Here is a 57,671-nt window from a genome sequence, read left to right as displayed (position 1 = left end):
TGACCCGGCGAGGGGTCTGGGTCACTACATGGAAGGTGAGGATGTCGCGGATCGTGGACTTGCCCGCGCCGACCATGCCCACCATGTGGAGCAGTCGATCGATCTTGATCCGGCCCTGCTCGGTGAACCTGCCCAGCTTCTCATCGCGTAGGAGCAGCTTTACGCGTCGCAGCCGTCGGGCCCAGTCGCCCTTGGGCCCTTCTGGCGAGTCGGCCTCGAGGGAGTCCATCCCCTCGGCGGACTTCTCCAGTTCCTCCCAGGTGACTTCCACCGGCTCGCCCAACCCGGCGGGCAGGGCCTCCAGGGCGTGGGAGCGCGGCAGGGTGGCCGTCAGCAGGTCCTCGGTGAACTCCACCGAGTAGGTGCGGTCCTGGACCCGGAAGGTGTACTCGCCTTCCTCGGCCAGCGGAATGGACTGTGTGGCGAATGCGGGCGAGCTGGTGAGCAGTTCCTCGAAGACGGTGAAGCGCTGGGCCGCGCGGGCGGGTTCGCGGCGGCGCGGTCGGCTGTCCGGCCCGTCGAGGTCGTAGCCACGTAGTTGCTGCGGTACGGAAAGATAATCGGTGAGCGACTCGATCCAGGCCCGGCGGCGCCTGAGGTCCCACAGGTGGTGACGCGCACGCAGGATACGCAGCCGTTGCTCATCGGTGTGGACATCACCGAACGCCTCGCTGTAGGGGTAGCCGCCGAGCAGGGGCCAGACGTCGACCGCGGCCCGGGTCGGCATGGCACTCTCCAGGAGGTACAGTCCCAGTTCGACGTCCAGGAGATCACCGGGCCGGAAGCTCCCGAGCCTCGTCGGCCACACCTCGCCGAGCTGTCGTGGGGAGCAACGCCGGTGCCAGCCACTTCGGTCACGCATGACGGCCTCCTTCGGCCTGAGTACCGGGCTGGTCGGCCACTGCCTCGCCGACCAGCCGCAGGAAGGCGCGGTCGTCGAGCAGTGTGATGCGGCCGCTCATCTCGTCCGGCAGGTTGCGCCGGAACTGGCGTGCGTACGCCTCGTTCTCCCGGAAGCGGTAGCGGGGTACGACGAGGAAGGCGCGGTCGTACGGCGGTTCGGTACGGAACGGTGTGAGGGTGCGTGCGAGAAGGACCGGGTTGACGCGGTCCTTGACGTCGACGGCCCAGTGCCTCCCCCCGGGCAGCGGAACCCGCAGATCGTAGGCGTCGTATTGGGGCCACATCTCCGCCTGGATCCCGTACTTCTCCTTCAGCCCGGCTTCGAGGTCGGTCTCGGCGAGCCCCGGGCTGGTGACGAACATGCGCAGGGGGCGACTGAGCTGGAACACTCCTCCCTTCTGCGGAGAGAGTTCCACGCCGGTACCGTCCGTCCCATCGCGTCGGCAGCGGTCGAGTTCACACAGGTGCCCGCTCCGGTGCAGCGGCACCATCAGGCAGCGGCAGCGCTCGCACTGCCGGTAGACACCACCACGCAAATAGGACGCCGGAACCGGTTCGTAGCAGCGCTTGATGACGTTGTGCAGCAGCATGCCGCACTCCGGGTCGCCGCCGAGCAGTGCCAATTCGGCTCCGGTCAGGACGGGCCTGGAGGTGAGCAGAGCACGGAACGAGGTGTACGCCCGAGGAGCCTTCGCGGCGCGGCACACGGCGAGCGCTTCCAGAATCCGGTCGTTCTCGAAGAGCTCGGCGGCAGGATCGGCCGCGTTCACCTCCCACTCGAGGCATAGCTGATGAGGCAGACGCGTCTGCGGGTCGACGAGCACTGCTCCTCCGGCGCACAGCTCATCGGGGATGTCCAACGGCCATGCCTCCAGGGGGCGTTCCGCCGCCCAGCGGACCATCTCGGGCACGCTGCCTGGTGATTCGTCACCTCGGCGCAGACAGTGCAGGACGAGGCGGTTGTACGCGTTCTGCACCTTGGCGGGATAGACGGGATTGGGCACGGTGCGCTGCCGGGACAGTGTTGCCAGAGCGCTGGCGATCAGCCGCAGCAGCGTCTCATCAGGACCGGGCGGTGGTGCGGCGCCGGGCAGCGCGTCCGTCGTCATCGTGGACATCACGCGTCCCCTTCCGTCGCGCCCTCGGCGGACGCGGCACTCGGACACCACCGGGATACCGGGCACCACTGACAATGTGGTCCGGGCCGGGCCTCATGGACCTCGTCCTCGCGCCAGGGCCCGGCGTACCGCCGCAGTACGGCGAACGCCTTTGCCAGCCGCTCCGGATCCGCCGGGTCGATGACGAATGGTTCCGAGGTCTCCGGCTTGAGCACCTCGACTTCTACGCGTGACCCCGATGCGTCACCGCCCAGCGCGCCCTGGGCCAGCAGCGTGACGGCGAGCGCGAGCTGAGGGAACTCCTCCAGCAGGTCGTCGTGGTACCACCGGCGCTTCCGGGTGGTCTTGAGCTCCCGCCATACCCATGCACCGTCCTCGAGGTAGAGCAGGTCAGGCTTGGCGATGAGGACCGCCTGCGCGGCGGTGTCGTGGACCACCCGCAGCGCCTCGGGCTCGACCCGCTCGATAAGCGCGGAGTCCTGGAACGGGCAGGCGTCCACGTGGTGGAGGAGCATCGTCCGCCCGGTCGCCGCCTCCTCGTCGGATACCCGCCACCGCCCGCTGGTCCAGTTCTCGCCTTCCTCCGGCATGTCGGCAACCGTGCAGGCCGGCCAGCCCGCCCGCCGATGCAGGTCCTCGATCCATCCGTGCACCGCCTGACCGAGCTTCGCCGAGCTGCTGTACTCATCGGAGGTGGGGAGATGCAGCGTGCGCAGGAACGCCTGCGCGGGGCAGGTCCGGTGATAGCGCAGGTCGCTCACCGACACCTTCCGGAGCGGAGCCAGCTGTGAGGGCAGTCCGAGGACGCCAGGCGTACGCCGGAGGGCACTGCACCCGGTGAACTGCTTGCAGTCGACACACGAGGAGCCAGGGGTCGGATCCCCACCCGCCACCACACGCGTCACATGAGGGTGGCCGTGCTCGGCATAGTAGGCCTCAGCCTCCTCAGCGGTGCCGTCGAACTGTACGTCGGTCTTACCGTCGGTGAGCCCCACTTCGACGACACGCACCCGTTCGGGCCTGGTGGTGGGACCGTAGGGCTGGAACCTCTTGCCCCACTTGTGGGGCCAGGCCGCGGTGCGCCCGTGGAGCGCCACGAAGACCGCGATCGCGATCTCCCCGGGAGTGGAGCCCTTCGTCATGCCGTGCCGTAGGCGGCGGTATTCCCGCACACGTCCATCAAGGGACTCGTACCGCCGCCACCAGGCGTACATCTCCCAGAACTTGCCGTTCTCGCGCTGCACGACCCAGTAGGGCTGCACCGGTCCCAGCGTGTTCACGCCGTTTTCCGGGTTCTTGTCACCGTCGAGGTACGAGCGCACGGCGTGCTCCGCGTAGCTCAGATGCCCTGGGTGGAGAGCGGGAACCCGCGAGCTCAGATGGGCCAGCGCGTGCTCGGGCGTCTCTCCGCGGAACTCGATCCGGTCGAGGGTGTCCATGACCGGGCCCAGGGTGAACGTCTCCGCCTCCGGCTTGGGCAGCCGCAGGCGCTGAGCCGGCCACAGCGCCGGGCGGGCTTTGGCCGCCGCGTGGGAAGGGCACGTGTGCTCCTCGTCCCCACCCGTGCCCGGGCCGATCCGAAGAAGTCCCTCGTCCCCCGTCAGCCAGACGGGTTTGCGCCACCGACCACCCATTCGCCCTCCCCGTGCGCGTCGGATCGCCGCGTGGACACGGCGATGTGTCGGTCGCCTCATGAAGAGCCGACCACCCCAGAGAACCATGTCGTGTGGATAGGGTCAACCAGAATTGTTGTCCACACTCACAGGGGGCGTGGACTTGGTCGCTCGTATACTGCCGAGTAGAGTCCGGTGCACAGGAACGGGAGGCGTAAGGATGCCGACGGTGGACGCAGAGGACGGGAAGTAGCCGTGTCCGGGGACCGGGTCGAGGTCACATCGGCGGACATCGCTCGCATCGTCGGCGTGCGCCCCACCGCTGTCAGCAATTGGCGCCGCCGCCACGAGGGCTTCCCGCATCCGGTCGGCGGTACGGAGCGCAGCCCCCGGTTCGACCTCGCGGAGGTGGAAGCCTGGCTGCGGCAGGAACGCAAGGCCCCCGAGATCCCAGCGGGACAACGGCTGTGGCAGGCTCTCGACTCGGTACGGGGGGTCATGCCGATGGACGATGCCCTCGGCATGACTGGAACATTGCTGCTGCACCTTCTCGCGCACCCGGACGCCACCGTGCCCGCCACCGCCTCCGGCTGTGAGCGTCTGATGCGCACCGCTGAGCGGTCGCTGGCGGAGTCTCCCGGCGCCCGCGCGGGCGTCACCGCCCTGCTGGCCCACTGCCCACGGTACGAGTTCGGCCCCCGGCAGATCCAGTTGCTGACCGCGGCCGCCGCCGCGGCCGCCTCGGATGGTCCGGTGGCGACCTTCGAGGAGTTGTGCGCCCGTCACTTCGGAAGCGGTCCGCGCGCCGGCTTCGCCGCGACCCCGACCCCCCTCGCGGACCTCATGGTCACCCTCGCCGGTCCCGGAGATGGCACCCTGATCGATCCGGCGTGCGGCAGCGGCTCTCTTCTGCTCGCTGCCGCCGACCACGGGTACCAGCGCGTCCAGGGCCAGGAGCTGAACGCTTCGCTCGCCCGTATCGCGGCCCTGCGCCTTGCTTTCCGTGCCGCCGTCTCGGGCGGACCTACGGTCGTATACGACGTGCACGCCGCTGATTTCCTGCGGACGCCGGTTTACCCGCGCAAGGCGGCCGCCGTCATTGGCCATCCCCCTTTCGCCGACCGCACCTGGGGTTACGACGAACTCGCCCACTCTCCCGCATGGGAGTACGGCGTACCTCCGCGTGCCGAATCCGAACTGGCGTGGGTGCAACAGGCGCTGGCGCATGCCGCGCCCGGCGCTCCCGTCATACTGTTGATGCCTCCTGCCGCCGCCACACGGCCCTCCGGTCGTCGCATCCGTGCCGCATTGCTCCAGCGTGGGGCGCTGCGGGCCGTGATCTCCCTTCCGCCGGGCTACGCCGCGCACTACGCCTTGCCGCTGCAGATCTGGGTGATGCGCCGGCCGGACGCCGCAGATGCCCCGTCGCCCGATCACCTTCTGGTTGTGGATGCCAGCGAGGCGCAGGACCCCGCTCCGCTGATCGAGGAGATCTGGTTCGCCTACGTCAACGCACCGGAGGCCTTCGCCGCCAGGCCAGGGGTGGCCCGTACGGTCGCGCTGGTCGATCTGCTCGGTGAGACAGATGTCACCCCGCACCGCCATCTGCCGAAGCCGACTCAACCAGGCGTCTCACGTGACGCTCTCGCCGCGGCCCGGACTGCGTTCGAAAGCGCCGCCAGGGCATTGCGCTCACATCTGCCCTCCGAACTTCCGCTCGCCGGGCAGGGCGAGAGCGGACCTGGTACAACCCGCATGGTCTCTCTGGGTGACCTGGTCAAGAGCGGCGCGGTTGTTCTGCACCGTCAGACCACGATGCGCCGCATCACCAGCACTGAAGAGCCGTCAGGGCCGGGGGAGGCGCGGTTCCTCACGGTGGGCGACATCACCTCCGGCCGCCCGCCGTCCGCCTCTGGGCCGATCCCCGAGGATCCCTTGCGGCATCCACGGGTCAGGGAGGGCGACATCCTGGTACCGGTGATGGCGGACACGATCGTCGCGCGGGTGGCCACCGCCGAGGACGCGGGCGCCTACCCCGATTCCGGTGTGCACCATCTGCGGGTCACGGATCCGGAGCTTGTCGACCCGTGGTATCTCGCCGGTTATCTGTCCAGCGCCGAGGGCAGCCGTCAGGCGGCTTCGGCTACCAGCGCGCTCGGCCTCCACGCCCGCATCGACCCGCGCCGCGTGCGTATTCCCCTCGTCCCGCTCGAGCGGCAGCGCTTGTTCGGGGAAGCGTTCCGGTCGGTCGCACGCTTCACCCGGGCGTTGCGCACAGTGCACGATCTGGGTGAGGAGCTGGCCCGCAATTCGATCGACGCCCTCGCGGCGGAGTTCCGTGTTGTGGACACAGATACGCGGGCAACTCTGTAAAAACTTATCCGTTTGCGAAGTAAACGCATGACCCTTGGTAATGTGATCACTCTGCGTGTACGGTGAGCCCCATGACGGACGACGCTCGCCCCGCTGCCGAAGCGTTGGTCACGGGCGCCGATATCGCACGGCTGGCCGGGGTCACCCGGGCCGCCGTCTCCAACTGGAGGCGGCGCTACGCCGACTTCCCGTCTCCGGCCAGTGGGGGCGCGAACAGTCCTCTTTTCTCTCTTGCGGAGGTCCGCGCCTGGCTGTTCCGTCGGCAGAAGGGCCACGAGGTGACGGACGAAGTCCGCCTTTGGCAGGCACTTCGCGGGGCTTACGGCGACGATATGATCGGTGGGCTCACGGCCGTGGCCCGATTCCTGGCGCGAGTGAACCCGGGCGATGAAGGCCCCGACCTCGACGCGAGCGTTGCCGAACCGGCCGAGAAGCTCGCTGCCTGTGCGTCCGCGACCGAGGCTCTCCAGGGGCTGATCGAGCGTTTCCTGGACTCCCCCCGCCGCTCCGAGGCAGACCAGGTCACCCCCCGCAGGCTGATCAAGGCCATCCGCCACTTCGTGGACGAGGAACCCCTGCCGTCCACCGCTACCGTCTTCGATCCCGCATGCGGGATCGGTACGCTGCTCTTTGCAGTCGCCACTACAGGGCCCGGGCCTGGCCCCTCACGGCGAGGCCAGGAAGCCGACCCTGGCGCCGCGCGCTTCGCGCAGCTCGTCGCGGACCTCTCCGCTCACGACGATACGGCCATCGAAACAGGGGACTCACTGCGTCACGATCGTTGGCCGGGACTCGGCGCCGATCTCGTTGTCTGCGACCCTCCGGCAGCCGTCCCCGACTGGGGCCGTGAGGAACTCCTTCTCGACGCCCGGTGGGAACTCGGCACCCCCTCCCGCGCCGAGAACGAACTCGCCTGGCTCCAGCACTGCTACGCACACACCGCACCGGGCGGCCGCGTAATCGTCGTCATGCCGACTTCTGCGGCCTACCGCAAGGCCGGCCGACGCATTCGCGCCGAACTGGTCCGCCGGGGGATTCTCACCCATGTGGTCGCGCTGCCCGCCGGTATGGCCGCCACGCATGCCCTGCCCGTCCATCTGTGGCAGCTACGCCGCCCCGGGCCGCATGTCAAAGCTGCTGCTGCCGTGCGCATGATCGACCTGTCGGAGAACGATGCAAGCGGCCCGATGGAGCCTCGCCCCGAACAGATCGCCGAGGTCCCCCTCATCGATCTGCTGGACGACGCGGTCGATCTGGCCCCCCGCAACCATGTCAGGCAGATCCATCGTGACCACCCTGCCGAATACCTTGCCGCCCGGCAGGAGCTGGAGCGCCAGGCACGGGCGCTGCTCGACCAGATGCCGGCCCTGGAGGCAGGAGCCGGCCTCGCACCGCTGGACAGTGCCGCCGTCAGCGTCGCCGAGCTCGTCCGCGCCGGGCTCGTCGAGCTCGGCGACGACGTGCCGTTCTCCACCAGCGACCAGCTCGACACCGACTACCTCCAGGGCTTTCTGCGGAGCCCCGTGAACATCCGCCGCTCCACCAGCGCCAGCGGCAGCTACCGGCTCGACATGCGCGGCTCGCGCATCCCGCAGATGTCTGTCGACGAACAACGCCGTTACGGGGCCGCTTTCCGTTCGCTCCAGGAGTTCGAACAGCAAGCCCAGGCGGTCGCCGAACTCGCCGCACAGGCAGTGGCACTCGCCCGCGAGGGACTCACCAACGGGGCGCTCACACCTCCCGCTTCAGACATGCCGACCAAGCCAGGCAACTGACCGGAATGGTGAACATGCACCTGTCTGAGTGAATGAATCGCCTGGCACACCCGCACCGCCCTCCTCTAATCTCTGCCGCACACACGCGAGTGGGGGGCAGGCGTGGCGTTACTCATGGTGATCGCGACTGTCTACGGCGTGGCCCAGCTCCTGGTGCTGGCATCGCCGACGCGATCGGTCCGCATCTCCACCGCGCTGCTGGCGATTCCACTCGGGGTGTACGGGTGCGGTGTCGCGGCGGGGCTGCTGGAGCTCGCGTATACGCGAATCGTGGCTGACGCGACCGGCGCATCGCTGACAGAGGTCGTGGATACCGCAAGCTACACGATCGATCCGGCCATCGAGGAGATCGTCAAGCTCACTCCGCTGCTGCTGGCCGCGTGCAATGCCAGGATCGCCCGGCAGTGGGGCCTCACCGATTACGTGGTTCTCGGGGCGGGGCTGGGGGCGGGCTTCGGATTGCTGGAGGCGCTGGCTCGGTTCGGGCTGGATGCGGACCGAGCGATCTCGCATCCGGCCGGCGGTTGGGCCATCCCAGACAGCCTCCAGGCTCCCTACATACCAGGCTTGGAACAGGTCTTCTCCGCGTGGTTCCCCGCCCCGCAAGGCACCCTTGAGCTGGGCGATTTCACCCCGGAGGCAGGCACCAGCCCGCATCTCGTCTACACCACTGCGGCTGCGCTCGGTATCGGTGTTCTCCTGAGCGGGCGCGGCTGGTTTCGCCTCCTCGGTCCACCCCTGGTGGCGGCCGCAACCGCACATCACATGCTCAGCAACTATGCCGCTCAACGCCCCACCGACCACGATGCGACGTCGCCCGTCGATACCTTCGACGGGATGCTGTGGGTCGTGCCGCTTCTGTCCTTGGCGGTCGCGGCGGCCATCGATCTACGCCGGATACGCCGGAGCAAGCGGACCGTGCCGGGCGTGGTGCTCCATGCGGAGCTGGCCGGGCAATCCGGCTTCGGCGCGCTGGCGGGGTTCGCCGCGTGGCGGGTGCCGTGGACCGCCCTGATCGCCCTGCGTTTCGCCCGAATGCGCCGCGCCTTGCTCTATGCGGCAGCCCGTCCTCCGCACCCTGGTGCCGATTCCCTGCATCGTGCCGTCGTCTGGTCCGCCAGGCAGATCGATGCCTCCAACCACGAAGACGCATGGCGGTACATCAACTTTCGGACGTGGCGCCAAGCGGCCAGATCGGTGCGGGACCGGCGCCGCCCGTGGTTCATTCTCATCAGCCTTGCGCTCGCCCTTCCCTCGCTTGTCCTCCTGGGTGTGGGTTCCTTCCCGGCCGCGGCTGACCTCCAGGAACACTTCACCTCGGGTAACGGCCAGAACATCTTGATGGCCTTCGGTATCGCCGGACTGCTCTGGCTCGGCTTCCAGCTGGTCACGCTGCTGCGCGCATGGCGGGCGACCCGCGCGGTCGCCCTCGGCGAGACGCTGGCCGCTGTGCGGTTCCGGACCTGGACGGCGGCAGGCGGGCTGACGACGGGGGTACTCCTGCTGCTGCGCCTCCAGGGCGGCCTGGAGGCGGACGAACCCGTGATCCGTAACCTTCACCTCCTGGAAGCCCTCAACAACTTCCTGGCCTATCTCGGCTTCGCCCTCATCCTGCTGTCCCTCCTCGCACTCTTCCCACCCGGCGGCGGTCTCGTCCTTGTGGGAGTGGAGGCCGGCGAGGTGGCTGTCCACGCGGGAGCCTTCGGTAGGCTCGGCATCCTCCTGATGGCGGCGTCGTCCGGTGCCGGACAGCCAGGAGAAGGGGTGAGCCGCGGTTCCGAGGAGCCGGAGCAGACGTCTGCGGGAGAGCAGAAGCCCGACTTCAGGGACGCGGCGTTCGACGACCGAAAACTGACCGAGTACGCGCTCAACCCGGAACATCCGGTCGGCAAGAACAAGGCACGCGTCATCAAGTCCAGAACCGGACTGGGCCAAGAAGACGCTGCCGAGGTCAAGCGCCAAATCATGGACCAGGTGCAGCGTGGTGGAGCCCAGCCTGGGAAGGGCGACCAATACGGCCAGCGGTGGATCCGGGACGTCGAGCTGTCCGGGTCCAATGGGAGCATGACGGTCCGGACCGCCTGGATCGTCGATGCCGAGACCGGCGCGACCCGATTTGTCACACTGAGTTTCCCGTGATCAGAGGCAGCAGATGACGAAACTGTTCGACATCGTTCAACTGGTGGTCGACATCCCCGAGGAGGGCCTGCGCTCAGGTATGACCGGCACCGTGGTCGACCTGTACGACAACCCTCCGGCCTATGAGGTCGAATTCAGCGACGCCGAAGGGCGCACGCTCGCTCTTCTTCCGCTACGCCCGGAGCAGATCCGGCCCGTCTCTCAGGAGTGACGACTCCCGTATGCCGCGGCGCCCTGAGCCATTCGCTCGGCCAGCTTTTCCACATCAGCCAGCAGCGCGCCCGGCTCCTGATCCAGGTCAAGGGCGTGTTGGTGTAGCACGGTCTCGGCCCGGCGCACGCGGTGGCTGTTCAGAGCGGCGTTGCCCTTGGCGTAGATCAGATGTCCTTCGGAAAGCCCGAGCGCCGTGCAGTACGCGAGCATCTGGTATAAATCGGCGTCGGGATAGCCGGAAACCTTCTCCGCCTTGTACTTCGCGTCGGCGACCGCGTTGGGGCGCCCTCGGTCGCCGTACCACACGAGGTCCGGACGCATGCGGACGCTGTCGTCCTCGTCCAAGTGCACGCCCGGAGCTTGGAGGCTGCTCCGGCCTCCGTGGGGGATCAGGGCCTCGCGCAGGGCGATGCACACGAAGTCCTCGAAGAGCTTGTTCATGTCGAACAGGAACCCGTCGATCCGCAGCGCTCCTGATCTGTGCTCCGCTGAGGCCCCGTCCACAATGGCACGGGCCAGGTGGAGGGCGGCGTGGTAACGGGCGTTGAGGCGGCTGGGGTGCCACTTCGGCGGTGCCTGTCCGCGGACGAGCGGCGTGATGTCGGCGAGCCGTGTCCGCTGGTGCAGCAGCCTTCGCCGAACATCACGTGGTACGCCCGGCAGGCGCAGCAGCCGGTCGACCCCTGCGCGCAGCAGCCGGTTCTCGGCGATGTCCGTGGTGAACTCGTCGTACGTGATCTCCACGGGCAGTGCGGCTCCGAATCGCCGCCGGATCTGCTCGGCCTCCCGGATGCGGCCGCGTACGACGAGCGCCGTGTCCTCCGTGACCCGGTACCCCTGGAGCAGTCCGCGGCAGATGGCCCGGTCCACTTGGCGCTCATAGGCGTGGGCCAGGGCGGGCAGCACCTCGCGGTGTTCGGCGACGTCGACCTGCCCGTGCCGCCAGCCGTGCGGGTTCAGGCTGTAGCCGAACAGGAAGAACAGCCGGGTGATGGGCACCTTGGGCGTGATCCGCACCGTCACCGGCTCCCCGCCCGGCACCTCCACCCGCACCGCCCCGACCTTGCTGTTCGCCCGGAGCGTCCACATTCCGGCCGTGTACGGGTCCGGGGCGGCATCGACGATGCGCGATGCGGCGAGTGCCTGCCCGGCCGCGTCGGGGAGCCGGTGCGGGACCGGGGCGGCATGCTCGATGAGCTCGATGGGATCGCTCACGAGGAGGGCTCGTCCACGTGGGCCTTCGCGGCGAGCGCAGCCCGTAGCGCCGCCAGCCCATACCGCTTCTCGATGTTCACACTCTCCCCGTAATGCTGCTCCTCAAGCAGCGGCAGGATCTTGGTCCGCCAAGTGCGTTCCAACCCGCCGTCCCGATAAACCCCTTCTTTCATAAGGTACGAGGGGCCGATCCGGAAGTCGGGATCGTCGATACGGGAATTGAGTTCGTCCAGCAGATCGGCCGGCTCGCTGTCCTGGCCTTCCTCTTCGAGCCACCGTCTCAGCAGGCCGCTCGTCGGCTCCGTGCGCGGCGACAGTTCGACGAACGCGAACCGGCGGCGCATGGCCGCGTCCACGAGGGCGATCGACCGGTCGGCGGTGTTCATGGTGCCGATGACGAAGAGGTTGCGCGGGAGCCCGAAGTCCTCGCCGGAGTACGGCAGTCGTACCGACTTCTTCCGGTACTCCAGCAGGAAGTACAGCTCGCCGAACACCTTCGCCAGATTGGCCCGGTTGATCTCGTCGATGATCAGGAAGTGGGGGATATGGCGGTTGCCTTCGCGGGAGGCGAGGTCGGCGAGTTCCCGCAGTGGCCCGGCGGTCAGCCGGAAGGCCACTTCCCGGGTCTTCGGGTCCTCCTGCGGCCGGAACCCTTCGAAGAAGTCCTCGTACGCGTACGAGGGATGGAACTGGACCAGTTTCACCTGCTCGGGGCCGCCGCCCAGGAACTCGGCCAGATGCAAGGCGAGATACGTCTTGCCCGTCCCCGGAGGCCCGTAGAGGACAAGCTGCTTCTCGTCCCAGAGCAGATCGCGGACCTCCCGCAGCCAGTCCACCTTGTGCACGAGAAGCTTCCGCGTCAACTCCTCATCGGGCTCAGGCAGCTCCAGCTTGCGCCGGGCGGTGATCGCTGGAATCTCGACGCTCGGGTCCCGGTCGGTCGCCTCGGCTTCCTCCTCCAGCTCTTCGTCACTCCGCCCGAGCCCATCGATCAGATCCTTGAGCACGCTGAGATCGACGACCTCGTGCTGCACGGACAGCTTCTGCTGGATCTCCGTGGGCAGCCCGTCGTAGGCATAGCTCGTGTCCTGCCACTCCACCGGCCGGCGCAGGTTCGACCGCCCGTCTTCGGAGGGGATTTGCTCGACGGCCCCGTTGACGGTGCCGATGTGCAGTCGGCCTTCGGAGATCGTGCAGACGGTGTCACCCGGCTTCATCCGGCAGAGGAAGGTATACAGCTCCTCGACCAGCTCCAGCTTCTGGTGGTACGTAGCGGACGACTCGTAGTCCTCCTGGACGGCAGTGCGCAGACGGTCTTTGCTGATGCCTTGCGGGGTGCCTTGGCGCAGATGCCTGGCAGAGAGCGTCACCAGCCCCTGGGGGAGCCAGAGCCGCTGGACCAAGTCGAGCCCGGAGACGTTGGAGCCTCGGACGAGCCAGGCACGGGTGGGGCCCCACCCTGCCCCTTCCACGTAATCGCCGAGTGGATGGCCCTCGGCGCTCTTCCAGTCGAACCATCCATTGGCGCTGCGGCCGACGAGGATTTCGGCGGCGGCCGAGGGCGAATTGCATTCGATGTCCCGCACGGTCTCCAGCCAACCCGGCCAGGTGGTGGATTCCTTGATCGCGCCCTCGGCGATCAGTTGCTCGCGGTACCGGTGCGAGGAGGGTACGCGCACCGGGAACGAGGCCACGACCTCGGGGCGGACCGGCGACCCTGCCGAGACGACGAACTTCTGGCTCCCGTTCGTCCCCTTCTCCGTCAGCAGCCGTCCGGTGGCCTGTGGCCCGCCGTTCGGCAGCCGTAACTGAAAAGGGGGGTATTCGTCGGCCATGGCTCTCCTCACCTAGGGGAAAGGGTGCTCTGGATCACGCTACGCGGGTACCGCCGGCTTGGGTGCCGGTAGGGCCCGTTTTGCCTTCTGTGTTGGCGAACCCGATGATCTGGGCGCTGAGTTGTGCTGATGTTGGCGAGGGAGCAGTTGTGAGGGACACGTCGGTGGCCGGTAGACCTCGGATCGAGGACCTGCTGAGTGCGGTGCCGATCTCCGTATCCGAGGTGCGGCAGGCGGTGGGCGGGTTCGAGGGCGGTACCGCGGACATGGTTCTGGCGTCGATACGGGCCGCGGAGCGGGCATTCGCCGAGCTGGACAGGTGCGACGCCGTGATCGACCGAGCCGCGGAGAAGGGGGCCGCGGCCGCTGATCGGCTGCAGCGGCTGCTTGAGGCGGAAGACCAGGAGAGCATTCCTGGTGAGCTGGCGGGGCTGGAGGCCGTCGCCGGGGAAGTGAGGAGCGGCGCGGAGACACGTCGTCTGATGAACCGCGCCCTCGGACGGGACGAAGCGGCTGAGTGGGCGGGGGAGGGCGTGGCCCGCCTTACGGTGGGCGAGCTGCCCGTGGTTCCGTCCTTGTACGACGACGACACGGACTACGCGGATCTGATGGCCATGGCGGGCCGGGAGGAAGAGCTCAAGCCGCGGTTGCGAGCCGTGCACGATGAGCGGATCGGACGTGTGGCCACCCACCTGGTTGCGGTCGTACGGCAGGCCGCCAAGTCCGGTTTCGCCCATGGGGAGTTCGCGCGGGAGTCGCTGCGCGAGGCGGGGCGGGCGTACGGACTGTGGGGACGCTGCCTGGCCGAACGGAAGCGGGACCTGGGGTAGGGCCGCCGCTCTGGGGTGGCGCGGTGTCCGTCCGTTCACCCTCTCGGTGGGGTTCCTCGATTCGTGTCACTTGGCGTGACTGGATCGTCCTACCCTGACCGAAAATCGTTCGCACAGTGGGTAATGGTCCTGGTGCGGAGGGTGGAGGGGAGTGTTGGGTGATGGCCGATCCTAGGGATGAGGACGCGGGCGACGGTGCGGTGGATCTGTTTCGCGCCCTGGGCCGACAGATCAAGGTATTGCGGGAAAGGGCGGGGCTGACGCAGAAGGAGCTGGGGGACCAGCTGGGATACGCGGAGGCGACGATCTCGGCGGTTGAGCGAGGGCTGCGGATTCCGCAGCCGGAGCTGTTGGATGCTGTGGATGACCTGTTGGGTGCCGGTGGGGTGTTGAAGGCGGCCAAGGAGGACGTCGAGCGGGCCAAGGCGAAGGCCCGGGTTCGCCACCCGTCGTGGTTCAAGGACTACGCCCGGCTGGAGGCCGAGGCGGTCGACCTGTGCTACTTCGCCAACCAGGCAGTGCCGGGCCTGTTTCAGACGGAGCCCTATACGCGCGCCGTGTTTGTCGGTCGTCAGCCGCTCTTCGACGACGAGACTGTTGAGATGCGAGTCGCTTCGCGGCTCGCCCGGCAGGAGACCCTGACCAAGTGGCCGGTGCCTACCGTTAGTGCGGTCATTCAGGAGGCTGTCCTACGGGCGCTCTTCGGCGGCAGGGCTGTGCAGCGCGGCCAGTTGGAACGCTTGCTCGACGTTGCGCGAATGCGTAACGTCGAAGTGCAGATCATGCCGACGGCCAGCGAAGAGCACGCGGGAATGGGCGGCCCCTTCACACTCCTCACGCCGAAGGGGCGTCCACAGGTCGCCTACCTGGAAGTGCAGCATGTCAGCCGACTGATCACAACGGCCGAAGAAGTCCGCGTTCTTGCCGCGAAGTATGGAAGCATCCGCTCGCAGGCACTGACGCCACGTGAGTCTCTGCTCTTGGTTGAGAAGATGCTGGGGGAGCTATGAACATCGAGGACGACGCGCCGCTGCACTGGTTCAAGAGCAGCTACAGCGGTGACGAGGGCGGGGAGTGCGTCGAGGTGGCCTTCACGGAACACATAGCCCGTGTAAGGGACTCCAAGGACGTGACGCGACCAGGCCTCACCGTAGGGCTGGCCGACTGGGCGCGCTTCGTTCGGTACGCCGCGCGCGGCTGAGCCACCTCGCGGTGGCCCAGCCGCGCTGCACGCGCTCAGGCAGCCTCGGGCTGTTCCGGGTGTCGGGGCCCGTGGCCGGGGAGCGGAGTGAGGGGCGACATGTAGTTCTCGCCGTCTACGAGCGGGGTATCGAGTGACACGCCGGTCGGGGACATCCGGTCGTAGGCGGCGAGGACCAGGTGCTTTGTGCGGAACGTGCCGTACTTGGCGATCTCGTTGTTTTTGAGGCCGCCGGAGTCGGACTGGAAGGTTTCCAGGATGTAGTCCGTGTCCTCGCGGTTGATCCCGTAGAGGTGGAAGAAGTACGCGTCGAGTTCGGCGCGGATCAGCGCCCGACGCTCCTCGTCCCACCGGAACGGGGTGCCCTCGTCACCCAGGTCGCGAGCGAGCGGTGTCATGTCGTAGGCGGTGTAGACGAGTTCCAGGACGCGGCGCGTTAGGAAGGGGGTGTGGCGCTCCATGGTCTTTGGGGCGGGTACGGGTAGCTGCTTCCAGATGAAGAGCTTCATATGGGCGTCACTGACCTTCTGGCGGCTCACAAAGTCGAAGACCATGGAGCTCTGAGCGGCGATGAGGGCTGCTGTGAGGACCGGTGCGACGCCTGGGAGCATCAGGGGGTAGGTGTGGAGGGTTGGGGTCCGTGGAAGGAATGCCGGAATAGAGGTGCGCTCGTTGGTCGAAGCCGTGACGTCACACCAACCACACAGCCAGTCACGGTCCCAGTTCGCCTCACTCAGTCGCGTCGAGATTCCAGGGACGTCAACGTCCTTGTCGTTCCTCTGAGTCGGGATCATCTCGCTGTCGGCGATCCAGTACAGCGGTACAGCGAGTCGCTCGGCATCCCCGAGTTCATCCTCGGTCAGGTAACGCGGTTGGTTCTGGCGATTCACCGCTGTATCGCTCTTGACGACGTCAGCGGCACGGTGGTTGAAGAAGTCGACCATCTTCGCCTCGTACAGTGGCAGCATCCGCTGTTCGCCTCGCGTGAACGTGTTTGCGTGAAGCTTCCACCCGTCGCGCGAAAGTTGCTCTCGTGTGCGGAAAAGGTCGGCGTCATTGGCGCTACGGAAGAGGTATTTGAAGGTAATGCGCCACGGGTTGTGACTCCGTTTAGCCTCGTCATGTAGCACAGGGATGCGCCGGTAGATTGCAGCGGTCAGGTCGGCGTCACGTCGGTTTCGGAAAATCGGCAGGGTTCCAGTGTTCGGGTTGATGAGCCCGATCTCTTCGGGGGTCAATGCAAACACGCGGTTGGCGTCGTCCAGGTCGGCAGGGTCCAGTAAGAAGAACGCAAACTTCGCGGCCGGTTCGCGCAGCGCTTTGCCGGTTAGAGAGAGTAGGCAGAACTTGTAGCGCGAATCGACGCCGGAAAACAGCGGCTTCCGGTTTTCGAAGTCGTATAGGGAGGCAATCGCGCCCCTCTGCGTGAAGTCGCCGAACAGAAACTGCCCTCCGGCGTTCGTGGCGATCGCCGTCGGAATGATGCACCCGAAGCGACCTTTCGATCCGACGATCGACGAGAATAGCTCGGCGAATAGCTGATCGACCTGCAGCTTGGTGACGCCTCCGGCTGTGAGACCCCTAGCGCACAGCGGAAACACTCCTGAGCTTCCTGCGAACATGAACGTTGCTTTGAGTTTGCGCCGCTCAGCCCGGTATTTCACCCCTGCTTCCGGATTTTCCTCTGCCCATGCAATGATCCGCGCGCGTAGCGCTGCTCCCGAAAGTTCAGCAATGGAGGGTTCGATAACGCTGAAGTATTTCTTGTTCTCGAACTCGGCCCTGTCCCACGGCGGGTTCCCGATCAGACATGTGAAGCCCCCCTCCCAGCCTGTAGACGGGTCGATTCCCGCGGCGGCCGCGTCATCCTCCGGAACCGTGAAGACTTCCGGAAACTCCAGGTGCCAGTGGAAGAACCGGTACTCCCGACTTAACCGCCGGATCTCCTCATGCGTGGCCTCTGACGCCGCCGTACCCGCAGGGTCCTGGAGCCCGCGGAACACATCCTGCGTGATAGCAGGCGGTGCCCCCTTGTCCTTATGCCACACGAACGCCGCACACCACGCATCAGCCACATGTAACGCGTGAACATACCCCTTGGACTCGCGCCACTCCTCGTACGCCGCCTCCTGGTTGCGAACCTGCCGGAGCTTGCCCGAAGGGGCGGTCGTGATCTCGCGCAGGCGGTCCGCGAACGCCGTATTGGCGATCCTCGCATCGGCATCGGGGTCGAACATGCTGAGCTGGTCCCCGCGCTGCTTGTCGTTCAGCTTGGCCAGCTTCCGCGCGAACGCGGGATCGTCGCCCTCGACGGCCTTGAAGGCCTCGTTCGGTATGCCATCGCGCAGCAGCTTCGGCGTGGCCCCGATGAGACCGTTGCCGACCTTGATGTGCGCGTCGAGGAAGCCGAGCGGCTGGCCCGGCTCCAGGGCCTCCAGCCACAGCGAGACCTTGGCCAGCTCAACCGCCATGGGGTTGAGGTCCACCCCGTACACACACCGCAGGATGACCTCGTGCAGCGCGTGTCCCACCCCCACCGGCGTCGGCTCGGGGTTGCCCTCCCGGACGGCCGCGACCCGCTTCGCGATCCGGCGGGCCGCTGCGACGAGGAAGTGACCGGAGCCGCAGGCTGGGTCGCAGACCGTCAGGGACAGCAGCTCCGAGACGATCGCCTCCGACGGGTCGGGGGCACCGGCCGCCGAAGCCGCCTCCTCGCCGCGCTTCTGGGCGTCGTCGATGACCGGGTCGAGGGTGGAGTCGAGAAGCGTCTCGATGAGCGAGGTTGGGGTGTAGTACGAACCGGTCTTCTTGCGGTCGTTGCCGAGCCGGTTGACCAGCTCGAACGTACGATCCGTCGCACTGTGCTTGGGCACCAGCTCCAGCAGCGACTCGTAGATCGAACCGAGCTCTTCGGAACCTATGTTGCGGTAGTTGACCTGACGCCAGCGGCCCGAGTTCGTGTCGCGTACCCGAGCCAGGCAGCGTACGGCGTCCAGCAGATACCTGTTGGAGAGGGACAAGCCCCGCACCGGTGCGTCCGCGTCCGTGTCGTCGAAGAGGCCGCCGAGGCCCGGCAGGCCCAGCTCCGGACGGCCGTCCACGTCGCCCAGCGCACGGAGCACGATCTCCAGCGCCTGATACAGATCAGTGTGGGCGGTACCCTGGCGCCGGGTCGCCTGGTGGCGCAATCGCGCCGAGGAGAAGTACTTCGCGTAACGCCGGCGCGTTTCCTCGGGTGTCTTCGGCGGGTGGAGGGCGTTCCGGTCCTCGGCGACGAAGAGGAAGATCAGCCGGTAGGCCAGACGCAGGAGCGCTCCGTGGAAGGCGTCCACGTCGAGGTTCTCCCGGAGACCCGCATTGGCCGGGTGCTTGAGGAAGCCGGTGCCGAGCGTGGTGATGGCCTGCTGTACGCCGTCGCGGTGGTGGTCCAGCGCCCGCGTGCCCGACTCGATGGCGTCCGTGCGCCACTTCTCAAGCCAGCATGCCGAGGCCGCCGCACCCTCGCCCACCTCGAAGCGCGAGACGTGCAGCAGCCGGTACATCAGCACGAACTCGCTGAACAGCTCGCCATCGAAGATCGCTTCGAGGTCGAAATCGACGTACGAGGCGGTGGCCAGCGCACTGGAGTCGCGCAACAGCCGCATTTGACGGCCGTTAGTGAGGATGCCCCACAGCTGCGTCTCGCGTCGGTTCAGGCATTCCTGGACGAGTGACTGGGGCGGCACCATGCCCGCGCCATCGGGCCGCTTGTCGAGACCGGCGTTCCAGGCAGCCATGTGCACGGGTATGTGGTGCCAGCGGTGGCTGATCGGGAAGGCCTTCGTACCGTCGTCGGCGGGAATGCCATCGGCACCGACGGCTGTGAGGCGGCCGAAGCCGAGCTCGTCGAAGAGCGGTTCGAGCCACTGGGCGATAGCCAGGCCCGTGGGGTCGGCCGGGGCCTCCGCCTCCGGTGCGGCGGGCAGCTTCTTCCTCAGCTCCACCCAGACGGACTTCAGATAGTCCCAGTGCCGCTCGGCCTCGTCGCGTACCGAACGGGAGCCGATGACGCGGTAGTCGGTGGGGCTCGACCCCTTGACGTCCTTGCCTTCCGAGATGCGGATCAGCATGTCGGCGGGGAGCAGGGCGCCGACGGTATGCACCGCGGAGAACACCTGGTTACGGGCGGTGGCGGACATCAGACGGCTCCTTCAGCGGATACCGGGAGGTAGACGTAGGCGCCGAGGATGTCGGCGGGCTTCTGCACGGTCACCCGCAGGCCGCGGATGATCTCGTTGGAGGCGGTCCGGACGCGCCGATGGGATTCGAGGAGTTCGGCGGCGAGCTCGTCGCCGTAGCGCTCCAGATGGGCTTTGGCCTCCGGGAGCTGCCGGAGTATGCGGGTCATGGTGCGTTCGCCGTGATGCGGGTCGGTGTTGCCGGCTGCTTCGGCGCCCACCAGGGCGAGAGCCGAGTCCTGCGGGAGCCACACCGCGTTCGTCGGGGAGCCCTGGAAGGCGAGCAGCCGGGCGTCCTCGGCGACGAGCTCCTGATCTCCGGTGCGGGAGGGCAGGGTGAGGTGAAAGCGGTAGCGGACCAGCAGAAGCGTGGTGCGGTCCTCGACGGCCTCGGTGGTGATGACGCCGCAACGGCGGGCAGGACGGGGGCCATGGGCCTTGGTGTCCAGGGCGGCGTTCAGGACGTGGCCGGCCAGCGCGCTGACGACGGGGTCCGTGCGGACGAGGGCGGCCTCGCCCCGCGCGACCGCCGAGGTCCTACGGAACGGGACCGGCTTACCGAGCTCCACGATTTCGCCGCCGATGACCGGGGCGAGCGCGTCGCGCAGACCGGCCGGAGTGCCGCTCACATCGGCCGTGAAATCACCGGGGGAGCCGCCCACGGGACGCAGCAGCCCTCCCAGCGCCTCCAGCGCGTGCCGCACGAAGTCCTCGACCTCGCTGGCATCGCCAAGAGTGTCGCGGATGGCCGCGACCTCGCGCGCGACCTCCTCGGGGTGGATGGAGCGCTGGGCGAAGCGGGAGCGGGACGTGGTCTCGCGCTCGGCGGCGGAGTTCCAGTCCTTCTCAAGCTGGGACGCCTTGGTGTCGATCGTTTCCAGCGCGTCGAGTTCGAACAGGCCCTCCTGCTCGGGCTGCTGGCCGCGCAGCAGCAGCCATTCCACGATGGCGTCGGTGACGCCGGAGGACATCTCGTCGGGAACGGACACGGAGATGCCGAGGTCCTTGCGGATCTGGCGGTGCTTCTTGATCAGTACATCGAGGACCTTGCCGTCGATGCCGTTGTCGCTGCCGTAGAGGGTGATGACGCGGACCTGGTCGCGCTTCTGGCCATAGCGGTCGACACGTCCCTCGCGCTGGTCGTGCCGGGTCGGATTCCAGGCGAGGTCGTAGTGGAGGACGGCATCGAAGTGGTGCTGGAGGTTGACGCCTTCGGAGAGGCAGTCGGTGGCAATCAGCACGCGACGGGCGGCCGGGTCGTCACCCGCCTCGCTTGCCAGCTCCTCGATGCGGCCGAGGCGCTGCTGCGGCGAGAGTGTGCCGGTCACGGACTTGACCACGGTCTTCTTGCCGAGTTTCCCCTCCAGATACTCGGCGACGTACTCGGCCGTCGGGATGTAGCGACAGAAGACGATGGGACTGTAGCCGTCCGCGAGAAGCGCCTTGAGGTGTGTCACCAGGGACTTCAGCTTCAGGTCCGTGGCGGGCCCCTCCAACGCCGCCGCCCGCTCGGCGAGTTCGGCGAGACGGGCGCCCGCGCCGGTCCCTGTCTGCGAGGAGGACTCGGCTTCCGTTTCGGCTCCGGGGGCGACATCGAGCCCTTCCAGTGCGTCGCTCTCGCTGGAGTCCTGGGTGAGGGGCGCTCCGAGCTTGTCGGCCTCCTCGGCGGTGGCGGCGGCCACCGCGGCGGAACGTGTCCGCAAGGTCTGGGCGGCGGCGCGAGGGGAGGAGACTAAGGAACGCAGCAAGGCGATCGCGGACCACCAGGCGATACGGGCCTCGCGTCGGCCCTGGCTGTCGGCGGCCGTGACGCGCTCGCTCGCGTACGCGATGGCGTCCTCCAAGAGGGCGCGGTACTCCTTGGACAGCTTGTACGTCTCGTCCTTGAAGAAGCGGTCGGATGGGAACGCGGTCTTCTCGGCGAGCCGGTCGTCGGTGAGACCGTCCTCCCTGGTGAGGTACTCGCGCACATCGGCGCGCTTGCGCTGGACGAAGTGCTGGGCGAGCAGCTTGCGGCCTCGGTCGGTGTCCAGGTTCGCCGTGGACAGCTCAGGTTTCACCAGGCCCAGCAGGTTCCGGAACGCGGACTCCTTGCCGCTGTGCGGGGTGGCCGTGACCAGCAGCAGGTGCCGTTCCGCGTCGTCCGCGATCCGCCGCAGCAGCTCGTAGCGGAGCTGGTTCTGCGTGGAGGTGCCGTCGTCGGCGGCCACGCAGGTGTGAGCCTCGTCGACGATCACCAGATCGGGGCAGTGGCGCACGAAGTCGTCGCGGTGGCGGGTGGACTTGATGAAGTCCGTGGAGACGATGACGTTCGGGTACTTGTCGAAGAGCGACTGGCCGAGGTCGAGCCCACGCTCCAGGCGGGAGACCGTGGAGGAGAGCACCAGCTCGGCGTCGATGCCGAACTTGGTACGCAGTTCGTCCTGCCACTGTTCGGCGAGGGCGGGCGAGCACAGCACGGCCAGGCGTTTGGCCTCGCCCTGGGCGAGCAACTCTTTCGCGATCAGGCCCGCTTCGACGGTCTTGCCGATGCCGACATCGTCCGAGAGAAGCATGCGTACCGTTCGCTGACGCAGCGCCATGAGCAGCGGTACGAGCTGGTAGGCGCGCGGCTCCACGGCGATGCCCGCCAGCGAGCGGAACGGCCCCGCGCCGGAGCGGAAGCCGATGCGCAAGGCGGAGCGCAGCAGGCCGGCGGCCTTCGCGTCGCCCAGGTCGGCGGGAGAAGGGGCGGCGAATTCGGCGCTGCGGACCGTCTCGAACGAGGGGAAGACGGCGGCGATGTCGTCGTCCGCGCCGCCCAGCGGCCGCAGCACCAGTATGTCGTCGGCGCTGTCCGGCAGGACGACCCATTCGCGGCCGCGCGCGGTGACCAGGGAACCGGGCGAGTAGACGGGGCTCATCAGATATTTCCTCGGAGGGTGTCGTTCGGTTCCACAGGTCAGGAGTTGCTGCGGGACCCGAAGTAACGGGCGTGCTCCGCCACGATCGCGTCCCAGTCGTCGTCGTACCGGAAACGGACCACGTCCCAGTTCTTGTCGTACAGCCGCTCCTCGGCGTCCTCGTCACGCTCGGCGACCGCGGGGTGGTCATGAGCGGGGCCGTCGACGAAGACGGCGACCTTCACGCCGGGCAGCCGGTAGACGTAGTCGGGGCGGGCCTGCGCGTCGGCCACCAGGGTCTGGGCCTCGTCGGGCAGCCGCAGCCCGCGCTCCTTGAGCCAGGTGACGAAATCGCGCTCCAAGCTGCTGTCGGACTGCTCGGCCAGGCGCCGCATCTGCTCGGTGCGGGTCTCGCCGCTGCCGGTGGTCTGCGCCTCGCAGGCGGCGAGGCGTAGCAGCAGGTAGCGTACCGAGTGACGGTTGATGGCGCCGTGGTTCAGCTGGTTGCCATAGGTGAGCAGGCAGTCGTAGCAGCCGCGGGCACAGGGGCGCTCGGTGCCGGGGGTCGCCTCGTCCTTGCCGTGCTCGTCGAAGTGGCAGATGGCCAGTGCATAGCGCGCTGCCTTGGCGAGCGCGCCGGACTCGGACTGGAGGCGGCGGAGCACGCCTGCACCGCCCTCGGCGGCCTCGGTGAGGAGGATGCGGTCGCGCGGCCCGTCGTCCGGGGGCAGGAGCTCGCTGGTGAGCTCGGAGTCCTCCAGCTCGTAGGCGGCCTCGATGCCGCGCTCCAGCGCGTACATGAGGGAGAGCGCGACCGGTTCGTCCACTGGGGCGTCAAGGGTGACGACGAGGATGTTGCGGCGGTCCTCGACGTAGGGGATGACGCGCTTTTTGCGACGCTTCTCGTTGCCGTCGGCGTCGACGACCGGCATCTCGCTGGAGTCGCCGGAGGCCTCGGCGGCGTCGCGCTCGTTCATCCAGCGGCCGTCGCCCGGGTCGAGCCAGAAGCCGTCCGGCTCATCGGGCCGTGCACGCAGACGGCCCAGGTTGGTGATGCGGACGGTCGCCGAGTCGCCGTACGAGAGCCTGGCGAGCTGGCCGTGCGCATCGGTGAGAAGCGCGTCCTGGCGGCCGGAGCGGGGGCCGTGATCCTGGAAGCGGTAGGAGGTGACCAGCCGGAACCCGGCCCTGCGCCGCTCCTCCTCGTCGGAGGAGATCCGCTCACGACGCTGGGTATAGACGGTGTGCAGATGGAGGAGACCGTAGGTGGTACCGATCAGTGGCTGGTCGCACATCTGGCAGCGATCGGCGCGCTGCTGCGGGTCATGGTGGTAGCCGCACATCTCGCAGCGGCGGGCTTCGCTGGTGGTGACGTCACCGGAGGCGTCCGGAGGGAGCTGGATGCGGGTCACCTGATAGCGGGCGCCCTCGTGGTAGATCAGCGCTCCGGGACCGAACTCGCGGATGGCGAGGAAGCGGGGCCGCTGGAGGTAGTCGCCCTCGCTGAAGCGCCGACTGGCGTTGGGTATGTATGCGGCCAGTGGCAGGCGGGGGAAGGAATAACCGGGCAGGAAGCCTTCGGAGGCGAGATAGCGGTACGGATTGAAGTCGGACAGTACCGATTTGCTGTCCGGGGTCTCATTCTTGAGCAGGTCGAGTTGCGTCTCCGCTTCTTTACGGCGGCTGCTCGCGATCCTCCGGTCGCGCTCGGAGAGTGAGTGGTCGAGTACGCGCTTGTTCTGCTCGTACTGGTCGACCAGGGCGGCCCTGTACAGGTCGCGCCAGCGGTCGAACGATTCATTGAACCGCTCGCCCACCGAGCGCACCTTCGCCTCGATCCAGGATTCGTCCCACCAAGAGGTTTTGGCGAACTCGGGCAGCAGCGCTCCGAGGACCTGGTGGGCGGCGGTCACGGTACGCGTCTGTGCTCGGGTGTCGTGCAGGGCCGCGGCTATGTGGTCGTGCAGGTCGAGGGTCGGATTCGGACGGCCTGAGTCCTCCGCGTCCCCGATGTCGATGACCTCAGGTACGGAGCGGCCCAGCTTCAACCCGGCCTCGGCGAGCCAGATGCCCTGGAGATGAGAGAGGACCAGATCCTCGTTGGCCAGGTCCAGGCGCGGCGGGGCCACCGCGCCCGCGACCATCCGCTCGGAGCGGCGGAAATAGTACTGGTCGTGGCTGTTGCCGGTCGCACAGTACGTGGTGACGAGTGCGGGCTGACCCGAGCGGCCCGCGCGGCCGCTGCGCTGGGCGTAGTTGGCCGGTGTGGGTGGGACGTTGCGCATCATGACGGCGTTCAGCGCGGAGATGTCCACGCCCAGCTCCATCGTGGGCGAGCAGTACAGCAGCTTCAGCTCTGCCTTGCGGAAGTCTTCCTCGCGCCTCTCCCGTTCGGTCGGGTCGACCTGGGCGGTGTGTTCGCGGGCGTAGAGCCCGGCCAGGGCGGAGGCCGTGTCCTTGTACAGAGCACGGAAGAAGGCGTTGACGCGAGGGCCGTCACCGCTGGCATAGGTGCGGGTCAGTGGGTCGTGGGCGCCGGTCTCTCCCGTACCCGCGCACCAGACCAGGGAGGCGGCGGAAACCTGGTAGCCGGTGATGGCGGGACCGGTGGGGCGGCGGTAGCGGTGGGCGTGCTGAGGGGACTTGGCGACCTCGGTGACGAGACCGGCCTTGGCGAGGACCTTCAGCAACTGCTCGATGATCAGCTGAATGTCGTCGGTGTCGAGGATGCCGAAGCGTGAGCGGTCCGCGCGGCGCAGGTACTTGCCGAATTTACCGCGTGCGGAGAGGAACAGTCCGGAGCGGTCCATGCCGGGCCTGGACGGCTGGGGATAGGCAGTACCGACCTTCGGGCTGTCGCTCTTGGTGAGTACCCAGGGTCCGGAGAGCCGCTCCTCACTGGCGCGCTGGAGCGTGTCGAAGTCATCGCGGAAGTACTGGACGTCGATGGCCAGAGCCCGGCGCATCTCGTCCAGCAGCGCCTTCATGATCTCGGCGCGCAGGCCGGCATCGGCAGTGTTGAGTGCTGCGTGGGTGCCCTCCCAGCGCTTGTCCTGCTGCGCGAGCCAGTCGAGATCGGCGTACCGGATCTCCAGCAGCCCCGTCTGCTCAAGGTTGGGCATGGTGATGCGCCAGCCGCGTTCCAAGTCCAGGTAGAGCCGGAAGGCGATGACGTCGCGCAGTGTCTTGGCGGCGTTGCGCAGCATGTTGGGCGGCAGGTCGTCCTGGCCTGTGTAGTCCACGGGTTCCAGGCCCAGGGCGCCTGCGACACGAGAGGCGAGCTCTTCGTGGGTGATGCCGTCCTCCCCGGCCTCCGCGGCAGCTCGGTACAGGGCGCCGCGCAGCTGGGTGATCTGTGCGAAGTCGTTGAAGTGACCGGCCTGGAGAGAGGCGTCCTGACGGTTGTCGACGAAGGTGAGGAGCTTGCGCGCCTCCTTGTCGAGGGCGTCCTCGGGCACGGCCTTGAGGGACCGCACGATGGAGGACGAGATCAAAGAGGTGGCAGACGAGCGGCCCTCCTGGTCGAGAGTGGCGAGCTTCGCGAAGTCCCTGCCACGCGTCTGCTCGTAACTCACCCCGCAGTGCGGGCAGAACAGGAAGGGCGAGGGAATGAACGCGGCCTTCAGCTCGCCCCGGCCCTCCACGCCATACGGGTCGACGGTGACCGATCGGGGAAGCCGGTCGCGGTAGGACCGCTTGACGACCTCCTGGCCCCTGTCGTCGGCTTCGAGCCAGGACTCGGGCAGGCGGCCCTCGGCGATGGCCTCTTCCGGAGTCGTGGGCCAGGGACGGTCGATGTACAGATAGCCGTCGCCTGCGCGGCCTCCCGTGGCCGCGGTGTCGCGGCGCGGTTCGTAGACGATGTCGCCGTTGGTCTCCGTCCGCCATACCGTCAGGTACTCTTGGCCGCACTCACGGCAGAAGGCCAGTGGCATGAGGACCTTGCCTCCGGAACCCGGCTGCTCGCGCTGGTAGTCGCGGGTGATGTGACGGTGGTCCTTGTCCTCCAACGTGACGTAGACGGTGTCGCCCTTGGACAGGAACTGGTGGAGCCGGAAGGCGAACAGCGGACGCCCGGTGACCGGATGGGGGGCCTGGGCCCCGGCCTCCAGCGTGAGGCGGATCGCCTTGGCGCACTGTTCTTCCGGCACACCGCTGGCTTCGGCAAGTTTGGTCGCCGCTGCTTCGATCTTGGTGGGCTTCTGGCGGACGAGTCGTCCCGCGCCGTCGGTGGCGAGACCGAAAGAGGTCTCGATCCAGCGGGCCAGGGGATCGCGTACGAGCTCGGCGTAGGCGAGTGGCGCGGAGGGAGCTGTCAGTCGCTCGGCGGGTACCGTTTCCGGAGCCTCTTTGGTGGCCCGGACAAGGATCTCCCCGATGACGTGCTCGGGGCGCACCCTGGTGCCGAAGAGTTTGGTGGCGACATCGGCGACGACCTTCTTCTGGTCCTCGGTGGTGCCCTCTGTGGACATGGTGGCGGAGGTGCCCACGCACTGGAGGTCAACCGCCCGGCAGGCCTCGCGGACCCGGCGGATGAGAAGAGCGACATCGGCGCCTTGCCGGCCGCGATAGGTGTGGAGCTCGTCGAAGACGAGGAATTCCAGACCTTCGGCCATCGTGATGAGGGAACGGCGGTCGTCAGGCCGCGTGAGCATCAGCTCCAGCATCACGTAATTGGTGAGGAGGATGTCCGGCGGGTCGTCGCGGATCTCCTTGCGCCGCGCGTCGTCCTCCTGGCCGGTGTAGCGCGCGAAGGTGACTGGTTCGCGGCCTTCGCCGAAACCGTCGCGCAGGTACTTCTCCAACTCCTTGAGCTGGCTGTTGGCGAGGGCGTTCATCGGGTAGACGATGATTGCCCGCACCCTCTTGCGCGCGACTCGTCCCTCGGTTTCGCGTTCCCGGAGCACGCGGTCGACGATCGGGACGATGTACGAGAGGGACTTACCAGAACCGGTGCCGGTGGTCAGTACGTACGACACCCTGTCTTCGGCGGCCTTGATCGCATCGCGCTGGTGCTGGTGGAGGGTGAGGGGGCGGCCGTCACAGACGGTGCCGCCCGGAGTCTTACCGGACTGGAAGATCTTGGCGCAAGTGTTATGGAGGACCTTTTTCTCGGCCAGCTCCGCAACGGTGCCGGCGGAGGCAAAGAACGGATTCAAGGAAACCCAGGGGGCGGGCCACTGAGACTTGGCCTTCAGATCGTCCTGGACGTACGACGAGATGCGTTCGTCGCGGATGACGGTGCCGCCCTCGGTGAAGGCGCGGTAGTCCTCGATGAGCTGCCGGTGCACACCGAAGACATCCATCCCGGAGACGGAGACATGCGGCTCCCGGCTCACTTCCGCCCGAGCGGAGTCGGCAGTGGACGCGCGCTGCCGTTCGGCCCGCGCGGCCGCGAGGTGACGCACGGGGTCGAAGGCGTCCCAACCGGGGAGGCGTGTCTGTCTGGCGTCCTGGACGGCGAACGGCAGCAGGGCCTCACGGACCGCATAGGCGTCGGCCGGACGGTCCGCCGGGTCCTTGGAGAGCAGCCGCTCGACCAGCCGGGCGAGCTCGCTGGGGATGTCCCGCCGAATCAACTGGACAGGGGCCGGAGCGTCGTTGACGTGCTTCCTGGCAAGTTCGTAGGCGCTCTGGCCGACAAAGGGCGGAACCCCGGTCAGCATCTCGTACAGCACGCACCCCAGCGCGTACAGGTCGGCCGAGGGCATGACCTGGCTGGCTTCGAACTGTTCAGGAGCCATGTAGCGGGCCGTTCCGACGGTGGCGTCGGTGCTCGTGAGCCGTGTGCCGTCGGGGTCGTCGGCTAACCTGCCCATGCCGAAGTCGAGGACCTTCACCGCGCCACCGCGGGTGAGCATCACATTGCCGGGCTTGAGATCGCGGTGGATCACGCCCTCCGTGTGCGCGGCGGCGAGTCCAGCGGCGATCTGGCTGCCGATGGCGGCTGTCCAGTCGACCGGGAGCTGGGGCTCCTCCGCGATGAGGTCGGAGAGGGGGTGCCCGTCCAGGAATTCCATGACGAGGTAGGGCAAAGCGCCGTTGGCCTCGTCCGTCCCACCATCGATGGTGGCAGGGATGTTCGGGTGGGCGAGCTTACGCATGATGCGCACTTCACGAGCGAAGCGGTCAACGGCTTTCGTGTCCGCGAGGGTGTCGATCCGGGAGCCGGAACGGCGGCGCAGGATCGTCTTGACGGCGACCCGACGCCTGTCTGTGCCTTCGGGAGCCTGCAAGTCCTCGGCTCGGTGGACTTCCCCCATGTTGCCCCTGCCGATCAGCTCCTCAAGACGGAACCGTCCCCCGATGCACTCCCGGATCACGAACGCTCCTCTGCTCCCGCCGTGGCCTAGTGCTGAGCCACGAACCCCCCATAGTGGTGACCGGCACCGTCTGTGTCGCAAGGGACAGTTGACGGTTCGCGTCGGGGCAGCGTACACGCTATGTAGCAATAGCACTACATGCTAATCGTGTTTACCGTGTCAACGTGTCAGGGGTGTGGCTGGTTGAGAGGTCGAGCCATCGACAGACGGTGCGTCCGGGCCGCGAGGTCGCTGATGCGGGCGGAGTCGAAGCCGTGGACGGCGCTGCGGATCCGGTCCTGAAGCGGCTCCGTCCACTGCGGCGGGATGGCGGCCGCGCCGCACAGGACGCCCGCGACGGAGCCGGCGGTGGCGCCGTTGGAGTCGGTGTCCAGGCCGCCGCGCACGGTCAGGGCGATCGTCGTGGTGAAGTCGCCCGCGCCGTACAGGAGCCCGGCGGTGAGGACGGCGGCGTTCGGGACGGTGTGGATCCAGGGCAGCGCGCTGGTCTCGCGCTCCAGCTGCTCCAGCGCGTCCTCCCAGGCCACGCCCGCGTCGTACAGGGACGCGGCGCGGCGTACGGTACGGGCCAGTCGGCAGCGCGGCGGGACGCGGTCGAGGGCGGCCTCGACCGCCGTCCGCGGGCCGTCGGCCGTGAAGGCGGCGGCGATCAGCGCGGCCGCCCACATCGCCCCGTACACCCCGTTGCCGGTGTGCGACAGCACGGCGTCGCGGCGGGCCATGGCGGCGGCGCGGGGCGGATCGCCGGGGTTGACCCAGCCGTGGATGTCGGCGCGGATCAGGGCGCCGATCCACTCCTGGTAGGGGTTGTCGACGGTGGCGGTGAGCGGGGGCCGCACCCCGGCCGCGAGATTGCGGTACGCGGCCCGCTCGGCCGTGAAGGTCTGGAGGTACGGCAGCCGCAGCAGCCACATCTCGCCCACCTGCTCGGTGGTGAAGCCGAAGCCGTGGGTCTCCAGGAGGTGCAGGCCGAGGACGGTGTAGTCGATGTCGTCGTCCCGGCAGCTGCCGTGGATCCGGCCGCGCACGCACTCCTGCCACTCGGGGCGCAGCTCGAACTCCACCGGGTCGGGTGGCGGCTCCAGCGCGGGCAGGTAGTCGGTGAGCGGGAGGGCGTCGGCGCGGCGCAGATAGCGGTCGATGCGGTCGCGGGTCCAGACGTCGCCGCGCTCGATGGGCTTGCCGAGCATGTTCCCGGCGACGCGGCCGAGCCAGCCGCCGAGGATCCGGTCCGCGAGTGCGCTCCCGCTGTGGCCCATGTGACAGATGTACCCGGATGATGACGGTGTACCGGGCGGCCGTTCCAGCGGATAAGGTCAGGGCGGCTTCGACTGCCTGAGCGAACAGCAAGGGGTACCAGGGTGACGGACGCTGCGAAGGCCGAGGCGGCGGCAGAGGTGAAGACGTGGGCGCAGGGGCAGGCGACGCCCCCGACGCGGGTGCTGATCGCCGCCGACAAGTTCAAGGGCTCGCTCACGGCCGTCGAGGTCGCCGAACGCGTGACGGCGGGGCTGCGGCGCGGCTGGTCCGGCGGGGCCGATCAGCTCCGTATCGACGCGCTGCCGGTCGCCGACGGCGGTGACGGCACGGTGGACGCGGCGGTCGCGGCCGGGTTCGACCGGCGCGAGGCGCGGGTGACCGGGCCGCTCGGCGCCCCGGTCACGGCTGCGTACGCGCTGCGCGACGGCACGGCCGTGGTGGAGATGGCCGAGGCGTCCGGGCTGCGGCACCTCCCGGACGGGGTCTTCGCGCCGCTCACCGCCACCACGTACGGCAGCGGTGAGCTGCTGCGGGCGGCGCTCGACGCGGGCGCCCGCACGATCGTCTTCGGCGTCGGCGGCAGCGCCACGACCGATGGCGGCGCCGGAATGCTGAGCGCGCTCGGCGCGCGCTTCCTGCGCGGCGACGGCACGCCCGTCGCGCCGGGCGGCGGCCCGCTGGGCGAACTGGCCACGGCGGACCTCTCCGGCCTCGACCCGCGGCTCGCGGCGACGGAGCTGGTGCTGGCCGGCGACGTCGACAATCCGCTGACCGGCCCGAAGGGCGCGGCGGCGGTCTACGGTCCGCAGAAGGGCGCGAGCGAGGCCGATGTGGCGGCCCTGGACTCCGCCCTCACGCAGTACGTACGCGTCCTGGAGCGCAGCGTGGGGGCCCGCGCCACCGAGTACGCGGCCGCGCCGGGCGCGGGCGCCGCGGGCGGCATCGGCTTCGGCGCGCTGCTGGGCCTCGACGCGGCGTTCCGCCCGGGGATCGACGTCATGCTGGACGTCCTGGGCTTCGCCGCCGCGCTGGAGGGGGCCGACCTGGTGATCACGGGGGAGGGCTCGCTGGACGAGCAGACCCTGCACGGCAAGGCCCCGGCGGGGGTCGCGGCGGCGGCGCGGGCGCGCGGCATCGACGTGGTGGCGGTCTGTGGCCGCCTCGCCCTCTCCCCGGCGGCCCTGGGCGGCGCCGGTATCCGCCGCGCGTACCCCCTGACCGACCTGGAGCCGGACGCGGCCCGCTGCATCGCGCAAGCGGGCCCGCTGCTGGAGCGGGCCGCGGAGCGCCTGGCGAGGGACTTCCTCGGCTGACCGGAGCCCTGCTCCCCACCCCACCCCGCCCCTCCCCGAAACCGAGGGACACCCCCGGCCCCCGCCCGGGGCTGCGCCCCCGGGCCGGCCGGGGCCGCGAGGGGCGCCGACCGTGAACCGAAAACGCCGTGGGGCCCGAGCGAGAAGCTCGGGCCCCACGGCGTTTTTCGGACTGCTGCGTTGTTCGGACTGCTGCGGCAGCCGCTACGGCAGCTGCGCCGCCCTCGCCTCGCGGCGGTTGTCGCGGAAGGCGTTGACGCGGCGGGCGGTGGCGAAGAGGGGGATCACCGCGCCCATGACGACCTGCAGGGCGCACGCCGACTGCAGGAGCAGCTCGCCGCCGGGGGCCTGGAAGGCCCAGGCGGACAGCAGCGCCATGCTGGTGACGATCCAGCCGAGCATGGCCACGGCGAGGCGGCCGCGCGGCTTGGGGTACTCGACGCGGCTCACCATCAGCCAGGCGATGCCGATGATCGCCAGCAGGGTCGGCACGAAGGGCAGGCCCAGCAGGACGACCGAGACGACGGTGAGCGCCCCGAAGGGGCTCGGCATGCCCTGGAAGACGCCGTCGCGCAGGGTGACGCAGGAGAATCTGGCCAGCCGCAGCACGACCGCGAGGAGCACCACGATGGCGCCCACCACCGAGACCCGCTGGTAGGCGTCGTCGGCGACCATGCCCCAGACCAGGACGAAGTACGCCGGGGCGAGCCCGAAGCTGACCAGGTCGGAGAGGTTGTCCAGCTCCGCGCCCATGGCCGAGCTGCGCAGCTTCCGTGCGACGAGCCCGTCGAAGAGGTCGAAGACGGACGCCAGCAGCATCAGCATGACCGCCGAGGCGGCGCTGTGGCGGGTCATGCCGCCGTCCTCGCTGCCCGTGAGGTGCGGGATGAGGACGCCGGTGGTGGTGAAGTAGACCGCCAGGAAGCCACAGGTGGCGTTGCCGAGGGTCAGGGTGTCCGCTATCGACAGCCGGGTCGACAGGGGCATGTCGTCCGTCTCGTCGGCGGCGTCCATGTCGGCCTCGGGGACCCAGGTGGCCTGGGTGTCGGGATCAATCACGGTCAAGGCGAGTCACCCCCGCGGTGGTGGCCTGGCCGACCTCGACCGCGACATCGACGCCCTCGGGGAGGTACACGTCCACGCGCGAACCGAAGCGGATGAGACCGATCCGCTCACCCTGTTCGACCTTGGTGCCCTGCGGCACGTACGGAACGATACGCCGGGCGACCGCCCCGGCGATCTGGACCATCTCGATGTCGCCCAGCTCGGTGTCGAAGTGCCAGACGACCCGCTCGTTGTTCTCGCTTTCCTTGTTGAACGCGGGAACGAAGCCGCCCGGGATGTGCTCCACGGAGGTCACGGAGCCGGCCAGCGGAGCCCGGTTCACGTGGACGTTGAGCGGGCTCATGAAGATCGCGACGCGGGTGCGCCCGTCCTTCCACGGCATGATGCTCTGCACCACGCCGTCGGCCGGGGAGATGACGCGGCCCTGAGTGATCTCTCTCTCGGGGTCGCGGAAGAACCACAGCATGCCCGCCGCGAGCGCGGTGGCGGGCACGGCTACTGCCGCCCAGCGTCCGGAGCGACGGGCGCGGGTGAGGCTGACCGCCGCCGTGGCGACGGTCGGGAGGAGCCACGGCGACGCTCCGCGCGCGAGGCGGACGCGGCCGCGTTGTGCAGAGGATTGGCTGTGGGGCATGGATGACCTTCGTAGCGGAGGATGCCGCGACGCAAGACTGGGGACGGCGGCTTTCCCGGGATGGTATCGGTTGCGAGCGGTAACTGGGCAAGCGCCAGGGCCTGTCGGTGGCTTGTCAGTGGCCGAAGACCCATGGCGCGGTGTGACCTTCTTCTCGTGGATACCGCCCCAAAAGGGACATCAGCCGTGGGTTCGGTAATCCTCCAGCAGTCGTCGTCCAATAATCATTTTCTGAATCTCGGCGGTACCTTCGCCGATGAGGAGCATCGGTGCCTCACGGTAGAGGCGCTCGATCTCGTATTCCTTGGAGAAGCCGTACCCGCCGTGGATGCGGAAGGCGTCCTCCACGACCTCTTTGCAGTACTCGGACGCCAGGTACTTCGCCATTCCCGCTTCGAGGTCGTTGCGCGCACCCGCGTCCTTCTTGCGGGCCGCATTGACCATCATCGCATGAGCCGCCTCGACCTTTGTTCCCATTTCGGCCAGTTTGAACTGGATGGCTTGATGTTGGGCGATCGGCTTGCCGAAGGTGTGCCGCTGCTGTGCGTACGCAACGCCCAGCTCGAATGCGCGCTGTGCCACGCCACAGCCCCGCGCGGCCACATTGACCCGGCCGACCTCCACTCCGTCCATCATTTGGTAAAAACCGCGGCTGGTCTCTCCGCCGAGCACCCGATCGGCCGGAATGCGCAGTCCGTCCATGATGAGCTCGGTGGTGTCGACCCCCTTGTAGCCCATCTTCTCGATCTTGCCGGGAATGGTCAGCCCGGGCCGGACCTCGCCGAAGCCCGGCTCCTTCTCGACCAGGAAGGTCGTCATGGACTTGTGCGGAGGAACACCCTCCCGCTGTTCACCGGTCCGGCACAGGACCGCCACCAGCGTGGAGGTGCCGCCGTTGGTCAGCCACATCTTCTGGCCGGTCAGCACGTACTCGTCGCCGTCCGGCACCGCCTTGCTGGTGATCGCCGACACATCGGAGCCGAGCGCCGGCTCCGACATCGAGAAGGCGCCGCGGATCTCCCCGAGCGCCATCTTGGGCAGGAAATAGTCCTTCTGCTCCTGGGTGCCGTGCTGCTTGAGCATGTACGCCACGATGAAGTGCGTGTTGATGATGCCGGAGACGCTCATCCAGCCGCGGGCGATCTCCTCCACGCACAGTGCGTAAGTGAGCAGTGACTCGCCGAGTCCGCCGTATTCCTCCGGGATCATCAGTCCGAAGAGGCCCAGCTCCTTCAGTCCCTCGACGATCCGGGTCGGATATTCGTCGCGGTGCTCCAGTTCGGTGGCGACCGGCAGGATCTCCTTGTCGACAAACTCCCTGACCGTGGCGAGGATCTCCCGCTGGATGTCGGTCAGCCCCTCGGTCTGCGCCAGACGGCCCATATCACTGCCCTCCCAGCTCCGGGCGGCCCGGCTGTTCGCCGCCCCGCTCCTTGATGTACGCGGCGGTCGGCACCATCACCTTGCGCCGGAAGACGCACACGAGGGTGCCGTCCTGCTTGTAGCCCTTCGTCTCCACGTGCACGATTCCCCGGTCGGATTTGGACTTCGACGGTGTCTTGTCCAGCACCTCGGTCTCGCCGTAGAGGGTGTCGCCGTGGAACGTCGGCGCGACGTGCTTCAGCGACTCGATCTCCAGGTTGGCGATGGCCTTTCCGGAGACGTCCGGCACCGACATCCCGAGCAGCAGGGAGTAGATGTAGTTACCAACCACCACGTTTTTGCCGAAATCGGTCGTCTTCTCGGCATAGTTGCTGTCCATGTGCAGCGGGTGATGATTCATGGTGAGCAGACAGAAGAGATGGTCGTCGTACTCGGTGACCGTCTTTCCCGGCCAGTGCCGGTAGACGTCGCCCACCGTGAACTCTTCGTAAGTGCGGCCGAACTGCATCGTGCTCACGCCTCCGGGGGCTCGAAGGAGGACGTACGGGCCATCCCGGCCGCACGGCCCTTGCCCGCGATGACCAGCGCCATCTTGCGGCTGGCCTCGTCGATCATCTCGTCGCCCAGCATCGCCGAGCCCTTCTTGCCGCCCACCTCGGACGTGCAGTATTCGTACGCGTCGAGGATCAGCTCGGCGTGGTCGTAGTCCTCCTGCGACGGCGAGAAGACCTCGTTCGCCGCCTCCACCTGGCCCGGGTGCAGCACCCACTTCCCGTCGAAGCCGAGCGCCGCCGCGCGCCCGGCCACCTCGCGGAAGCCGTCCACGTTCTTGATCTGGAGGTAGGGGCCGTCGATGGCCTGCAGGTCGTTGGCGCGCGCGGCCATCAGGATCTTCATCAGGATGTAGTGGTAGGCGTCCGCCGGGTAGCCGGGCGGCTGCTCGCCCACGACCAGCGACTTCATGTTGATGGACGCCATGAAGTCGGCCGGGCCGAAGATGATCGTCTCCACCCGCGGGGAAGCCTGTGCGATCTCGTTGACGTTGTTCAGGCCCCGCGCGTTCTCGATCTGCGCCTCGATGCCGATCCGCCCGACCTCGAAGCCCATCGTCTTCTCGATCTGGGTCAGCAGCAGGTCAAGCGCCACCACCGCTTGAGCGTCCTGCACCTTCGGCAGCATGATGCAGTCGAGGTTCGGCCCCGCGCCCTCGACGACGGTGACGACGTCGCGGTACGTCCACTCGGTCGTCCAGTCGTTGACGCGCACGACCCGCGTCTTGCCGGTCCAGTCGCCCTCGTTGAGGAACTTCACGATCGTGTGCCGCGCCTCGGGCTTGGCCAGCGGGGCGCAGGCGTCCTCCAGGTCCAGGAAGACCTGGTCGGCCGGGAGCCCCTGCGCCTTCTCCAGGAAGCGCGGATTGGACCCGGGTACGGCCAGGCAGGAGCGGCGCGGACGCAGCCGGTTGGGCGCGGAGCCGTCGGGGGCGGTCATGCGGGAACCTCCAGTGCGGGAAGCGTGTTCGCGGAACGGATCTCGTCGACGATACGGCCGATGATCTCCGTGATACCGAAGTCCTTGGGGGTGAAGACGGCGGCGACACCCGCCGAGCGCAGCGCGGCGGCGTCCGCGGCCGGGATGATGCCGCCGACGATGACGGGAATGTCCCGCGCCCCGGCCTGCCGCAGCCGCTCCAGGACGTCGGGCACCAGCTCGGCGTGCGAGCCGGAGAGGATCGACAGGCCGACGCAGTGCACGTCCTCGGCGACGGCCGCCGTGACGATCTGCTCCGGGGTGAGCCGGATGCCCTGGTAGATCACCTCGAACCCGGCGTCCCGGGCCCGCACGGCGATCTGCTCGGCGCCGTTGCTGTGCCCGTCCAGGCCGGGCTTGCCGACCAGCAGCCGCAGCCGCCCGCCGCCCAGCTCGGCCGCGGTCTTCCCGACCTTCTCGCGTACGGCGGCGAGCCGGCTGCCCGCCTCCGCGGTGACGGCCACGGGCGCCCCGCCGACCCCGGTGGGGGCCCGGAACTCGCCGAAGACGTCGCGCAGCGCCCAGGCCCACTCGCCGGTCGTGACCCCGGCGCGGGCGCACTCCACGGTCGCGGCCATCAGGTTGTCGGTGCCCATGGCGGCCTTGCGGAGCGCCGAGAGCGCGCTCTCGGCGCGGTGCGCGTCGCGCTGCTCACGCCAGGTGTGCAGGGCGGAGACCACCCGGGCCTCGTTCGCCGGGTCCACCGTCATGATCGCGGTGTCCAGATCGGCGGTGAGCGGATTGGGCTCGGTGGACTCGTAGCAGTTGACGCCGACGATCTTCTCCTCACCGGCCTCGATCCGGGCCCGCCGGGCGGCGTGCGAGGAGACCAGCCGCGCCTTGAGATAGCCGGACTCCACGGCGGCCATCGCCCCGCCCATCTCCTGGATGCGCTCGATCTCGGCCTCCGCCTCCCCGGTCAGCTCGGCGACCTTGGCCTCGACGACGTGGCTGCCCGCGAAGATGTCGTCGTACTCCAGCAGGTCGCTCTCCTGCGCCAGCACCTGCTGGATGCGCAGCGACCACTGCTGGTCCCAGGGCCGGGGCAGGCCCAGCGCCTCGTTCCAGGCGGGCAGCTGGACGGCGCGGGCGCGGGCGTCCTTGGAGAGGGTGACGGCGAGCATCTCCAGCACGATGCGCTGGACGTTGTTCTCCGGCTGGGCCTCGGTCAGCCCGAGCGAGTTGACCTGGACGCCGTAGCGGAAGCGGCGGTGCTTGGGGTTCTCGATGCCGTAGCGCTCCCGGGTGATCCGGTCCCAGATGCGGCCGAAGGCGCGCATCTTGCACATCTCCTCGATGAACCGGACGCCCGCGTTCACGAAGAAGGAGATCCGGGCCACCACATCGCCCTTGCGCTCCTCGGGCACCTGCCCGGAGTCGAAGACCGCGTCCAGGACGGCGATCGCCGTCGACATGGCGTACGCGATCTCCTGCACCGGAGTGGCCCCGGCCTCCTGCAGGTGGTAGCTGCAGATGTTGATCGGGTTCCACTTGGGGATGTGGTGGACCGTGTACGCGATCATGTCGGTGGTCAGCCGCAGGCTCGGCCCCGGCGGGAAGACATGCGTCCCGCGCGACAGGTACTCCTTGACGATGTCGTTCTGCGTCGTCCCCTGGAGCTTCGCCGGATCGGCGCCGTGCTCCTCCGCGACCACCTGGTACAGCGCCAGCAGCCACATGGCGGTGGCGTTGATGGTCATGGAGGTGTTCATCTGCTCCAGCGGGATGTCCTGGAACAGCCGCCGCATGTCACCCAGGTGGGAGACCGGGACCCCGACCCGGCCCACCTCGCCGCGGGCGAGGACGTGGTCGGGGTCGTAGCCGGTCTGGGTGGGCAGGTCGAAGGCGACCGACAGCCCGGTCTGGCCCTTGGCCAGGTTGCGCCGGTACAGCTCGTTGGACGCCTCGGCGGTGGAGTGCCCGGCGTAGGTCCGCATGAGCCACGGGCGGTCCTTGGGACGGGGTTCGCCGCTCATCACACGTCCCTGCTGTGCTCAATGGTCCGCTCCGACAAGTCGTCACGGAACAGATTGATGGCCTCGATGTGCTGATCGCGCATCGCCTGGTCGCGCACGCCCATTCCCTCCTCGGGGGCCAGGCACAGCACGCCGACCTTGCCCTGGTGGAGGTTGCGGTGGACGTCGTACGCGGCCTGGCCGGTCTCGTCCATGCGGTACGTCTTGGACAGCGTCGGGTGGATCTTGCCCTTGGCGATGAGCCGGTTGGCCTCCCACGCCTCGCGGTAGTTGGCGAAGTGGGAGCCGACGATCCGCTTCAGGGACATCCACAGGTAGCGGTTGTCGTACTCGTGGGTGTAGCCGGAGGTCGAGGCGCAGGTGACGATCGTGCCGCCCTTGCGGGTGACGTACACGCTCGCGCCGAAGGTCTCCCGGCCCGGGTGCTCGAAGACGATGTCCACGTCCTCGCCGCCGGTCAGTTCGCGGATCTTACTTCCGAACCGCTTCCACTCGCGCTGGTCCTGGGTGCGCTCGTCCTTCCAGAAGCGGTAGTCCTCGGCGGTGCGGTCGATGATCGCCCGGGCGCCCATCTTCCGGCAGATCTCGGCCTTCTGGGGGGAGGAGACGACACAGATCGGGTTCGCCCCGCCGGCCAGCGCGAACTGGGTGGCGTAGGAGCCGAGTCCACCGCTCGCGCCCCAGATCAGGACGTTGTCCCCCTGCTTCATCCCGGCGCCGTTGCGCGAGACGAGCTGCCGGTACGCGGTCGAGTTGACCAGGCCCGGCGCGGCCGCCTCCTCCCAGCTCAGGTGCTTCGGCTTGGGCATGAGCTGGTTGGACTTGACGAGGGCGATCTCGGCGAGCCCGCCGAAGTTGGTCTCGAAGCCCCAGATGCGCTGCTCCGGGTCGAGCATGGTGTCGTTGTGGCCGTCGGCGCTCTCCAGCTCGACCGACAGGCAGTGCGCGACGACCTCGGCGCCCGGCTGCCAGGCGTTCACGCCGGGGCCGGTGCGCAGCACGACGCCCGCGAGGTCGGAGCCGATGATGTGGTACGGCAGGTCGTGCCGCTTGGTGAGCGGGGAGAGCTTGCCGTACCGCTCCAGGAAGCCGAAGGTGGACATCGGCTCGAAGATGGAGGTCCACACGGAGTTGTAGTTGACCGAGCTGGCCATGACGGCGATCAGGGCCTCACCGGGGCCGAGTTCGGGCACCGGGACCTCGTCCACGTGCAGCGACTTGCGGGGGTCCTTCTCCTTGGTGGTGAGGCCGGCGAACATCTCGGCCTCGTCCTTGCGCACGGTCACCGCGCGGTACGACTCGGGGACGCGCAGGGCGGCGAAGTCCTGGGGGCTGGTGTCCGACGCCAGGATCGCGTCAAGTATCTCGTTCATCGGTGCCTCCGGCGAAGCGTCCGGGAGGGGACGCCTGAGGGAACGCTGGGCTCGTGACGGGGGTGAAAGCTGCTGGCTGGCTGCTGTGCCGTCGGTTCGGCGGAGGTGCTCGGCCGTGGGCGCGGGTGACGCGCCGTGGCCCGCCTGGTGACGCAGGCGGTGTCCGGGCGCGCAAGGCGGCTTGCGGGGACAGCCGACGCGCGAGGTGTGCAGCGCGCCGGCCGCCCGGACACCTTCACCGTATGGCACGGTGTGCCACCTCGCAAGACACTGAGTGCCAACAAATTCTCTCAGTTGTCATCTCGGCTGCACGCATGAGCGGGAAACGGCCGCCCCGGGAGGGGCGGCCGTTTCCAGTGGTGTTCGGTTGTGTGGGGTTGGTGGTGTGGGGCTGCCCTCAGCTGTTCTTCTCCAGCGAGAGCGCGAAGACATGGGCCCGGGCGGTGCCCGACGCCGGGGCGGCCAGGGTGATCGAGGACAGCTGCTTGGCCGGGTCCAGGGCCACCACCTGGTGGAAGATCGCCGCCTTCGTGCCCACCGGGCCGCTCCGGGCGTGGATCTGGCTGGTCCGCACCGCCTCGGTCTCCCCGTACGCCGGTCCCGACAGCCACGCCGTCAGCTGGATGCTCAGCTTCGCGGTCGAGCCGTCCGCGTAGGAGGCCACCGCCGGGATCGTCACGTTGCCGGTGTCGCCCGCGCCCAGCACATGGAGCCGGGCGTAGCTCCCCGCCGGGACCGCGACCTTCTGGCCCGCCGCGACCACGTTGTTGTTCGAGCCCTCGCTGCCGTTGGTGAACGCGAAGGTGATCCCGTCGTCCTCGGTCTGCCCGGTCTGCGGCAGCTGGACCATGGGGTACGTGCGCCCCGTGCCGTCGAAGTCCCCGTCGCCGTAGTACATCTCGGTGGTGATGGCGTCGTTGTCGAAGGCGCCCGTCAGATCGACCTGGGTGACCTGGCCGGTCTGCGGCAGCTCCGGCATGCCCCACCGGTCGGCGGGCTTCGACACCTTCACCGGGGCGATCGCGAAGTCCGGGCGTGCTCCCGTGGCCGGGTAGATCACCGCCTCCTCGTCCCGGCCGATCTCCAGCTCGATCACGCCGTCCCCGAGGTCGCGCCACTTCGGCGCCGGTCCGCCCACCCCCGCGACCTTGATCCGCCCGGTCAGCGAGTGCCGTACCCGGCACGGCTCCCCGGCCAGGCTCCGCACCCGCACCCAAGCCGTCCTGCCGCCCTCGCGCACCCCGCTGACCAGGAACGCGCCCTCGGTGCGGAAGTCGTGCAGCGCCACGTCCCGCCACTCGCCCGGCACCCCGGGGAAGAAGCGGATGATCCCGCCCCAGCTCTGGCAGAGCATGTCGTGGATCGCCTGCGCGCCCGACAGCGGGGTCTCGATCACCGGACCCGCCTCGTAGTAGTGGGTGTTGGGCTGGATGAAGCGCGCCACCAGCTCGCGCAGATACTTCAGCGCGTCGTCGCCCCGCCCCATCTGGGTCGAGATCGAGGCCGCGCCGGAGAAGCTGTAGCCGCGCAGCGCGCCCTCGAAGCCGATCCAGTGCTCCAGCGACCGGGTGATCAGGTCGCGATTCTCCTTCTGGTCCCAGTTGACCAGGTAGAGCGGGTAGACGGAGAGCATGTGCGAGTAGTGGCGGTGCGACTTGGCGAACGGGACGCCGGCGCCCACCATGAAGCCGTTCTCGTCCACCGGGTACGGGACGAGCTTGTCCAGCACCTCACGCCACTTCGGCGCCAGCGGATCGTCCTTGCCCAGCAGTTCGGCCGACTCCAGCAGCGTCCGGCACGACCAGCGCAGCAGCGCCAGGTCGTAGTTGCAGTCCGGGGCCGCGCCGTACTCGGGCGAGAAGGTCTTCGGCAGATGCAGCCGGCCGTCCGCCTGCTCGGTCAGGAAGTGCAGGTAGTAGTTGGTGGAGCGGCGCAGCAGCGGATAGAGCACGTCCTCCAGCAGGCCCCGGTCCATCGAGTGCCGGTAGTGCAGCCATACGTTGTGCAGCGCCCAGGGCAGGTTGCCGACCTCCGGGGAGTCGCCGACGCCCGGCACCGCCACGGTGCCGTTGTCCTCGCACTGCGCGTCGGTGGAGCGGCGCAGCCCGGCCGAGTCGGCGCGGTACTCCGGTTTGAGGGCGCTGATCAGGACGTCGGTGTTCTCGGAGAGGGTACGCGGAATCGCGTCCAGCTCCAGGTGGTTGGAGCCCAGCACCGGCCAGTACTCCAGCTGGACGTTGAGGTTCCACCACACCCCCGGCCAGGGGGTGGGCTCCACCCACGGGCCGGTGGTGGCCATCACGGGGGCGTGCTCCCGGGCCGCGCAGGCGAGCTTGTACAGCTGGATCCAGTAGAAGCTCTGCAGCATCCCGTCGGGGACCGACAGGAAGCTCTTGCGGTAGAAGCGGTGCCACCAGTCGCGGTGGGTGCGCAGCAGGCTGGAGACCGGCAGCGCGGACGCCTTGCGGACCGTGGTGCGGGCCCGACCCTCCGCGTCCGTCGTGGGGTACGAATGCGCCACGCACAGGTAGTACGTGCGCTCCCGGCCCGTGCCGCGCTCCTTGTACGCGGTCACCGTCTGCCCGCCCGCGACCATGGACTGCACGGTGATGCCGAGCCCGTCCTCGGTGCGGGTGACCGGCTTGGGGTTGGGCTCGAAGTCCTTCGGCGGGTCCTCGCGGACGATGCGCGGGCTGACGGCGGGGGAGGGCCGGTACTCCCAGCGGAACCCCTCCTCGCCCGCGCTCGCCTCGACGGTCGCCAGCAGCATCGTCCGGTCGTTGTGCACCAGCGCGCGGAGGGTGAGGCGGCCCTTGTCGGTGGTGATCGTGCCGCGTAACTCGGCGTCCCACAGGTCCAGTCGCAGATCGACGCCGGTGATCTTCCCGGCCGGGCGCAGCAGCAGATTGCCGACCGGCAGCCGTGCCACGCCCCAGTCGCTGCCGCCCTCGGTGGGGCGGTGGTCCTGGACCTCGCTGTGGTGGACGGTGAAACGCAGGGCGTTCTCGCCGGGCTCCTGGTAGACCATCGAGCCGAGCAGGCCGTTGCCCAGGAACGGGCCCTCGTACCAGGTGCGCGGCATCCGCTTCCAGACCAGGTCCTGCCCGGCCAGGAAGCGTTGCCACTCGCTGTCGGTGCGCATGCCGGTGAGGACCACGGAGCGCTCGTGCGCGGCCGCCTCCGCCTCCGTCGCGGGGAGGGCCACCCCCGCCGTCGACCCCGCGGCCGCGCCCGCGGCCACCCGGCCCAGGAAACCGCGTCTGCTGACTGCCATCGTCGACCAGCTCCGTCCGAACTGAGAGAGATTGATCCGATGATTTGGCTAGACGGGAGCGTAGGAAGCGGCTAATGATGCGTCAAGGCACTGGATAGATCTGATGTATCGCTCTGTTCCATCGATCTGTCATGGGCCTGACTATCGCCACCTGTTCCGTGGGAGGGAACGATGCGCGTCATTCGGTCCAGGGTCACCAGAGCCGCCGCGGGCATCGCCTGCACGGCGGCCGCCCTCGTACCGCTCCAAGCCGAGGCCGCGGGCCCGACGGACGGCGCGGACGGCCGCAGTTGGCGGCTGACGGGGCAGGGCCAGGTCAGCGGGCAGCTCAGCCTCACCCGCGACGGCGGCCTCACCCTCACCGCCCGGCACGGCTCCACCACCGTCCTGCGCCCCTCCGCGCTCGGCATCCGCACCGCCGACACCGACTTCGGCCAGGGGCTGCGCTTCACCGGGCGCAGCGACCGCGCCATCCACGAGACGTACACGACCACCACCGGCCGCCGGACCCGGCACACCTCCGATGCCTCCGAGTCGACCTTCACCTTCCGCAAGGACGGACGCACCCTGAAGGTGATCGTCCGCGTCTCGGCCGACGGGCTGGCGTACCGCTACGCCCTGCCCGGCAAGGACACCGTCACCGTGCTCGGCGAGAGCTCGGAGTTCGCCGTGCCGCCGAGCGCCGACTCCTCTCTGCTGCCGTACGACAACGGGCGCTCGGACTACGAGTCCGCCCACGACCGCGGGAGCGTCGCCGACGCCAAGGCGGGCGACTACGGCTATCCGTCGCTCTTCCACATCGGCAAGAGCTGGATGCTGGTCGAGGAAGCCGACCTGAACAGCTCCTACGGCGGCTCCCGGCTCACCCTCGACGCCACCACCGACCGCTTCCACCTCACCCTCCCCGACCCCGCCGAGGTGAGCGGCCCGGGCCTCACCACCCCGTGGCGCACCATGGTCATCGGCGACCTCGCCACCGTCACCGAAAGCGACCTCCCGACGGATCTCGCCGCCCCGTCGAAGGTCGCCGACACCTCATGGATCAAACCGGGCAAGGCGGCCTGGTCGTGGTGGTCGGACGGCAACAGCCCGACCAGCCTCGCCGCCCAGAAGAAGTTCGTGGACTTCGCGGCGAAGGAGGGCTGGGAGTACGTCCTGGTCGACTCCGGCTGGAGCAACGACTGGATGCCCGAGCTGACGGCGTACGCCAAGGAGAAGGGCGTCGGCGTCTGGGCCTGGGTGCGCTGGCAGACCATCGACCAGCAGAGCGAACGGGACCGGCTGTTCCCGCAGTACAAGTCCTGGGGCATCGTCGGCCTCAAGATCGACTTCCTGGAGTCCGACGGCCAGGACCGGATGCGGTGGTACGACGCCGTGTTCAAGGACAGCGCCAAGCACCAGCTCATGCTGAACTTCCACGGCGCCACCATTCCCCGCGGCCAGGAGCGGACCTGGCCGCAGATGATGAGCGTCGAGGCGGTCAAGGGCGCCGAGGGCACCCGCCCCAAGCCGGGCCGCCAGCCCTTCCCGGCCGCCCACTACACGACGCTGCCCTTCACCCGGAACCTCATCGGGCCCATGGACTTCACCCCCGTGACCTTCACCGGAGTGCGCCCGACCAGCGACGCCGCCGAGCTGGCGCTGTCCGTGGTGTACGAGTCCGGGGTGCAGCACTTCGCCGACAGCGTCGAGTCGTACCAGGCGCACCCCGAGGCGCTGACGTTCCTGGACCGGGTGCCCACGGTGTGGGACGACACCCGGCTCGTCGACGGCGACCCGGGCGACCGCGCGGTCATCGCCCGCCGCTCCGGCGACGACTGGTACCTGGGCGCGATCACCTCAGGCGAGGCCCGCACCCTGGACGAACCGCTGACGTTCCTGGGCGCGGGGAAGTGGCGGGCGGAGCTGTACAAGGACGGCCCGGACGGCAAGATCGTCACCGAGACCCGCGAGGTCACGGCGGCCTCGCGCCTGTCGCTCCCGGTCCCGAGGAACGGCGGCTTCGCGGTGCGCTTCACCCGGGCGGGATAGCGGGTCCTCCCGGGGCTCCGGCCCCTCCCGGGCGCCGGGAGGGGCCGGACCTGGCCTTGGCTACCGCTTCAGGGCGCGCTCGATCGTTCGCATCACTTCGTTCAGGGGGGCGTCCGTGCGGGCCACCATCACCACCACGTCCTCCTCCTCGCCGGCCGAGGACACGCTCGCCGCGGGGCGGCCCGGGGTGGGGCGGCCGGCCCCGATGCCGGTGCCGAAGGTTTCGCGCACGATGGCGAAGGCGTGGTCCAGCTGGGCCTCCACGTCGCCCTCGCCCCGCGCCCGCAGCCAGCGGCGCAGCACGTGGTTGTGGGCCGTGACCACCGCCGAGGCGGCGACCTCGGCCAGCAGGGGGTCGTCGTCGCCGTCGTGGTGGGCGCCTTCGTCGAAGTGGCCCAGCAGGTAGCGGGTGAACAGCCGCTCGTAGCGGGCCACCGAGGCGATCTCGCGTTCCCGCAGGGCGGGGACCTCGCGGGTCAGCCGGTAGCGCTCGACGGAGACCGCCGGGGAGGCCGCGTACATGCGCATGACCTCCTTGATGCCCCGGCACACCGTGTCCAGCGGGTTCTCGTGCGGGGGCGCCGCGTCCAGCACCGCGGCGGCCCGCACCAGGGTGTCGTCGTGGTCGGGGAAGATGGCCTCTTCCTTGGACCGGAAATGGCGGAAAAACGTGCGTCGGGCCACGCCCGCTCTGGCCGCGATCTCGTCGACCGTCGTCGCCTCGTACCCCTGCGTCGCGAACAACTCCATGGCGGCCGCCGCGAGTTTGCGGCGCATGGTCAGGCGCTGGGCGGCGGCGCGGCGGCTGCCGGCGCTCTCGCCGCCGTCGGAGGAGTTCGAGCGGTTACGCTGCGTACGAGTGGCCTTTACGGGCTGGGACATGTGGGGAACGTAACACGCTTGTGAGTGCCGGTGCGGGGGCGGACCGAAGGAGGGCTCCAGCAGTCCGCCCCAGCCCAGCGGATTCTCAGGCCTTCGCATACTCGCGGAAGCCGCGCCCCGTCTTGCGGCCCAGGCAGCCGGCCGCGACGAGGTGTTCCAGCAGCGGCGCGGGCGCCAGGCCCGGGTCGCGGAACGCGCGGTGCAGCACCTTCTCGATGGCCAGCGAGACGTCGAGACCCACCACGTCCAGCAGCTCGAAGGGGCCCATCGGATAGCCGCCGCCGAGCTTCATCGCGGCGTCGATGTCGTCGGGCGTCGCGTAGTGCTCCTGGACCATCTTCACCGCGTTGTTCAGATACGGGAACAGCAGGGCGTTGACGATGAACCCGGCGCGGTCGCCGCAGTCCACCGGGTGCTTGCCGACCTCCCGGCACACGGTGTGCACGGTCGCCCGCGCCTCGTCCGAGGTCAGCACCGTGCGCACCACCTCGACCAGCTTCATCGCGGGCGCCGGGTTGAAGAAGTGCATGCCGATCACGTCCCCCGGACGCGACGTGGCGCGGGCGCAGGCGATGACCGGCAGCGAGGAGGTGGTGGTGGCGAGCACCGCGCCCGGCTTGCAGACCTTGTCCAGCACGGTGAACAGCTCCTGCTTGACGGCCAGGTCCTCGGCCACCGCCTCCACCACCAGGTCCGCGTCCGCGAACGCGTCGGGGGAGTCGGCCGGGGTGATCCGGGCCAGCGCCCGCTCCCGCACCTTCTCCGTCATCCGCCCCTTGGCCACCGACCGCGCCAGCGACTTGGCGACCCGGGCCTTGGCCGCCTCCGCCTTCTCCGCCGTACGGGCCGCCAGCACCACCTCGTGGCCCGCCTTGGCGAACACCTCGGCGATGCCGCTCGCCATCGTCCCCGAGCCCGCGACGCCGACCGTGCGCACCGCGCGGCCCAGGTCCGGGGACGGCGCCTCGGGGGCCGCGCCGTCCGGGACGACGGCGCCGCTGCCGGGCGCCTCGTACGTATAGAAGCCGCGGCCCGCCTTACGGCCGGTGAGCCCGGCCTCGGCCAGCTGGCCCAGGATCGGCGCGGGCGCGTGCAGCCGGTCGCCCGAGGCCGCGTACATGGCCTCCAGGACGGTACGGGCCGTATCGACCCCGATCAGGTCCAGCAGGGCCAGCGGGCCCATCGGCAGCCCGCAGCCGAGCCGCATCGCGGCGTCGATGTCCTCGCGCGCCGCGTACCGCGACTCGTACATCGCCGCGGCCTGGTTGAGGTAGCCGAACAGCAGCCCGTCGGCGATGAAGCCCGGCCGGTCACCGAGCGCCACCGGCTCCTTGCCCAGCTCGCGGGCGAGCGCCGTGACCGCCTCGACGGCGGCGGGCGCCGTCAGCACGCTGGAGACGATCTCCACCAGCTTCATGGCGGGCGCCGGATTGAAGAAGTGCAGCCCCAACACCCGCTCGGGGCGGGCGGATTCGGCCGCCAGCCGGGTCACCGACAGGGCGTTGGTGCCGGTCGCCAGGATCGTGCCCGGCCGGACGACGGCGTCCAGCGCGGCGAACACCTCGCGCTTGATGCCGTAGTCCTCGGGCACCACTTCGATCACCAGATCCGCGTCCGCCGCGGCGGACACATCGGTCGCGATGCGGAAGCGGTCGAGCGCGGCCGTCCGCTCGCGCTCGGTGATCCGCCCGCGGCCCACCGCCCGCGCGGTGGCCACCTCCAGCGCCGTGACGGCCCGGTGGCAGGCGCTCTCGCTGATGTCGATGCCGATCACCTGACGCCCCGCACGGGCCAGGATCTCGGCGATGCCGGTGCCCATCGTGCCGAGCCCGACGACCGCGACAGTAGTGAGCGGGGCCCGGGAGGGGGAGAGATCAGAGGAGGAGGACGTGGGGCTGACGCCGGTCTGTGGGAGACGGTCCATCGCGGACTCCAGAGGGTGTTCCCCGGAAAGCGGGGATGAAGTGACGACTGAGGGGAGTCTTCGGTGCAGAGCGGAGGACCGACACCGCATTCCGGACAGGCGTCCGGCACCTGCTGCGGGATCTCCTCCGGCCGATGCGAAAACTCCGACGGAAGGGCTTGCACGCTCCCTGGCGGACAGCGCCGCACGGAGGAAACTGCCCGTGGGAGACACATGGCGGGCCCTGTCCCGGGGCCGTGCCGTACTGCTGGAACTGCCGAACCGACGTCACATGAGGCGGCTGCGTCACCAGGCCGCCCGAGCAGGGGTACTGCTCGTGTCGCCATATTAACTCGCGGGTAACCAAGACGCCAGAGCCGACTGTGAGTCCTGCGCGATGGCGCGGATCACCGGGGAGGGGAGACCTCGACATGGACGACGAATTCCGGACGCTGACGGAGCGGGTACGGGCCTCGCTCACATCGCAGCAGGAGACGGCGGCACACGCCTCGCTGCTCGCCCTCGTACGGCAGGGGACCCCTGCCGCGCGGGAACAGCTCGCCCGCATCCTGGTCGCGCCGGAGCAGCCCCTGTGGGCCCGCGAAACCGCCGCCTTCGTCCTCGGCAGCGCGGGCGACCGGCGGGCCTTCGAAACGCTCGTCCTGCTCCTCAACTACCGCGAACCCGCGCGCTGCGCGACCGCCGCCCGGGTGCTGGCCCGGCTCGGCGACCCGCGCACCGCCCGCGCCGCCGCCGCCCTCGCCACCAACCCGCTGCGCACCGCGTACTCCCTGCACCCCATCCGGCTCCTCGTCGAACTCCGCGCCCCCGAGTCCGTACCGGCCCTGGTCGCCGCCCTGGAACGGCAGTTGGCCGCCCGCGACCGGCACTGGCCCATCGCGCGGGCCTGCGTCGAGGGGCTGGGCGCGATCGGCGACGAACGCGCCATCCCCGCCCTGAAGGCGGCGGCCGAGCACATACGGCTCAGCGCCGCGGCCGCCGCCGCCCTGGCCCGCATCAGCGGCGGCGGCTCCCTGGACCCCGACCCCCCCACCCCCCGCCCAGGCCGAGCGGGCGTCCGCTGACCGGGGCGCTGCGCGGCTCTTCCCCCACCCCGCCCCTTCCCGATTCCGGGGGCAAGCCCCCGGACCCCCGCCGGCCCGGCGTGCTGTGGACCGGCGGGACCCGGCCCCGCCGGCCTGCGGCCCGTGGCTCGGGCCGGGCGGCGGGCTTCGGGGCGGGGTCCGGTGGGGTCCGGGGTGTGCCCTGGTTTTGGGGAGGGGTGGGGCTGAGGGGAAGCCGGCGCGCCCCGGCGGAGAGTGCGGGCGCGGCGGAGTTGGGTGGGCCGGGGCAGGTCCGGGGGCGGAACCCCCTGGTGGGTCCGGGGTGTGCCCCGGTTCTGGGGAGGGGAGGCCCTCGCCGCGACAGCTGGTGCGCGCGCGGCATGAGGCGGGTGGCGTCGCGGGCGGCGGGGCGGGGTCCGGTGGGGTCCGGGGTGTGCCCCGGTTTCGGGAAGGGGCGGGGTGGGGGAGAGCCGGCGCGCCGAGGGGCAGGGGCCGGGGCGGAGCCTCGGTGGGGGGCCGGGGCCGGGGCCGGGTCCCGGTTTCGGGGAGGGGCGGGTGCGGCAGGTGGTGGGGGCGCGCCCGGCGGTGTCGTGGGCAGGCCGCGGGGGCCGGGGGCCCGGACGGGACCCGGGTGGGGTCAGGGCTCGGGCAGGCGCAGGGCGTAGCGCAGTTCCGGGACCGCCGCGCCCTCCACCTTGTGCGTCTCCGCGCCCCCATCCGTCACGAAGCCCGCCCGCTCGTAGAAGTGACGGGCCCGCCGGTTCTCCTCCAGCACCCACAGCCGCAGATGCGGGAAGCCGCGCTCGGCGACCCGGCGGCGGGTCTCGTCGAGGAGGGCGCGCCCGATGCCCGTGCCCAGGCGGGAGGGGTGCACGTAGAGGGCGTACAACTCGGCGTCCCCGGGGGGCAGATCGCGGTCCCGGTACGGGCCGAAGCACGACCATCCGACCACCTCGCCGTCGGCGGCCTCCGCCACCAGGTTGACCACGTCGCCGAGGCCCCGGGAGAAGAACTCCCGCCGCCGCTCGGCGTCCTCCTCCACGCTCAGGCCGTCCAGATACGTCTGCGGCATCAGCCCCCTGTATGCCTCCTGCCACCCCCGTACCCGCACCGTCGCCACGGCGTCGATGTCGGACTCGGTCATCTCCCTTACCGGTACCCGTGCCCCGTCCATATGCGTCCACCGTAGGCGGCTTGACGTTGACACTGGCGGCAGGGTCACACGATCTCCGCCATGGGAAACACCTCGCAATCGAAGCCCGCTCTTGGAGCACTGCTCCAGGAGGCGGCCTGAGCCAGGAATCCCCTCCCTTCAGGGAGGGGAGGATTCAAAGCAGTGACAACTGGGCCGGGCCCGGAGGGTCGGTGGGGGTCTCGGGGGAGGGGACGGCCCGGTGGGTCCCGGCCTCGTACGGCCCGATGCCGTATTCGGCGGCGAGGTCGTGCACCATGCCGGTGATCCGCCGCTGGTACCACTTCGGCGCGTACGAGCCGCCGTCGTACAGGGCGTCGTAGCGCTTCAGCAGCCGCGGGTGGTGCCGGGTGAGCCAGGCCGTGAACCATTCGCGGGCGCCGGGGCGCAGATGCAGCACCAGCGGGGTCACCGAGGTCGCCCCGGCCTCGGCGATGGCGCGGACGGTCGCGCGCAGCTGCTCGGGGGAGTCGCTGAGGAAGGGGATCACCGGGGCCATCAGCACCCCGCAGGGGACGCCGTGGCCGGAGAGGGTCCGCACGGCGTCCAGGCGCCGCTCGGGGGAGGGGGTGCCGGGCTCGACGGTGCGCCACAGCGCGCTGTCGGTGAAGCCGACGGAGACCGAGACGCCGATGTCGGTGACGCGGGCCGCGCGGCGCAGCAGCTCCAGATCGCGCAGGATCAGGGTGCCCTTGGTGAGGATGGAGAAGGGGTTGGCGCGCTCGACGAGCGCGCTGAGGATGCCGGGCATGAGCTGATAGCGGCCCTCGGCGCGCTGGTAGCAGTCGACGTTGGTCCCCATGGCGATGTGCTCGCCGCGCCAGCGCGGGGCGGCCAGCTCGCGCCGCAGCAGCTCCGGGGCGTTGACCTTGACCACGACCTGGCTGTCGAAGTCGTGCCCGGTGTCGAGGTCGAGATAGCTGTGCGTCTTGCGCGCGAAGCAGTAGACGCAGGCGTGGGTGCAGCCGCGGTACGGGTTCACGGTCCATTCGAAGGGCATCCGGGAGGCGCCGGGCACCCGGTTCACGATCGAACGGGCGCGGACCTCGTGGAAGGTGATGCCGCGGAATTCGGGGCTCTCGAAGGTGCGCGTCGTCACGGCGTCGGCGGCGAAGAGGGCCGGGGTGGCCGTCTCGCCGTCGCCTGTCAGGTTGTCCCAGCGCATGGCGCGCACCTCCGGGGTCTCGCTCACTACCACAATAGAACACATGTTCCCTTCGATTGCGTCAACCCCGAATTTGGGCGGGTGACCCGCAGGTGGTTGGCTTGCCAGCGCAGGGCAAGGGCGCCGACGCGTACGTACGCGCGGCAGACGCGCACGTACGCGTGAGGCAGTGCAACCGCAACCACCGGAGGAAAGAGTCATGGGCCAGGTCGAGGCCACCACGGAGCGCATCGTCACGGGCAAGCCCGAGGACGTGTTCGACGCGCTCGCCGACTACCGCGAGGTCCGCCCCCGGCTGCTCACCGAGCAGTTCAGCGAGTACGAGGTCCGTGAGGGCGGCGACGGTGAGGGCACCCTCGTGCACTGGCGGCTCCAGGCCACCAGCAAGCGGGTGCGCGACTGCCTGCTGGAGGTCTCCGAGCCGAGCGACGGTCAGCTCGTGGAGAAGGACCGCAACTCCTCCATGGTCACCACCTGGACCGTCACCCCGGCCGGGGAGGGCAGGGCACGGGTCGTCGTGACCTCGGTGTGGAACGGCGCGGGCGGCATCGGCGGCTTCTTCGAGCGCACGTTCGCGCCCAAGGGGCTGGCCCGCATCTACGACGGCGTGCTGGAGAAGCTGGCGGCCGAACTCCCGGCCCAGGGCGCCCAGTAGCGTCCGTCCGCCTCGGCGTCACGGTCACCGGTTCGGGTGGTTTTCTCCGCGCTGCGCTTCCTGGGGCGCACCTGCTCCCACTTGCGGTAAAGCCGCCCGGACCCGTCTCTTTGTCGATTCGTCGCGCTTGCCCCTAGTTGTCTCGTAATGCGAGAACTGGGCGGCGGCGCAGGCGTGACGAGGGGAGACAGACGTGGGCGGGATCACCGAGACCACCTTCGCGAAGGGCCATCGGCCGGCAGGCGCACCCGCCCGCGCCTTTGATGGCACCGCGTCCGGAACCAACCCCGGCGAGGACGACGGCCCCGGCACCGGGGCGTCGGGGCGGCGGACCGACGACGGACCGCCACCCGGCGGCGGCCCCGCCGCCGACGGCCCCGCGCCCGGCGGCCCCGGCGGGGCCGGGCTCAGCCCGGCCCGGGTGCGGACGGTCTTCCTCGGGCTGATGCTCGCCCTGCTGCTGGCCGCCCTCGACCAGACGATCGTCGCCACCGCGCTCCCCGAGGTCGTCGGCGAGCTGCACGGCCTGGACAAGATGTCCTGGACCGTCACCTCCTACCTCCTCGCCGTCACCATCGTGCTGCCGGTCTACGGCAAACTCGGCGATCTCCTCGGCCGCAAGAGCGTCTTCGTCTTCGCGATCGTCGTCTTCGTCGCGGGCTCCGCGCTCGCCGGATGGTCGCGCACCATGGACGAGCTGATCGTCTTCCGGGCCGTGCAGGGCGTGGGCGCCGGTGGGCTGATGATCGGCGTGCAGGCGATCATCGCCGACATCGTGCCGCCGCGGGAGCGCGGCCGCTACATGGGGCTCATCGGGGCCGCGTTCGGCCTGGCGTCGGTGGCCGGGCCGCTGATCGGCGGCTTCTTCACCGACCATGCCTCATGGCGCTGGTGCTTCTACGCCAACGTGCCCTTCGGCCTGGTCACGCTCGCCGTCGTGGCGGCCGTCCTCAAGGTGCCCGAACCACTGCGGCGGCCGCGCTTCGACTATCTGGGCGCCCTGTTCCTCACCATGTTCTCCACCTGCGCGGTGCTGCTGACGAGTTGGGGCGGCACCGAGTACGGCTGGCACTCGCGCGTCATCCTCGGGCTCGCCCTGGGCGCGGCGGGCTCCGCGATCCTCTTCGTGGTCGTCGAGTGCGTCGTGCCCGAACCGCTCATGCCGATGCGGATGTTCCGCGATTCGGTCTTCTGCGTCTCCGGGCTCATCGGCGCGGTCATCGGTGTCGCGCTGTTCGGCGCGGCCAGCTATCTGCCGACGTTCCTGCAGATGGTCGACGGCGTCTCCGCCACCGAGTCGGGGCTGCTGATGGTGCCGATGATGGGCGGCATGGTGCTGTCCTCGATCATCTCCGGGCAGCTGATCAGCGCCACCGGCCGCTACAAGGTCTTCCCGATCCTCGGCGGCCTCATCTCGATCGGCGGGATGTGGCTGCTCTCCCGGCTGGAGGAGAACACCTCACGCCAGGACTACAGCCTCTGGATGGGCGTCCTCGGGTTCGGCATCGGGCTGGTGCTGCCGGTGCTGGTCCTCTCCGTGCAGAACTCCGTGGCCCCCGCCGACCTCGGCTCGGCCACCAGCGCCAACAACTACTTCCGGCAGATCGGCGGCAGCGTCGGGGCGGCCATCTTCGGCACCCTCTTCGCCCACCGGCTCGCCGACCGCCTCGCGGAGGAGTTCCCCCGGGGGACGGGCGGCCGGGCGGCCGGGGGCGGGCCGGAGCTGCCCGACCCCGACTCCGTCACCCCGCAGATCGTCCACGCGATGCCGCGCGCCCTGCGCGACGGCTACATCACGGCGTACGCCGACGCCATACCGCGGATCTTCCTCTATCTCGTGCCGGTGCTCGTCCTGGGCTTCCTGCTCGCCTTCCTGCTGAAGGAGAAACCTCTGGTGTCCCACACCGACTACGCCGTCCAGCCAGACCCCGGCGTCCAGCCGGACCCCGTCGTACCGGCGGCGCGCTCGGTGCCCCGGCACGCCGCCTCGCCGCCTCCGCCGCCGCCCGTCGCGGGCATCCCGGTCTGCGGCACCGTCCAGCACCACGACGGCACCTCGGTCCCGCGGGCCGCGCTCACCCTCATCGATGTCAGCGGCCGCCAGATCGGGCGCGGCGCCACCGGCGAGGACGGGCGGTACGCGCTGAGCACGCCCGGCACCGGGGCGTACGTCCTGATCGCGGCGGCCGGCGGCCACCAGCCGCGGGCGGTCAGCGTCACGGTCGGCGACCGGCCGGTCGAGCTGGACGTCGTCCTGGGCGGCGCGGGCCGTCTCGCCGGGTCCGTGCTCACGGCCGACGGCACGCCCGTACGGGACGCGACGGTCACCCTCACCGACGTGCGCGGCGAGGTGGTCGCCTCCACGCGCAGCGGACGCGAAGGGGGCTATGTGATGACCGAGCTGGTCGCCGGGGAGTACACCCTGGCCTCCAGCGCGCCCGCCTTCCGCCCCGCCGCGCTCCCCGTCACCGTGCAGGCCGCCCGCGAGACCCGCCAGGACATCGAACTGGCCGGTGGCGCGGTGCTGCGCGGCGTCGTCCGGGCCGGTGGCGGCCGCATCGTCGAGGACGCCCGGGTCACGCTGCTGGACGCGGCCGGAAACGTGGTCGACACCGCGACCACCGGCGCGGACGGGGCCTTCCGCTTCATCGACCTGTCGGCGGGGGAGTACACGGTCATCGCCGCGGGCTACCCCCCGGTGGCGACGGTGCTCCAGGTGGCGGGCGGCGGCCGTACGGAACGCGATCTGCACCTGGGCCACGAGGACTGACCACCGAAACGCCCCGCCCCGGTCCCCGCCTTCCGCCGGGGACCGGGGCGGAGGCATGTCCGGGACGGCGCGGCCAAGATGACACCTATTCGGGTATTGGCGCGCGCCGTGCCCCGCCCCCGCCGTACCGTGGAAGACGGTGTCGCAGATCTTGCGTGCGAAGGAGTCGTCCGCCTATGGAGCAGGGCACGTCGCGCGGTGACGGCGGGCAGGGCGGGGCGCCCGGGGTTCCGGCGCAGCGGACGGAGATGTCCGGCCGGATCCCGCTCGCGGTGGTCGTCGTCGACGCGGACGGGCTGGTCACGCACTGGAGTTCCGGCGCCCGCAAGCTCTTCGCACGCACCCGCGACCAGGCCATCGGCGCCCCGGCCGTCGATCTCATGCCGGTCTCGGGCGCGCTGCGCGGCGCGGACCTGCCGGACGAGGCGTACGAGACGCACCGGGCGGAGCCGGACGACACCCTCGACGGCCCGCGCACCTACCCCACCGCGGGCCGCGCCCGCATGACCCTCGCGGCCGGCGGCGCCCAGATCGACGTCCTGTGGTGGGCGTACCCCCTCGCGGGGCCCGGCCCCGAGCGGCTGCTGGTGCTGGCGGCGGACGCCACGGCGCTCACCGGGGCCGCCCCGGACGAGCGGTACGCGCCGGGTTTCGCGCTGCACACCGAGTTCCCCGGCGCCGAGCTGCTGGCGGACCGGCTGCCGGACATCCTGCCGAACATGGGCCCGGCCACCGGCGGCCGGATCGTCGCCCAGGTCCTCGAACTCGGCTACCCCGTCCTGGAGATCAGCCACCACGAGCGGGTCCCGGTGACCCCGGACTGGGGCATGCCCCGCTACCGCGAGCGCCAGGCCCGCCGGGCGGCCCGGCGCCGCGCGGCCGAGCTGCCCCCGTCCGGGCCGGCGGCGCTCGAAGACCTCGAGGACGACCTCGCGGACCTCGAGGAGGACCTCGAACACGCCGCCGTCCGCGAGCGCCTGGAGTTCCTCAACGAGGTCAGCGGCCGCATCGGCAGCTCCCTCGACCTGGCCCGCACCATCCGCGAGGTGACCAGCGCCGCCGTCCCCCGCTTCGCCGACTTCGCCGGTACGCATCTGCGCGCCCAGGTCCTCGCGGGCGAGGGCTTCCCCGACGGCCCGCCCGACATCACCACCGTCTGGCACCGCGTCTGGGTCGCCCACAACGACGAACCGGGGCGCTGGGACGACACGGTGCCGGTCGGGGAGAGCATCGCGTTCCCCGAGCACACCCCGTTCTTCCAGTGCATGGTCACCGGTGAGCCCGTGCTCATCCCGTACATCAGCGACGAGCTGGGCGACCGGATCGCCGGGCAGTTCGAGAAGCGCGACCTGCGCCCGCTGATCAACGGCCGGTCGATCCTCATCGTGCCGCTCAAGGCGCGCGACGTGGTGCTCGGCTTCATGGTGCTGCTGCGCCGCGCGGGCCGCGAGGTGTTCGGCGACATGGACCGGACGACCGGCGCCGAACTCGCCGCCCGCGCCGGGCTCGTGCTCGACAACGCCCGCATGTACACGTACCAGGAGAACGTGGCCGAGACCCTGCAGGACAGCATGCTGCCCCAGGTGACGCCGCGCATGGCGGGCTGTGACACTGCCACCCGCTATCTGCCCGGCACCCGGCTCGGCCGGGTCGGCGGCGACTGGTTCGACGCCATCAAGCTGTCCGGCTCGCGCACCGCGCTCGTCGTCGGCGATGTGATGGGCCACGGGCTGAACGCGGCCGCGATGATGGGCCAGTTGCGCACCGCCGTCCAGACCATGGCCGCCCTCGACCTGCCGCCCGCGCAGCTGCTGCGCCACCTGGACGACCTGGCGCAGCGGCTCGGCGAGCACTATCTGGCCACCTGTCTGTACGCGGTCTACGACCCGATCCGCTCCGAGCTGCTCCTGGCCAACGCGGGCCACATCCCGCCGGTGCTGGTGCGCGCCCAGGACGGCCGCAGCGCGCTGCTAAACCTGCCGACCGGCGCGCCCATCGGGGTGGGCGGGGTGCCCTTCGAGACGGCCACGGTGCGGGTCGCGCCCGGCGACCGCCTCATCCTGTGCACGGACGGCCTGGTCGAGGTGCGCGGCCAGGACATCGGCGCCGGTCTCGCGGCGCTGTGCGAATCCGCCGCCCATCCGGCGGCGTCGATGGACGACGCGTGCGACACCGTCATCCGGGCGCTCGCCGCCTCGTCCCGGGACAAGGACGGGCGCGGCGGCCGCAAGGACGACGTGGCGCTGCTGATGGCCCGGCTGGGCGGCATCCCCTCCGACGACGTCGCCCAGTGGCGGCTGGCGCTCGAACCGGCCGAGGTGGGCCGGGCCCGCCGCCTGGTCCGCGAGCAGCTGCTGCGCTGGGGCCTGCCGCACGCCGTGGAGACCGCCGAACTGCTGGTCAGCGAGGCCGTGACCAACGCGGTGCGGCACGCCCACACCCACCATGTGGTGCTGCGCCTGGTGCGCACCGAGGCGCTGCTGTGCGAGGTCGCGGACGACGACCACGAGCTGCCCGCCCTGCTGGAGGCCCGCCCGGACGACGAGTTCGGGCGCGGGCTGCGCGTGATCAGCGAGCTGGCCAGGGAGTGGGGGACGAGCCGGACGCGGCAGGGCAAGACCGTCTGGTTCGAACAGGCGCTGACCGGCCCCGCGCGTCACACCTGACCCACACCGGGGTAGTACGTACGGACGTGACGACGGACGCAACGACGGGCGTGGGGAGCGGCGATGAGCGTGTCGGAGAGCTACCGGGAGAACTGGGAGAGCTATTGGCGGGGCACCTCGGACGCCCCCGGCGAGGCCATCTGGGACGCCGACCCGGCGCTGAGCGCCGCCCGGGACGTCGACCGGTTGGCCCCCCACGCCGACCTCTCCCTCCCCATCGTCGACCTGGGCTGCGGAAACGGCACCCAGACCCGCTACCTGGCCACCCGCTGCGGGCGCGCCCTGGGCGTCGACCTGTCCCACGCGGCGGTCGCGCACGCGCGGCGCGCCGATCCGGCGCGGACCGCCGAGTTCCGGCAGCTGAGCCTCACCGACCCGGCGGCCGTGCGTGCGCTGCGCGAGGATCTCGGCGACGTCAACGTCTATATGCGCGCCGTCATCCACCAGAGTGACGCGCCCGACCGCCGTCCGGTCGCCGAGGCGGTGGCCACCCTGATCGGCCGCCGTGGCCGGGGCTTCGTCACGGAGCTGACGGAGGAGTCCAAGGCGACGCTGGCCCGGCTGGCCGAGAGCCCCGGCGGCCCGCCGCCGAAGCTCCGCCGCGTCTTCGACCACGGCCTCAAGCCCGCCGACGCGGGGAACGCCGAGGTGCCGGACCTGCTGGCGGAGGCGGGTCTGCGGATCCTGGCCGAGGGCCCCACGGCCCTGGCCCAGACGGAGCAATGGGCCGACGGTTCACGGGTGGAGCTGCCCGCCCGGTGGTTCGTGGTGGCCGGTGTCGCGGCGGGCTAGGGGGTGTCGTATGGATCATGCCGGGCTCCCGACGCCGCTGTGACATCAGCCGCTGCCGCGGCGGGCGGCACCTCGCGGCCCCGCGCTCGTCGCACGCAGCGCCGCT

35 protein-coding genes (1 of these 35 running past the window's edge) are annotated in these 57,671 nt (G+C 69.8%); 14 read left to right on the top strand and 21 right to left on the bottom strand.

Annotated elements, in window-relative coordinates:
* The 3 genes in view from ABZ562_RS18880 to ABZ562_RS18870 are tightly spaced (each overlapping or abutting the next) and all read right to left on the bottom strand, a layout consistent with a single transcriptional unit that may run on beyond the window.
* Positions 1-862, bottom strand: the beginning of a protein-coding gene (locus ABZ562_RS18880; protein ID WP_361480495.1) for a signal recognition particle. Its footprint begins 2,570 nt before the window's first position; 862 of the gene's 3,432 nt are visible here — the first part of the coding sequence; it begins with the start codon at positions 860-862; its stop codon lies beyond the left edge, outside the window.
* Complete coding sequence (locus tag ABZ562_RS18875) at positions 855-2,021, bottom strand: hypothetical protein (RefSeq protein ID WP_361480492.1); 1,167 nt, start codon at positions 2,019-2,021, stop codon at positions 855-857. The genes ABZ562_RS18880 and ABZ562_RS18875 overlap by 8 nt, the downstream gene beginning before the upstream one ends.
* Complete coding sequence (locus ABZ562_RS18870) at positions 2,021-3,655, bottom strand: PD-(D/E)XK nuclease family protein (protein WP_361480489.1); 1,635 nt, start codon at positions 3,653-3,655, stop codon at positions 2,021-2,023. The genes ABZ562_RS18875 and ABZ562_RS18870 overlap by 1 nt, the downstream gene beginning before the upstream one ends.
* A 234-nt stretch (positions 3,656-3,889) precedes the next feature.
* On the opposite strand from ABZ562_RS18870, the gene ABZ562_RS18865 reads away from it, so the two are divergent.
* From ABZ562_RS18865 to ABZ562_RS18850, 4 genes are all read left to right on the top strand, one after another.
* Entirely contained in the window at positions 3,890-6,007 is a 2,118-nt protein-coding gene (locus ABZ562_RS18865; RefSeq protein WP_361480487.1) for an N-6 DNA methylase, read from the top strand.
* 71 nt (positions 6,008-6,078) lie between these two features.
* Positions 6,079-7,782: an N-6 DNA methylase gene (locus ABZ562_RS18860; RefSeq protein WP_361480484.1), complete on the top strand. Its 1,704-nt coding sequence runs from the start codon at positions 6,079-6,081 to the stop codon at positions 7,780-7,782.
* Between the two features lie 114 nt (positions 7,783-7,896).
* Positions 7,897-9,921 (top strand): DUF6883 domain-containing protein, encoded by a 2,025-nt coding sequence (locus tag ABZ562_RS18855; RefSeq protein ID WP_361480481.1) that lies wholly within the window; start codon positions 7,897-7,899, stop codon positions 9,919-9,921.
* A 13-nt stretch (positions 9,922-9,934) separates the two neighbouring features.
* On the top strand, positions 9,935-10,132 hold the full coding sequence (locus ABZ562_RS18850) for a DUF4926 domain-containing protein (protein WP_361480478.1): 198 nt from the start codon (positions 9,935-9,937) through the stop codon (positions 10,130-10,132).
* Here the strand turns inward: ABZ562_RS18850 and ABZ562_RS18845 are convergent.
* Positions 10,123-11,349 (bottom strand): restriction endonuclease, encoded by a 1,227-nt coding sequence (locus ABZ562_RS18845; RefSeq protein WP_361480476.1) that lies wholly within the window; start codon positions 11,347-11,349, stop codon positions 10,123-10,125. The genes ABZ562_RS18850 and ABZ562_RS18845 overlap by 10 nt on opposite strands.
* Positions 11,346-13,184: a DUF4357 domain-containing protein gene (locus ABZ562_RS18840; protein WP_361480473.1), complete on the bottom strand. Its 1,839-nt coding sequence runs from the start codon at positions 13,182-13,184 to the stop codon at positions 11,346-11,348. The genes ABZ562_RS18845 and ABZ562_RS18840 overlap by 4 nt, the downstream gene beginning before the upstream one ends.
* Positions 13,185-13,348: 164 nt before the next feature.
* On the opposite strand from ABZ562_RS18840, the gene ABZ562_RS18835 reads away from it, so the two are divergent.
* From ABZ562_RS18835 to ABZ562_RS18825, 3 genes are all read left to right on the top strand, one after another.
* A complete protein-coding gene (locus tag ABZ562_RS18835; protein ID WP_361480470.1) occupies positions 13,349-14,014 on the top strand; it encodes a hypothetical protein in 666 nt (221 codons plus the stop codon).
* 161 nt (positions 14,015-14,175) lie between these two features.
* Entirely contained in the window at positions 14,176-15,024 is an 849-nt protein-coding gene (locus tag ABZ562_RS18830) for a helix-turn-helix transcriptional regulator (protein WP_361480813.1), read from the top strand.
* Entirely contained in the window at positions 15,021-15,215 is a 195-nt protein-coding gene (locus ABZ562_RS18825; RefSeq protein ID WP_361480467.1) for a DUF397 domain-containing protein, read from the top strand. The genes ABZ562_RS18830 and ABZ562_RS18825 overlap by 4 nt, the downstream gene beginning before the upstream one ends.
* Before the next feature lie 35 nt (positions 15,216-15,250).
* Here the strand turns inward: ABZ562_RS18825 and ABZ562_RS18820 are convergent, their stop codons facing one another.
* The 4 genes from ABZ562_RS18820 to ABZ562_RS18805 form a co-directional block, all read right to left on the bottom strand.
* Positions 15,251-19,393 (bottom strand): DNA methyltransferase, encoded by a 4,143-nt coding sequence (locus ABZ562_RS18820; protein WP_361480464.1) that lies wholly within the window; start codon positions 19,391-19,393, stop codon positions 15,251-15,253.
* A complete protein-coding gene (locus ABZ562_RS18815; protein ID WP_361480461.1) occupies positions 19,393-22,335 on the bottom strand; it encodes a DEAD/DEAH box helicase in 2,943 nt (980 codons plus the stop codon). The genes ABZ562_RS18820 and ABZ562_RS18815 overlap by 1 nt, the downstream gene beginning before the upstream one ends.
* A gap of 38 nt (positions 22,336-22,373) precedes the next feature.
* Entirely contained in the window at positions 22,374-28,637 is a 6,264-nt protein-coding gene (locus ABZ562_RS18810; protein ID WP_361480458.1) for a protein kinase, read from the bottom strand.
* 167 nt (positions 28,638-28,804) lie between these two features.
* Positions 28,805-29,896 (bottom strand): ADP-ribosylglycohydrolase family protein, encoded by a 1,092-nt coding sequence (locus tag ABZ562_RS18805; RefSeq protein ID WP_361480455.1) that lies wholly within the window; start codon positions 29,894-29,896, stop codon positions 28,805-28,807.
* Positions 29,897-30,076: 180 nt separating this feature from the next.
* Between ABZ562_RS18805 and ABZ562_RS18800 the strand changes: the two genes are divergently transcribed.
* Positions 30,077-31,210, top strand: coding sequence for a glycerate kinase (locus ABZ562_RS18800; protein ID WP_361480810.1), 1,134 nt, complete (start codon positions 30,077-30,079; stop codon positions 31,208-31,210).
* A 204-nt stretch (positions 31,211-31,414) separates the two neighbouring features.
* On the opposite strand, the gene pssA is transcribed toward ABZ562_RS18800, so the two are convergent.
* From pssA to ABZ562_RS18760, 8 genes are all read right to left on the bottom strand, one after another.
* On the bottom strand, positions 31,415-32,275 hold the full coding sequence (pssA, locus tag ABZ562_RS18795; RefSeq protein WP_361480452.1) for a CDP-diacylglycerol--serine O-phosphatidyltransferase: 861 nt from the start codon (positions 32,273-32,275) through the stop codon (positions 31,415-31,417).
* Positions 32,262-32,909: a phosphatidylserine decarboxylase gene (locus tag ABZ562_RS18790; protein ID WP_361480449.1), complete on the bottom strand. Its 648-nt coding sequence runs from the start codon at positions 32,907-32,909 to the stop codon at positions 32,262-32,264. The genes pssA and ABZ562_RS18790 overlap by 14 nt, the downstream gene beginning before the upstream one ends.
* 180 nt (positions 32,910-33,089) lie before the next feature.
* Positions 33,090-34,292, bottom strand: a complete 1,203-nt coding sequence (locus tag ABZ562_RS18785; RefSeq protein ID WP_361480446.1) for an acyl-CoA dehydrogenase family protein — start codon at positions 34,290-34,292, stop codon at positions 33,090-33,092.
* Between the two features lies 1 nt (position 34,293).
* A complete protein-coding gene (locus ABZ562_RS18780) occupies positions 34,294-34,800 on the bottom strand; it encodes a MaoC family dehydratase (protein ID WP_055549999.1) in 507 nt (168 codons plus the stop codon).
* Positions 34,801-34,805: 5 nt separating this feature from the next.
* Positions 34,806-35,783, bottom strand: a complete 978-nt coding sequence (locus tag ABZ562_RS18775) for a CoA ester lyase (RefSeq protein WP_361480444.1) — start codon at positions 35,781-35,783, stop codon at positions 34,806-34,808.
* Complete coding sequence (locus tag ABZ562_RS18770; RefSeq protein ID WP_361480441.1) at positions 35,780-37,798, bottom strand: protein meaA; 2,019 nt, start codon at positions 37,796-37,798, stop codon at positions 35,780-35,782. The genes ABZ562_RS18775 and ABZ562_RS18770 overlap by 4 nt, the downstream gene beginning before the upstream one ends.
* Entirely contained in the window at positions 37,798-39,171 is a 1,374-nt protein-coding gene (ccrA, locus tag ABZ562_RS18765) for a crotonyl-CoA carboxylase/reductase (RefSeq protein ID WP_361480438.1), read from the bottom strand. The genes ABZ562_RS18770 and ccrA overlap by 1 nt, the downstream gene beginning before the upstream one ends.
* A gap of 397 nt (positions 39,172-39,568) precedes the next feature.
* A complete protein-coding gene (locus tag ABZ562_RS18760) occupies positions 39,569-42,445 on the bottom strand; it encodes a Tat pathway signal sequence domain protein (RefSeq protein WP_361480435.1) in 2,877 nt (958 codons plus the stop codon).
* A gap of 171 nt (positions 42,446-42,616) precedes the next feature.
* Here ABZ562_RS18760 and ABZ562_RS18755 point away from each other — a divergent pair, with 171 nt between their 5' ends.
* On the top strand, positions 42,617-44,476 hold the full coding sequence (locus tag ABZ562_RS18755) for a glycoside hydrolase family 97 catalytic domain-containing protein (protein ID WP_361480432.1): 1,860 nt from the start codon (positions 42,617-42,619) through the stop codon (positions 44,474-44,476).
* A 60-nt stretch (positions 44,477-44,536) separates the two neighbouring features.
* Here the strand turns inward: ABZ562_RS18755 and ABZ562_RS18750 are convergent, their stop codons facing one another.
* Both ABZ562_RS18750 and ABZ562_RS18745 read right to left on the bottom strand, forming a co-directional pair.
* Positions 44,537-45,358: a TetR family transcriptional regulator gene (locus ABZ562_RS18750; protein ID WP_361480429.1), complete on the bottom strand. Its 822-nt coding sequence runs from the start codon at positions 45,356-45,358 to the stop codon at positions 44,537-44,539.
* Between the two features lie 85 nt (positions 45,359-45,443).
* Complete coding sequence (locus ABZ562_RS18745) at positions 45,444-47,282, bottom strand: 3-hydroxybutyryl-CoA dehydrogenase (protein ID WP_361480426.1); 1,839 nt, start codon at positions 47,280-47,282, stop codon at positions 45,444-45,446.
* 410 nt (positions 47,283-47,692) lie between these two features.
* Between ABZ562_RS18745 and ABZ562_RS18740 the strand changes: the two genes are divergently transcribed.
* Positions 47,693-48,346: a HEAT repeat domain-containing protein gene (locus ABZ562_RS18740; protein ID WP_361480424.1), complete on the top strand. Its 654-nt coding sequence runs from the start codon at positions 47,693-47,695 to the stop codon at positions 48,344-48,346.
* 616 nt (positions 48,347-48,962) lie between these two features.
* On the opposite strand, the gene ABZ562_RS18735 is transcribed toward ABZ562_RS18740, so the two are convergent.
* Positions 48,963-49,469, bottom strand: a complete 507-nt coding sequence (locus ABZ562_RS18735; RefSeq protein WP_361480421.1) for a GNAT family N-acetyltransferase — start codon at positions 49,467-49,469, stop codon at positions 48,963-48,965.
* Positions 49,470-49,653: 184 nt separating this feature from the next.
* Entirely contained in the window at positions 49,654-50,682 is a 1,029-nt protein-coding gene (locus ABZ562_RS18730) for an Rv2578c family radical SAM protein (protein ID WP_361480807.1), read from the bottom strand.
* A gap of 199 nt (positions 50,683-50,881) precedes the next feature.
* On the opposite strand from ABZ562_RS18730, the gene ABZ562_RS18725 reads away from it, so the two are divergent.
* The 4 genes from ABZ562_RS18725 (at position 50,882) to ABZ562_RS18710 (ending at position 57,565) form a co-directional block, all read left to right on the top strand.
* Positions 50,882-51,337 (top strand): SRPBCC family protein, encoded by a 456-nt coding sequence (locus ABZ562_RS18725; protein WP_361480418.1) that lies wholly within the window; start codon positions 50,882-50,884, stop codon positions 51,335-51,337.
* A gap of 193 nt (positions 51,338-51,530) precedes the next feature.
* Positions 51,531-54,107, top strand: coding sequence for an MFS transporter (locus tag ABZ562_RS18720; protein WP_361480416.1), 2,577 nt, complete (start codon positions 51,531-51,533; stop codon positions 54,105-54,107).
* A 176-nt stretch (positions 54,108-54,283) separates the two neighbouring features.
* Positions 54,284-56,773 carry a SpoIIE family protein phosphatase gene (locus ABZ562_RS18715; RefSeq protein ID WP_361480413.1) on the top strand — a complete coding sequence of 830 codons (2,490 nt, stop codon included), beginning with the start codon at positions 54,284-54,286 and terminating at the stop codon, positions 56,771-56,773.
* Between the two features lie 63 nt (positions 56,774-56,836).
* A complete protein-coding gene (locus ABZ562_RS18710; RefSeq protein WP_361480410.1) occupies positions 56,837-57,565 on the top strand; it encodes a methyltransferase domain-containing protein in 729 nt (242 codons plus the stop codon).
* Positions 57,566-57,671 lie beyond the last annotated feature (106 nt).

The sequence above is a fragment of the Streptomyces sp. NPDC019937 genome (assembly GCF_040631655.1).
Classification (GTDB): domain Bacteria; phylum Actinomycetota; class Actinomycetes; order Streptomycetales; family Streptomycetaceae; genus Streptomyces.
The sequence above is the reverse complement of the archived record's forward strand: the minus strand, read 5'-3'. Positions and strand labels throughout refer to the sequence as shown.

Bases quoted from the DNA above. Each gene is read 5' to 3' on its own strand.
- ABZ562_RS18875 (WP_361480492.1), bottom strand. From the start codon at position 2,021: ATGTCCACGATGACGACGGACGCGCTGCCCGGCGCCGCACCACCGCCC.
- ABZ562_RS18725 (WP_361480418.1), top strand. From the start codon at position 50,882: ATGGGCCAGGTCGAGGCCACCACGGAGCGCATCGTCACGGGCAAGCCC.
- ABZ562_RS18730 (WP_361480807.1), bottom strand. From the start codon at position 50,682: ATGCGCTGGGACAACCTGACAGGCGACGGCGAGACGGCCACCCCGGCC.
- ABZ562_RS18850 (WP_361480478.1), top strand. From the start codon at position 9,935: ATGACGAAACTGTTCGACATCGTTCAACTGGTGGTCGACATCCCCGAG.
- ABZ562_RS18855 (WP_361480481.1), top strand. From the start codon at position 7,897: ATGGTGATCGCGACTGTCTACGGCGTGGCCCAGCTCCTGGTGCTGGCA.
- ABZ562_RS18770 (WP_361480441.1), bottom strand. From the start codon at position 37,798: ATGAGCGGCGAACCCCGTCCCAAGGACCGCCCGTGGCTCATGCGGACC.
- ABZ562_RS18785 (WP_361480446.1), bottom strand. From the start codon at position 34,292: ATGGGCCGTCTGGCGCAGACCGAGGGGCTGACCGACATCCAGCGGGAG.
- ABZ562_RS18710 (WP_361480410.1), top strand. From the start codon at position 56,837: ATGAGCGTGTCGGAGAGCTACCGGGAGAACTGGGAGAGCTATTGGCGG.
- ABZ562_RS18790 (WP_361480449.1), bottom strand. From the start codon at position 32,909: ATGCCCCACAGCCAATCCTCTGCACAACGCGGCCGCGTCCGCCTCGCG.
- ABZ562_RS18820 (WP_361480464.1), bottom strand. From the start codon at position 19,393: ATGTCCGCCACCGCCCGTAACCAGGTGTTCTCCGCGGTGCATACCGTC.
- ABZ562_RS18775 (WP_361480444.1), bottom strand. From the start codon at position 35,783: ATGACCGCCCCCGACGGCTCCGCGCCCAACCGGCTGCGTCCGCGCCGC.
- ABZ562_RS18740 (WP_361480424.1), top strand. From the start codon at position 47,693: ATGGACGACGAATTCCGGACGCTGACGGAGCGGGTACGGGCCTCGCTC.
- ABZ562_RS18840 (WP_361480473.1), bottom strand. From the start codon at position 13,184: ATGGCCGACGAATACCCCCCTTTTCAGTTACGGCTGCCGAACGGCGGG.
- ABZ562_RS18715 (WP_361480413.1), top strand. From the start codon at position 54,284: ATGGAGCAGGGCACGTCGCGCGGTGACGGCGGGCAGGGCGGGGCGCCC.
- ABZ562_RS18870 (WP_361480489.1), bottom strand. From the start codon at position 3,655: ATGGGTGGTCGGTGGCGCAAACCCGTCTGGCTGACGGGGGACGAGGGA.
- ABZ562_RS18825 (WP_361480467.1), top strand. From the start codon at position 15,021: ATGAACATCGAGGACGACGCGCCGCTGCACTGGTTCAAGAGCAGCTAC.
- ABZ562_RS18815 (WP_361480461.1), bottom strand. From the start codon at position 22,335: ATGAGCCCCGTCTACTCGCCCGGTTCCCTGGTCACCGCGCGCGGCCGC.
- ABZ562_RS18780 (WP_055549999.1), bottom strand. From the start codon at position 34,800: ATGCAGTTCGGCCGCACTTACGAAGAGTTCACGGTGGGCGACGTCTAC.
- ABZ562_RS18750 (WP_361480429.1), bottom strand. From the start codon at position 45,358: ATGTCCCAGCCCGTAAAGGCCACTCGTACGCAGCGTAACCGCTCGAAC.
- ccrA (WP_361480438.1), bottom strand. From the start codon at position 39,171: ATGAACGAGATACTTGACGCGATCCTGGCGTCGGACACCAGCCCCCAG.
- ABZ562_RS18860 (WP_361480484.1), top strand. From the start codon at position 6,079: ATGACGGACGACGCTCGCCCCGCTGCCGAAGCGTTGGTCACGGGCGCC.
- ABZ562_RS18755 (WP_361480432.1), top strand. From the start codon at position 42,617: ATGCGCGTCATTCGGTCCAGGGTCACCAGAGCCGCCGCGGGCATCGCC.
- ABZ562_RS18830 (WP_361480813.1), top strand. From the start codon at position 14,176: ATGGCCGATCCTAGGGATGAGGACGCGGGCGACGGTGCGGTGGATCTG.
- ABZ562_RS18745 (WP_361480426.1), bottom strand. From the start codon at position 47,282: ATGGACCGTCTCCCACAGACCGGCGTCAGCCCCACGTCCTCCTCCTCT.
- ABZ562_RS18735 (WP_361480421.1), bottom strand. From the start codon at position 49,469: ATGACCGAGTCCGACATCGACGCCGTGGCGACGGTGCGGGTACGGGGG.
- ABZ562_RS18805 (WP_361480455.1), bottom strand. From the start codon at position 29,896: ATGGGCCACAGCGGGAGCGCACTCGCGGACCGGATCCTCGGCGGCTGG.
- ABZ562_RS18760 (WP_361480435.1), bottom strand. From the start codon at position 42,445: ATGGCAGTCAGCAGACGCGGTTTCCTGGGCCGGGTGGCCGCGGGCGCG.